Origin of the sequence: Brevibacillus sp. (genome assembly GCF_003521185.1) — a bacterium.
Classification (GTDB): Bacteria; Bacillota; Bacilli; order Brevibacillales; family Brevibacillaceae; genus Brevibacillus; species Brevibacillus parabrevis.
This window is the reverse complement of the sequence record NZ_DOTK01000062.1, coordinates 1-57,671: the sequence shown is the minus strand read 5'-3', so window position 1 is coordinate 57,671 and position 57,671 is coordinate 1. Positions and strand designations below refer to the sequence as shown.

Annotated in this window: 52 protein-coding genes and 1 riboswitch (1 of these 53 running past the window's edge); of the genes, 15 read left to right on the top strand and 37 right to left on the bottom strand. The window is 52.9% G+C overall.

Features of this window, described 5'->3' with window-relative positions; genetic code table 11:
- Positions 1–215: the 5' portion of a hypothetical protein gene (locus tag DEP07_RS19025; RefSeq protein WP_173596244.1), read on the bottom strand. The gene continues 859 nt to the left of window position 1, outside the view; 215 of the gene's 1,074 nt are visible here — the first part of the coding sequence; it begins with the start codon at positions 213–215; the stop codon falls past the left edge of the window.
- A 197-nt stretch (positions 216–412) separates the two neighbouring features.
- Here DEP07_RS19025 and DEP07_RS19020 point away from each other — a divergent pair, with 197 nt between their 5' ends.
- Positions 413–964, top strand: a complete 552-nt coding sequence (locus tag DEP07_RS19020) for a DUF3267 domain-containing protein (protein ID WP_280648200.1) — start codon at positions 413–415, stop codon at positions 962–964.
- 86 nt (positions 965–1,050) lie between these two features.
- On the opposite strand, the gene DEP07_RS19015 is transcribed toward DEP07_RS19020, so the two are convergent.
- From DEP07_RS19015 to DEP07_RS18975, 9 genes are all read right to left on the bottom strand, one after another.
- Positions 1,051–2,037 carry an ROK family protein gene (locus DEP07_RS19015; RefSeq protein ID WP_122963202.1) on the bottom strand — a complete coding sequence of 329 codons (987 nt, stop codon included), beginning with the start codon at positions 2,035–2,037 and terminating at the stop codon, positions 1,051–1,053.
- Positions 2,038–2,067: 30 nt separating this feature from the next.
- Positions 2,068–2,889, bottom strand: coding sequence for a sugar phosphate isomerase/epimerase family protein (locus DEP07_RS19010; protein ID WP_173596241.1), 822 nt, complete (start codon positions 2,887–2,889; stop codon positions 2,068–2,070).
- Positions 2,890–2,904: 15 nt separating this feature from the next.
- Positions 2,905–3,873 carry a Gfo/Idh/MocA family protein gene (locus DEP07_RS19005; protein ID WP_287102901.1) on the bottom strand — a complete coding sequence of 323 codons (969 nt, stop codon included), beginning with the start codon at positions 3,871–3,873 and terminating at the stop codon, positions 2,905–2,907.
- A gap of 18 nt (positions 3,874–3,891) precedes the next feature.
- Positions 3,892–4,866, bottom strand: coding sequence for a Gfo/Idh/MocA family protein (locus DEP07_RS19000; protein ID WP_173596239.1), 975 nt, complete (start codon positions 4,864–4,866; stop codon positions 3,892–3,894).
- Positions 4,867–4,879: 13 nt separating this feature from the next.
- The gene (locus DEP07_RS18995; protein WP_122963198.1) at positions 4,880–5,869 is read right to left on the bottom strand and encodes a Gfo/Idh/MocA family protein; all 990 of its coding nucleotides are present in this window, start codon (positions 5,867–5,869) and stop codon (positions 4,880–4,882) included.
- Between the two features lie 31 nt (positions 5,870–5,900).
- Positions 5,901–6,743, bottom strand: a complete 843-nt coding sequence (locus DEP07_RS18990; RefSeq protein WP_122963197.1) for a carbohydrate ABC transporter permease — start codon at positions 6,741–6,743, stop codon at positions 5,901–5,903.
- A gap of 30 nt (positions 6,744–6,773) precedes the next feature.
- Positions 6,774–7,721 (bottom strand): carbohydrate ABC transporter permease, encoded by a 948-nt coding sequence (locus DEP07_RS18985; protein ID WP_122963196.1) that lies wholly within the window; start codon positions 7,719–7,721, stop codon positions 6,774–6,776.
- An 81-nt stretch (positions 7,722–7,802) separates the two neighbouring features.
- Positions 7,803–9,086: an ABC transporter substrate-binding protein gene (locus tag DEP07_RS18980; protein WP_122963195.1), complete on the bottom strand. Its 1,284-nt coding sequence runs from the start codon at positions 9,084–9,086 to the stop codon at positions 7,803–7,805.
- Positions 9,087–9,234: 148 nt separating this feature from the next.
- The gene (locus DEP07_RS18975; protein WP_122963194.1) at positions 9,235–10,440 is read right to left on the bottom strand and encodes an ROK family transcriptional regulator; all 1,206 of its coding nucleotides are present in this window, start codon (positions 10,438–10,440) and stop codon (positions 9,235–9,237) included.
- 453 nt (positions 10,441–10,893) lie between these two features.
- Between DEP07_RS18975 and DEP07_RS18970 the strand changes: the two genes are divergently transcribed.
- The 4 genes from DEP07_RS18970 to DEP07_RS18955 all read left to right on the top strand — a co-directional run bounded on the left by DEP07_RS18970 (position 10,894) and on the right by DEP07_RS18955 (position 15,154).
- On the top strand, positions 10,894–11,112 hold the full coding sequence (locus tag DEP07_RS18970; protein WP_122963269.1) for a PLDc N-terminal domain-containing protein: 219 nt from the start codon (positions 10,894–10,896) through the stop codon (positions 11,110–11,112).
- Between the two features lie 15 nt (positions 11,113–11,127).
- Positions 11,128–11,547, top strand: coding sequence for a hypothetical protein (locus tag DEP07_RS18965; RefSeq protein ID WP_217365799.1), 420 nt, complete (start codon positions 11,128–11,130; stop codon positions 11,545–11,547).
- A 900-nt stretch (positions 11,548–12,447) separates the two neighbouring features.
- Entirely contained in the window at positions 12,448–13,164 is a 717-nt protein-coding gene (locus DEP07_RS18960; RefSeq protein ID WP_287102899.1) for a hypothetical protein, read from the top strand.
- Positions 13,165–13,633: 469 nt separating this feature from the next.
- A complete protein-coding gene (locus DEP07_RS18955) occupies positions 13,634–15,154 on the top strand; it encodes an NAD(P)/FAD-dependent oxidoreductase (protein ID WP_280648199.1) in 1,521 nt (506 codons plus the stop codon).
- An 18-nt stretch (positions 15,155–15,172) separates the two neighbouring features.
- On the opposite strand, the gene DEP07_RS18950 is transcribed toward DEP07_RS18955, so the two are convergent.
- From DEP07_RS18950 to DEP07_RS18920, 7 genes are all read right to left on the bottom strand, one after another.
- A complete protein-coding gene (locus tag DEP07_RS18950; RefSeq protein WP_280648198.1) occupies positions 15,173–15,319 on the bottom strand; it encodes a hypothetical protein in 147 nt (48 codons plus the stop codon).
- 168 nt (positions 15,320–15,487) lie between these two features.
- On the bottom strand, positions 15,488–15,709 hold the full coding sequence (locus DEP07_RS18945; protein WP_003387736.1) for a helix-turn-helix domain-containing protein: 222 nt from the start codon (positions 15,707–15,709) through the stop codon (positions 15,488–15,490).
- A 462-nt stretch (positions 15,710–16,171) separates the two neighbouring features.
- Positions 16,172–17,095, bottom strand: coding sequence for an ABC transporter permease (locus tag DEP07_RS18940; protein ID WP_122963189.1), 924 nt, complete (start codon positions 17,093–17,095; stop codon positions 16,172–16,174).
- A 34-nt stretch (positions 17,096–17,129) separates the two neighbouring features.
- Positions 17,130–17,993 (bottom strand): ABC transporter permease subunit, encoded by an 864-nt coding sequence (locus DEP07_RS18935; protein ID WP_167470238.1) that lies wholly within the window; start codon positions 17,991–17,993, stop codon positions 17,130–17,132.
- 146 nt (positions 17,994–18,139) lie between these two features.
- Positions 18,140–18,598 (bottom strand): chemotaxis protein CheX, encoded by a 459-nt coding sequence (locus tag DEP07_RS18930; RefSeq protein ID WP_122963188.1) that lies wholly within the window; start codon positions 18,596–18,598, stop codon positions 18,140–18,142.
- A 79-nt stretch (positions 18,599–18,677) separates the two neighbouring features.
- The gene (locus tag DEP07_RS18925; protein ID WP_063227188.1) at positions 18,678–19,073 is read right to left on the bottom strand and encodes a hypothetical protein; all 396 of its coding nucleotides are present in this window, start codon (positions 19,071–19,073) and stop codon (positions 18,678–18,680) included.
- Positions 19,074–19,138: 65 nt separating this feature from the next.
- A complete protein-coding gene (locus DEP07_RS18920; RefSeq protein ID WP_287102895.1) occupies positions 19,139–22,903 on the bottom strand; it encodes a S8 family serine peptidase in 3,765 nt (1,254 codons plus the stop codon).
- A gap of 192 nt (positions 22,904–23,095) precedes the next feature.
- On the opposite strand from DEP07_RS18920, the gene DEP07_RS18915 reads away from it, so the two are divergent.
- Complete coding sequence (locus DEP07_RS18915) at positions 23,096–23,557, top strand: MarR family winged helix-turn-helix transcriptional regulator (RefSeq protein WP_063227190.1); 462 nt, start codon at positions 23,096–23,098, stop codon at positions 23,555–23,557.
- A 30-nt stretch (positions 23,558–23,587) separates the two neighbouring features.
- Here DEP07_RS18915 and sdhB read toward each other — a convergent pair whose 3' ends face one another.
- From sdhB to DEP07_RS18900, 3 genes are read right to left on the bottom strand one after another with little or no spacing between them, the layout of a single operon-like run.
- On the bottom strand, positions 23,588–24,337 hold the full coding sequence (gene sdhB, locus DEP07_RS18910; RefSeq protein WP_063227191.1) for a succinate dehydrogenase iron-sulfur subunit: 750 nt from the start codon (positions 24,335–24,337) through the stop codon (positions 23,588–23,590).
- Between the two features lie 18 nt (positions 24,338–24,355).
- Entirely contained in the window at positions 24,356–26,113 is a 1,758-nt protein-coding gene (gene sdhA, locus DEP07_RS18905) for a succinate dehydrogenase flavoprotein subunit (RefSeq protein WP_122963186.1), read from the bottom strand.
- An 18-nt stretch (positions 26,114–26,131) separates the two neighbouring features.
- Positions 26,132–26,743: a succinate dehydrogenase cytochrome b558 subunit gene (locus DEP07_RS18900; RefSeq protein ID WP_063227193.1), complete on the bottom strand. Its 612-nt coding sequence runs from the start codon at positions 26,741–26,743 to the stop codon at positions 26,132–26,134.
- A gap of 325 nt (positions 26,744–27,068) precedes the next feature.
- On the opposite strand from DEP07_RS18900, the gene DEP07_RS18895 reads away from it, so the two are divergent.
- On the top strand, positions 27,069–27,521 hold the full coding sequence (locus tag DEP07_RS18895) for a DUF2507 domain-containing protein (protein ID WP_122963185.1): 453 nt from the start codon (positions 27,069–27,071) through the stop codon (positions 27,519–27,521).
- Between the two features lie 104 nt (positions 27,522–27,625).
- Here DEP07_RS18895 and DEP07_RS18890 read toward each other — a convergent pair whose 3' ends face one another.
- From DEP07_RS18890 to DEP07_RS18830, 13 genes are all read right to left on the bottom strand, one after another.
- Positions 27,626–28,867, bottom strand: a complete 1,242-nt coding sequence (locus DEP07_RS18890; RefSeq protein ID WP_173598336.1) for an aspartate kinase — start codon at positions 28,865–28,867, stop codon at positions 27,626–27,628.
- Positions 28,868–29,098: 231 nt separating this feature from the next.
- Positions 29,099–29,285, bottom strand: a riboswitch (Lysine riboswitch).
- A gap of 86 nt (positions 29,286–29,371) precedes the next feature.
- Positions 29,372–31,153: an excinuclease ABC subunit UvrC gene (gene uvrC, locus DEP07_RS18885; RefSeq protein ID WP_280648195.1), complete on the bottom strand. Its 1,782-nt coding sequence runs from the start codon at positions 31,151–31,153 to the stop codon at positions 29,372–29,374.
- Positions 31,154–31,182: 29 nt separating this feature from the next.
- Positions 31,183–31,434: a DUF2164 domain-containing protein gene (locus tag DEP07_RS18880; RefSeq protein ID WP_122963182.1), complete on the bottom strand. Its 252-nt coding sequence runs from the start codon at positions 31,432–31,434 to the stop codon at positions 31,183–31,185.
- Positions 31,435–31,693: 259 nt separating this feature from the next.
- Positions 31,694–32,011: a thioredoxin gene (gene trxA, locus DEP07_RS18875; RefSeq protein ID WP_063227198.1), complete on the bottom strand. Its 318-nt coding sequence runs from the start codon at positions 32,009–32,011 to the stop codon at positions 31,694–31,696.
- Between the two features lie 161 nt (positions 32,012–32,172).
- Positions 32,173–32,460 carry a hypothetical protein gene (locus DEP07_RS18870; protein ID WP_122963181.1) on the bottom strand — a complete coding sequence of 96 codons (288 nt, stop codon included), beginning with the start codon at positions 32,458–32,460 and terminating at the stop codon, positions 32,173–32,175.
- A 121-nt stretch (positions 32,461–32,581) separates the two neighbouring features.
- Entirely contained in the window at positions 32,582–33,541 is a 960-nt protein-coding gene (locus DEP07_RS18865; protein ID WP_063227200.1) for an electron transfer flavoprotein subunit alpha/FixB family protein, read from the bottom strand.
- A gap of 20 nt (positions 33,542–33,561) precedes the next feature.
- Complete coding sequence (locus DEP07_RS18860) at positions 33,562–34,329, bottom strand: electron transfer flavoprotein subunit beta/FixA family protein (protein ID WP_063227201.1); 768 nt, start codon at positions 34,327–34,329, stop codon at positions 33,562–33,564.
- 56 nt (positions 34,330–34,385) lie between these two features.
- On the bottom strand, positions 34,386–35,159 hold the full coding sequence (locus tag DEP07_RS18855) for an enoyl-CoA hydratase (protein WP_287102889.1): 774 nt from the start codon (positions 35,157–35,159) through the stop codon (positions 34,386–34,388).
- A 119-nt stretch (positions 35,160–35,278) separates the two neighbouring features.
- Complete coding sequence (locus DEP07_RS18850; RefSeq protein ID WP_287102887.1) at positions 35,279–35,869, bottom strand: TetR/AcrR family transcriptional regulator; 591 nt, start codon at positions 35,867–35,869, stop codon at positions 35,279–35,281.
- Between the two features lie 204 nt (positions 35,870–36,073).
- Complete coding sequence (locus DEP07_RS18845; RefSeq protein ID WP_217021959.1) at positions 36,074–37,774, bottom strand: AMP-binding protein; 1,701 nt, start codon at positions 37,772–37,774, stop codon at positions 36,074–36,076.
- A 191-nt stretch (positions 37,775–37,965) separates the two neighbouring features.
- The gene (locus DEP07_RS18840; protein WP_122963177.1) at positions 37,966–38,961 is read right to left on the bottom strand and encodes an LCP family protein; all 996 of its coding nucleotides are present in this window, start codon (positions 38,959–38,961) and stop codon (positions 37,966–37,968) included.
- Positions 38,962–39,102: 141 nt separating this feature from the next.
- On the bottom strand, positions 39,103–40,278 hold the full coding sequence (locus tag DEP07_RS18835) for a thiolase family protein (RefSeq protein WP_287102886.1): 1,176 nt from the start codon (positions 40,276–40,278) through the stop codon (positions 39,103–39,105).
- Between the two features lie 40 nt (positions 40,279–40,318).
- Positions 40,319–41,266, bottom strand: coding sequence for a 50S ribosomal protein L11 methyltransferase (locus DEP07_RS18830; protein ID WP_217021958.1), 948 nt, complete (start codon positions 41,264–41,266; stop codon positions 40,319–40,321).
- 461 nt (positions 41,267–41,727) lie between these two features.
- On the opposite strand from DEP07_RS18830, the gene csaB reads away from it, so the two are divergent.
- Together csaB and DEP07_RS18820 are read left to right on the top strand one after the other, a co-directional pair.
- Positions 41,728–42,825, top strand: coding sequence for a polysaccharide pyruvyl transferase CsaB (csaB, locus tag DEP07_RS18825; protein ID WP_122963175.1), 1,098 nt, complete (start codon positions 41,728–41,730; stop codon positions 42,823–42,825).
- A gap of 26 nt (positions 42,826–42,851) precedes the next feature.
- On the top strand, positions 42,852–43,709 hold the full coding sequence (locus tag DEP07_RS18820; protein ID WP_122963174.1) for a class I SAM-dependent methyltransferase: 858 nt from the start codon (positions 42,852–42,854) through the stop codon (positions 43,707–43,709).
- 33 nt (positions 43,710–43,742) lie between these two features.
- On the opposite strand, the gene DEP07_RS18815 is transcribed toward DEP07_RS18820, so the two are convergent.
- A complete protein-coding gene (locus DEP07_RS18815; protein WP_122963173.1) occupies positions 43,743–45,380 on the bottom strand; it encodes a polysaccharide biosynthesis protein in 1,638 nt (545 codons plus the stop codon).
- A gap of 188 nt (positions 45,381–45,568) precedes the next feature.
- Here DEP07_RS18815 and DEP07_RS18810 point away from each other — a divergent pair, with 188 nt between their 5' ends.
- The gene (locus DEP07_RS18810) at positions 45,569–46,945 is read left to right on the top strand and encodes a phenylacetate--CoA ligase family protein (protein ID WP_173596230.1); all 1,377 of its coding nucleotides are present in this window, start codon (positions 45,569–45,571) and stop codon (positions 46,943–46,945) included.
- Here DEP07_RS18810 and murJ read toward each other — a convergent pair.
- The gene (murJ, locus tag DEP07_RS18805; RefSeq protein WP_287102883.1) at positions 46,920–48,446 is read right to left on the bottom strand and encodes a murein biosynthesis integral membrane protein MurJ; all 1,527 of its coding nucleotides are present in this window, start codon (positions 48,444–48,446) and stop codon (positions 46,920–46,922) included. The genes DEP07_RS18810 and murJ overlap by 26 nt on opposite strands.
- Positions 48,447–48,694: 248 nt before the next feature.
- Here murJ and DEP07_RS18800 point away from each other — a divergent pair, with 248 nt between their 5' ends.
- The 3 genes from DEP07_RS18800 to DEP07_RS18790 are packed head-to-tail and all read left to right on the top strand — an operon-like array spanning position 48,695 to position 52,401.
- A complete protein-coding gene (locus tag DEP07_RS18800; RefSeq protein WP_122963170.1) occupies positions 48,695–49,957 on the top strand; it encodes an O-antigen ligase family protein in 1,263 nt (420 codons plus the stop codon).
- Positions 49,958–49,961: 4 nt separating this feature from the next.
- Complete coding sequence (locus DEP07_RS18795) at positions 49,962–51,590, top strand: hypothetical protein (protein ID WP_173596228.1); 1,629 nt, start codon at positions 49,962–49,964, stop codon at positions 51,588–51,590.
- Positions 51,583–52,401 carry a hypothetical protein gene (locus DEP07_RS18790; protein WP_122963168.1) on the top strand — a complete coding sequence of 273 codons (819 nt, stop codon included), beginning with the start codon at positions 51,583–51,585 and terminating at the stop codon, positions 52,399–52,401. The genes DEP07_RS18795 and DEP07_RS18790 overlap by 8 nt, the downstream gene beginning before the upstream one ends.
- 133 nt (positions 52,402–52,534) lie before the next feature.
- Here DEP07_RS18790 and DEP07_RS18785 read toward each other — a convergent pair whose 3' ends face one another.
- On the bottom strand, positions 52,535–53,692 hold the full coding sequence (locus DEP07_RS18785) for an MFS transporter (RefSeq protein WP_173596226.1): 1,158 nt from the start codon (positions 53,690–53,692) through the stop codon (positions 52,535–52,537).
- Between the two features lie 76 nt (positions 53,693–53,768).
- On the bottom strand, positions 53,769–55,133 hold the full coding sequence (locus DEP07_RS18780) for a glycosyltransferase family 4 protein (protein WP_287102882.1): 1,365 nt from the start codon (positions 55,131–55,133) through the stop codon (positions 53,769–53,771).
- A gap of 154 nt (positions 55,134–55,287) precedes the next feature.
- Between DEP07_RS18780 and DEP07_RS18775 the strand changes: the two genes are divergently transcribed.
- Entirely contained in the window at positions 55,288–56,424 is a 1,137-nt protein-coding gene (locus tag DEP07_RS18775) for a glycosyltransferase (RefSeq protein WP_287102881.1), read from the top strand.
- Positions 56,425–56,586: 162 nt separating this feature from the next.
- Positions 56,587–57,414, top strand: coding sequence for a M55 family metallopeptidase (locus DEP07_RS18770; RefSeq protein ID WP_287102880.1), 828 nt, complete (start codon positions 56,587–56,589; stop codon positions 57,412–57,414).
- Positions 57,415–57,671 lie beyond the last annotated feature (257 nt).

Here is a 57,671-nt window from a genome sequence, read left to right as displayed (position 1 = left end):
ACCGTATCCTCGACTAGCAGCTTGGACAACGTGATTTCGACGTTGAGTTGCTCCTGTTCCGGCGTCACCTTGGCGTACACCATCCGGCTCTGGTCTGCGTACAAATAGCCTTCTGCCAGCGCGATCGGCATAAGCGCGCGATAGCCCCAAAAGCCCAAAGCGCAGACGACCAGCAACGCTATTATCCCTACGATCCGTTTGTTTTTCCCCTGCATACCGCGACCCCTCATCCGCTTTTTCTGTTTCTTTTGACCCGCTTTTACCAGTACGTACCACTATTTCATCATACATGAATCATGACCCTCAGCCATATGAGTCGAAAGGCCAAATCCATGAAAGCTTTCCGAGCTTGAATTTGAACTATTGCAGCTTGCCGCGCTATACTACAAGTATATCACCAGAGGAGGCCAGGTTGAAATTGGAAACGAACTATGTCCAAAAGCAAGTCGTCTTGCAACCATGGAAAGCCAACCTGTTTGCTTGTGTTTGCCTTCTCCTGTTTGTTCCGGCCGCTTTGCTTTTCTATCAAAAGGCGGTGACGTTCTCGGTATCTCTCAGCGATATCGGGCTGTTTTTTGTAGTCGTTTTCGGCGGAATCATCGTCCATGAAGCTGTGCACGGAGTCGGCTTCATGCTCAGCCGCCAGGTTGCTACATCCGATATCCGCTTCGGGGTAATGTGGCGCAAGCTTGTTGTTTACGCCTGCTGCCTGAAGCCGATCTCTGTGGGCAGCTATCGGCTTGCTGTCGCCCTGCCGGCTTTGCTGCTCGGTGTGTTGCCCTTTTTCCTGGCCTACTTTTTCCAATCGCTGTTTTGGTACGTGTGGAGCATCGTCATGCTGATCGGCAGCTTTGGCGACTTCTACATCTTGTGGACGCTCCGTTCTTTTTCCAAACAGACACGCATTGCCGACTCGCCAGACAGCATCGGTTACGTAGCTTACCTGCCCGAATCAAAAGCGTGATTTCATCTGCCATGCCAAAAAGCCGACGTCCATGCGGAACCGTCGGCTTTTTTATGCGGCTTGTCAACTCGTTTTGTTTGCTACACCTATACCGCTACCTGTTTGCGTGCGGCAGGGAAATACAGCCCGGCTGCGCCAAGCACGCCCGCCTCTGCTCCCATCGTGGTGAACTGGAACGTCGCCTGGCTCGCCATCCGGGAAATGCAGCGCTGGCGAATCACCCGCTCTGCTTCCTCCAGCAAAATTCGGCCGTTTTTCATGACGCCTCCGCCGAACACGATCACCTGCGGATTGAACAGATGAATCAGGTTGGTCAGGCCGACACCGAGGTAGTAGCCTGCCTGCTTCATCAAGCTGATGCTAAGCGGATCGCCGCTCTCTGCCTGCTCGCCGATCTCCTTGGCCGTTATGCGCCCGAGCTCGCCCTCGCAGACGGTTCGCAGGGAGCTTTCCGCGCCAGCTTGCAGCTGTTCCTGCGCCATTTTTGCCAGCGCCAGTCCCGACACGTAGTTTTCCAGGCATCCTCTGTTCCCGCAAGCGCACAGCGGCCCTTCCGGATCGAGCGAGATGTGGCCGAACTCGCCTGCACTGTCGCCAATGCCTGTAATCAGCCGCCCTCCGCTGATGATCCCGGCGCCCACTCCCGTGCTTACCGTGACGTAGATGAGATCATCGGTGCCGCTGGCGCTGCCGAAGGCCCACTCGGCAACGGCTGCCGAATTGGCGTCGTTGATCAGCTGCACCGGAACGCCGAACCGTTGACCGAGCTTGTCGCCGATCGCCACATCGCTCCAGTTCAAATTGCTTGCAAAAATGACCATTTGCCGATTTGTATCAATGATTCCGGCTGTAGCAATTCCAATTCCGCGTATTTGCGAGATGCCGACACCGCTGTCCGCGAGCACGGACGAGACGAGATCGCCAATTCGCGAAATGACAATCTCAGCCGCGTCCTCTTTTTGTGTCGGAGCGTTCGCTTGGCTTAGGATGCTGCCATTCTGGTCGACAATCGCGGCGATGACTTTCGTGCCTCCCAGGTCAATCCCGATGGCATATGGTTTCTCTTGGGTCATCGTGTGACTCACATCCTCGCTGTCTGTTCTCTATTTGAAAATAGCGTCGAGCGCCTCGGAGGTCGAAGCGACCAACTGCTCTGGCTTGTAGGCATACGGCGAGATTTCCGGGATGATGTAGCCGCTGTACCCGATCTCGCGCAGCGCCTCTGCCACGCGCGCCCACGGAATGTCGCCAGCCAAAAGCGGCACAAATCCGGTAATGTTGCCCGTCGTCGTCTTGAAATCTTTGACGTGAATCGCCCGGATCCTTTTGCCGAGGATGCGAATCCACTGCTCGGGAAAACCGAATTGCAGCACATTGCCGACATCGAAGTAAGCGCCCACCCACGGGCTGTTCACTTCATCAATCAACCTGGCCATTTCCAGCGGGCTGAGCAAAAATTTGTTCCAGACGTTTTCAATCCCGATATGCACTTGCTTGGCTTCCGCCGTTTTCGCCAGTCGTGTGAGCGCTTCGCGTGCCCGCTCATACGCCGTGTCGTACGATACTTCCGGTGTCACCAGCCCTGGCACGACCAGAACCGTACGTGCTCCAAAAACGCTTGCTGCCTCAATCATTTTCTCGACGACCTGGATGCCTTTTTCCCGCACTTCCGCGTCGTTATGAGTAAGCGGGTACTTCCAGAGGAGCGCCGTCGAGACACTCGGCAGCTCCAATCCATACTCGCGAGCCAGTTGCGCCAGCTTCGCCAGCTCGCCCTCCGTCATTTCCAGATGCAAGGGAGCGTCTCCCTCGTCGAGATTCAACTCGACGCCTTTGTACCCGTACTCTTTTGCTTGCTGAAAAATATGTTCTGCGCGGCTTTCTCTCGGAAAGCACCAGGCGTTGATTCCTTTTTGAAAAGACATGCTGCTCACTCCTTCTTAATCGTGCGAAATGGTGACAGGTGCACCGGACTGCGCAGACTCGTTTGCGGCCAATGTCACTGCCAGCGTCTTTTTCGCAGAGGCGTATGGCGACAAGATCAGGCTCGTATCTCCGGTTTCAATCGCCGTCACAAAAGCGCGATCCTGTTCCCGGTACATATCTACTGTCGCCTCAAATGTGCGCGTACCAGCCTCGTCCGTGATCGTCAGTTGTCTGCCGTCGATCAGCACACGGAAATGTTTCCCCAAAATTTCTACACCTGTCCGGTGATCCGCCTGGATAAAGCACGTATCCAGATGGCCGAGCGCCCCTGTGGTAAAAGCCATGCTGACCGCAGACACATCCGGGATGTCGATGCCTTCAATGTCTTGCGAGACGAGCAAAGACATCTGCGCGTATACTTTTTCCACGTCACCCGCCAAAAAGCTCATCATGTCGAGTGTATGCGTCGCCTGCTCGACCAGTTGGCCGCCCGATTTGCCCATTTGCCGCCACCACGGAGTTTCCACGAATTTGGTCAAATAATGGCCGCGCACCAAGGCGATCTGCTTGTCAGCCAAATACTCGCGGGCTTGCTGCACGATATCCAGATAGCGCAGGCAATAGCCTGTCGAGGTAATAATCCCTGCTTTTTCCATCGCCGCCTGTTTCTTCGCGACTATGTGCATATCGAGGCCAATCGGCTTTTCCACGAACAGGTGAATCCCTTTTGCTGCCGCCTGCTCCTCGATTTCTTCGTGGGCAAAAGGCGGGACGCAGACAAACAGCGCATCCAGCTTTTCGTGCGTGAGCAGCTCCTGCCAGGAGGTGTAGCCGGAAGCACCGATCCGCTCGGCCGTGGACATTGCTGCTTCCCGATTCACATCGCAGACAGCGGTAACTTTCACTCGTTCGTCAGCGAGCAAGCCTTGCAGGTGATGCTGGCCGATCCCGCCGACGCCGATCATTCCGATCTTCATACTCATGTTGATCCACCGTCCCCGTTAGCGAATGACCACCGGTTGCTTCGATTCGGCCGACTGGTAGGCAGCAAGCGCTACTTCGACCGCGCGCATGCCGTCTTCTCCTGTTACGGATGGCGCTTTTTTCTCGCGGACGCTGGCAACAAAGTCGCTCACCAGCTGGCTGTCCATGTCGTCGCCCCAGTTGACCCATTTCAATCCTTTGTCATTGCTGTACACATCGAGCTTTTGCGAAAAGGCATCGAGCGAGATAGTGCCTTCCGTGCCGATGATTTCCATCGTAACGTCGCCCCAGACCGGGAACGTCTTGTTGCGCGACCAGCTGCAATCCAGCGTGGCGAATACGCCATTTTCAAATTCCATCGTCAAAATGCCGCAGTCGTCAATCGGGGTAGGCGAAAACTTGCTGTCTACTTCTGCGTACACCTCGCGCACTTCCACACCCATGAACCAGCGCATCAAGTCAACGACATGCACCGTATGATCGATAACAGCGCCGCCGCCGGACTTGGCAGGATCGACGAACCAGCCGCCCGGATTTTGCCCGCGATTCGTGCCGCGGATCGCCATGATGCGGCCAACCTTGCCTTGCTCTACCAGCTGTTTTGCCCGCACAACCGCAGGGTGGAAGCGAACAGGGAACGCCGTTTGCAAAATGACGCCTTGCTCGCGGCAAATCTCAATCATTTCCTGGGCCGCCGCCAGCGTGGTCGCAAGCGGCTTTTCGCACAAAATGTGCTTGCCTGCTTTCGCGGCTGCTACTGTATGCTCATGATGCTTGGCATTTTCCGAAGTAATGATGACAGCGTCGACGTCAGCTGCCAAAAGCTCGCGATAATCGTGGTAAAACGGTACGCCCCATTGTTCTGCCGCTTCCTTGCCACGTGCTTCATCCTCGTCGGCTACACCGACCAATTGTACGCCCGCAAGCTTCCCGATCGCATTCGCGTAGCTGTATGCGTGCATATGTGCGACACTGATGATTCCCAGTTTCATATGTGGTCCCCTCCTACACTAGCGTTACGGGTTTGCCCGTTTCGATTGACTCAAGCGCAGCTCGCGCGATTTCCACTGCTTTCACGGCATCCTCGACCGTCACGCGCGGCTGGAGATCGTTTTCGATGCAATCGATGAAATGCTTCAGCTCGCGGAAGTACGGATTTTCACGCAGCGGACTCTCCGGCACAGCCACTCCGCCCATTCCTGCCTGTTTCGCGCGATTTACGGCGATCAGCGGCTTTTCTTTTGCACTGTCATACTGAATGATTCCTTCGCTTCCCGCCAGCTCCATTTTCATCGAGAAGCCTTCATGCGCCCAAGACCCTTCCACATGAGCAATCATCCCGCTTTTGAACCGAAGCGTCACCAGCGCGTAGTCGATGCGGGCGAAGCCGCGTCCAAGCAAGCTTTTCGCATAGACGCGCTCCACGTCGCCGAAGCACCAGCGCAAAAAGTCGAAGTCGTGGATGATCATGTCCAGCACAAGACCGCCGCTGTTTTTGTAATCCGCATACCAATCGTTCCACGCCGTCGGGAAAATACCGCCACGGAACGTCCGCGCCACGCCGACATTGCCGATCGTGCCATCGTTCACCAGTTGACGGGACTTCTCGTACTCAGGGAAAAAGCGCAGCACATGGCCGACGAACAGCTTGACGTTTTTCTCGTGGCAATAGTCAACGATCGATTGCGCCTCTTCCTTGCTGCGTGCCAGCGGCTTTTCGCAAATGACGTGCTTGCCTGCGTCCGCAGCTTTTTGCACATACGTTTTATGCAGGTAAGTCGGCAGACACACGTCAATGATATCTACCCGCTCCAGCTTCTCCATGGCTTCATCGTAGCTCGCAAACCATTGCGTATTCGTTTCGGCTGCCAGCTCGCGGCCGCGCTCTCCGCGCAAGTCGACAATGCCGACCAGCTCGACGTTTTTCATGGCAGCGTAAGATTTTGCGTGAACAGTTCCCATCGTACCTGCTCCGATTACCAGAACATGATGCATAGTGGTTTTTCACTCCTTCAGGGGAAAATGGCTATTTGGACCCAGTTAGGGTAATACCCTCGACAAAATGCTTCTGCAAGAAAATAAAGACGATAATCATCGGCCAGATGGCGAGAACAGAACCAGCCATCAAAATCGGATAGTTCGTCATGTTCGTATGTTCTCCTGTCAAATAGGCCAATCCTGCCGACAGCGTCATTTTATCCGGCGTGCTGTTGACGATCAGCGGCCACATCAGATCATTCCACGACCAGAGGGCGACGAAGATGGCCAAAGCGATCAAACCGGGCTTCGCCAGAGGAAGCATGATCCGCCAGTAGATTTGGAAGTGATTGCAGCCGTCGAGCTTTGCCGCCTCTTCCAGCTCTTTCGGCAATGACATGAAAAACTGGCGCAGCAAAAATGTGCCGAAAGCACTGAACAGTCCTGGCACGATCAACGCGGTGAGCGTGTTCAGCCAGCCAAGCTCCTTCATGATGAGAAACTGCGGGAGCAAAAACACTTGCCCCGGCACCATCAGGACGGACAAAAAGACGATGAACAAGGCGTTGCGCCCCGGAAACTCGATGCGGGCAAACGCGTATGCCGCAAGCGAGCAAAGGAATACTTGCCCGACGACTTTCACGACTGTAGTCAAAATCGTGTTCCAGTAAAAGTCGTAGAAAGGCAGCATTTCGAAAATGTGCGTGTAGTTTTCCCATTGCAGGGACGTCGGCCAAATGACTGGCGGCACCTGCGTCGATTCACCCAGCGTTTTGAGCGAAGTCAGGATCATCCAGACAAACGGCGCGACCATTACTAGAGCGCCTAGTATCAGCAGCAGATGAATCAAAAGATTTTTGCCAACCCGATTACGTCCTGTTTGGACACTCATCGATCATTCCTCCTGTCCAGTCATGCTCGCTTAATCGTAATGGACCCATTTTTTCTGCATTTTCATTTGAATCGCGGTAACAATCAGGATCAGCACCAAAAGCACGACTGCTACTGCTGCTGCATAACCGCCATTGCCTGATTCGAAGCCGTTCGTGAAGAACAAGTACGCCACCGTCTGCGTCGATTCAGCCGCCGGATTGCCCAGCTTGCCGATCATCAAGTAGATCAGGTCGAATACTTGGAACGCGCCAATCAGCGAAGTAATGCTCACGAAGAAAATCGATGGCGTCAACAGCGGCAATGTAATCGTAAAAAACATCCGCACAGGTCCGGCTCCGTCGATTTCCGCCGCTTCGTAATAGCTGCGCGGAATCCCCTGCAAGCCCGCCAGGAAAATAACCATGTTGTAGCCGATCGAACTCCAGACGGCAACGATGATGACAGCGTACAGAGCGATGTCAGGGTCGGAAATCCAGCGCGGTCCCTGTATCCCCACTGTCCCTAACAAGTAGTTGATCAAGCCGTAATCGGCATTGTACAGCCATCTCCACACCATCGCCACGGCAGCCGCCATCGTTACGACTGGCAAAAAGTACAAGGTACGGTAAAACGAGATGCCTTTGATTTTCTGGTTGAGCAAGACGGCGATTAATATGGAGATAGCGATACTGGCTGGAACTGCAAGAACCGTATAAATAAGCGTGTTTTTCAGTGCGATCCACAGGTTCGGGTCTTGGAACAGCAGGACATAGTTGTCCACGCCCGTCCATTTGTACTTGCCGAAGCCTCCCCATTTGGTGAAGCTGAGATAAATAGTCTGCACGACTGGCCATATGTAGAACAAACCCAGACCGAGCAACGTCGGCGCAATCATGAGATACGCCCACAACCAGTCGCTTCGTTTCATGCGATTCAATGGCTTTGCTGGTTTTGGCCGGGCAGCGGCATGCACTTCTGGCTGAAGTTGGCTGCTCATCGCAATATTCCCCCCTGACAATAAGCTCGTAACAGGGGATGGCTCCGTCCTCGACACGAAGCCATCCGTAAAAAGAAACCCCTACTCTTGCGCCAGCAACTCGTTCATTTTTTGCGCAAGTTCTTTCGCTGCATCTTCTACGCTCATTTGACCTGCCCATGCTTTGGTCATGTAATCGGTCTCCAGCTTCGCCCATTTCGCGGTGTCCTTGGAGATCGGATACGCTTTTGCGTTAGCTGCCTGATCAATAAAAATTTTCAGATTAAAGTTAGGCATCGATTTCACCCAAGTATCTTGTGTACCGTTGAACGCCGGGATTGCCGCTCCCTTGCTTGCCTGGATCTCCGCCGCTTCCTTGGAGCCCAGGTACTTGACGAACTCCCACGCTTCTTTCGGGTGCTTCGTGTTCGCCGCGATCACATTGCCCAAACCGTGGATAACGCTCGTGTTTTCCTTGCCTTTAGGAAGGTAGGCCACGTCCACTTTGTCTTTGGTGTACTCGTTGCCATTGAATGCGCTTGCCATCCAAGACCCGGAGTAAACCATCGCCACTTTCCCGGATTCGAAAAGTTGCGTCGATTCAGTCTCCGACATTTGCGCCGCAGACGGCGACACTTTGTCATTGATCATGTCTACCCACAGCTTCAAGCCTTCGATCGTTTCCGGTTTGTCAAAGCCCGACGACTTTCTGTCTTCGGAAATGACGGAGCCGCCAGCTTGGAAAATCGTGTTGTAGTAATTGTCTTGTCCGTATGGCGCTGCCGCGATTCCCCAGATGCCTTTTTTCTCGTCCGTCAGCTTTTTCGCTGCTTCCTTCAGCTTGTTCCAATCCCATGTTTCGTCCGGATATGGCACTTTGGCGTCATCAAACAGCTTCTTGTTGTACCAGAGCCCGATAGTGTCAAAATCTTTTGGCAATGCAAACGTTTTTCCGTCGTATGTGTAGAGATCAACCAGCGCTTTTGGATAATTTCCAAGGTCGACGCCGTCTGCCTTGATCTGTTCATCGAGCGGCAGCAGCACATCGTTTGCCGCATACTTGATGATCCGCGGGCCGTTGATCCAGAAAACGTCCGGCAAAGTTCCGCCAGTCGCAGCCGCTTCCATCTTCGTCCAATACTGTTTGTTCGGTGTCAGCTCGATCTTGATGTCAACATTCGGGTTCGCTTCATGGAATTTCTTTGCAATTTCCTCCATGGCCGGCATCTGGTTTTTATCCCAGAGGGCGTAAGTAAGCGTTACCTTTTCTCCGGTTGCGGCGCCTGATTTTTGTCCATCTGACGGTGTGGCACTTTGCCCGCCACCGGAACATCCTGCTACCGCTACCAACAATGCGGCCATTGCCAACGAAACCAACTTCTTCATCTGAAGTCCCTCCTCGACATACGTTCTCCTCTTTTTTTACCCCCAACTCAGTTGAAACGACTGCGTCTTGACCTCCACGGCTCCCCCCTTTCACCGTACGATGCAATCTTTCTTTTTCCAATGCTAAAACAAAGTATTCAAAAAGGAACTACAGGCTGAAATGAAAGACGTCCTGTAGCAGTACGGCAGCGGCTGCCTTGACTTCAAAGTCCGCTCCCAGCATTGTCGGACGGAATTCCAGCCCGTCTACCATAATGCCCATTGCCTGTTCGCGCACCTGCTTTTCGATGCGCTCAAACAACACTTGATTGTCGCGCATCATTTCCCCGCCCAAAATGATCAGGCTCGGGTTGAACAGATTGACCAGGTTGACGATGCCGATGGACAAATACGCAGCGATTTCTTCTACGATGTCCTCGCACACCTGATCCTTTTGCTGCAAGGCACGGCGGAACACTTCAAACGTGATTTGCGTCATGTCTCCACCCGCCAGCTCCAAGACCAGCGTCTCTTTGCCGCGGGCAATCGCAGATAGCAATCCTGTGTAGATCGCCGGCCAGGCGACGTAGTTTTCCAGACAGCCGACGTTGCCGCAATCACAGCGCATGCCGCTGCGGTCTACGGTCGTGTGCCCGAACTCGCCAGCTCCCCCGCGGCTTCCCCGGAAAATGGAACCGTTTACAACAAGACCTGAACCTACCCCTTCGCCCACTGTTACGAACAGCAGGTTGTCGGCTTCGATCCCTACCCCGAAATTTTTCTCTGCCAGGGCAATCGCGTTGGCGTCGTTGTCGAGCCACGTACTCATGCCGAAACGCTGCTCAGCCAGCTCCTTCAACGGAACATCCGTCAATCGCAGCTTGGAATTGAAGCGAATCACCCCGCTCGCTGCGTCGACAATCCCCGGAGCGATAATGGAGATGCCCAAGCAACGCTCTGTGTCCGCTGCCTGTGTCAAAAAGTCTGCAATCGAGTCCAGTACATACTGCACCATCCGATCGCTGACAAGACCAGGACCGACCGGATATACTTGCTTGCGCTTGGTCGCCGCCTCCAGATTCATTTCCGCGATGGTGATCGCCGTGTTCGTGATGGAGACGCCAATCAAAAATTTTCCATCGGGGCAAAAGCGCACCATGATCGGCTTTCTGCCGCCTTTTGATTCTCCTGTTCCATCCTCCGCTACCACGCCGTCACGAATCAGCTCGTTGACTGCCGACGTGACCGTAGTCGGGCTGATGCCTTGCTTTTTGGCAATGTCACTGCGCGAGATGGGCCCATGCTGGCGGATTGTATCGAGTATAATAAAGCGATTTAGTTCTTGAATCAGTTTGAGGTCTCCGGTCCTGCGCATTTTATAAGCTCATCCTTTGTTTTTCCAATGACTTTATAAAGTGATCATAGCAGACCCTTCCAGCTTGTGTCAATTTGGATTTTTCAGTTTTTTGCACTTTTTCTGGACACCTTCCTTTCTTTGCCATCTGGCTCTTTCTTTTTGTAAAATGAAGCTGATACTGATATGGCTTGGCTCCACTTCACTTTACGCGAAAATGGGGGTACCGTTCATGAGAGATAACCTGCTGCCTCGGGAAATGAAGAGTTGCCTGGGTCCGTTTTATATCTGCTGCTTTTTATCCAAGCTGGCCTCTCGCAGGTTCCCGTTGATCGAAGACAAGAAAAGCGAGTATCAAAAACGGTACAGAGAGAGCAATTGCCTGTAGTGCGGGCTGCATGCACGAACATCGAGCAATATCCCAATTTTTGGTATACTCATAAAAGCGCTATAATGAAAAAGCAGGTGATTGCATTGGTTAGCATCGGTGACTCTTCTTTTTTCATGCTTCTGCCCCTGTTGGTGATCGTGCTCCTGAACGTGCTGAACATCGTGATCAGTATTTGGGGCTATCGCGATTCGCGGCGCAGAGGCAACAGCAAGGAATTTTCCATCATCGTCCTGGTAGCGTTGTTATTTTTCCCGATTATCGGGCTGATTGTGTACCTGATTATTCGCAAAGACGAACCATAGAGGGGGAAGCTGCTCATGACGGCGACTGTGTGGACGCCTTACGAGGATTGGCGGGGGCATCCTGCTGACTTCCGGGTCAAGTATCGCTTTTATCCGGAAGCAGAGAGCGGGAGAAAGCTGCCGCCTGTTCAAGGCTATCGAAGCGATTTTTCTTATGCCGGCGACAATGAAAAAATCGAGCTGTTCGCTATCCACCCTGAGTTTGAGACGCCGGACGGGGATGTCATCCGCGATCTGACTGCTCCAGTCCCGGCAGAAGGAACGGCCCGCATGTGGATTTTGTTCCCGCAGATGCGCCAAACCGTCCATATCCATCGCATCAAGCCAGGAATTGTCGGGTATTTCATGGAGGGTGCGCGAAAAGTAGCTGTAGCGGAAGTGATTGAGATTGTCGGGTTGCATGAAAATCCTGGGGAAGATCAGGAAAAGAAATGAGGTTTCTTCTCTCTCGATGCCGGGAGATGAGTGCCTTTTTCTAAAGGCTCGTTCTGTCTCCGCTGCCCTGGCCAGCCCGGTCTGTCCAAGTTTTTGTTAACTTTCGCTAGACGACACTGAAAGTTCGCTTCGTTATGCTAAATTCGCCCGTTGTAAAACGATCTCTTATCCGTTGATGGAACGCCGTGTGCGTTGAAAGTCGCCCGCACGGCGTAGGCTCGAACGAAATCCCTCCAAAATAACCGGAGGGAACAAGGCCAGAATAGCGATACCAGCCCAGCGATTGGCACGATCGCGGAGAATAGTACCCTCCCGCGATACATCATCCACTTCAACAGAGCGCTCGACGATGACACCATCGCTGAAATAGACCCGAAAAAAGTCATAGCTTTCTTTGGCATGAAGAGCACAGTGTGGAATCCTTCCGCTTTTGTTACCTCATTGGCATGGGATACGACAGATCCTGACCATCCGATCCTGATTATGAACACTAAATTAAGCAATAACCCAGGTCCAGGGAAATACGTAAATTTTGTCAATGGAGCGGCAAAGGATCGGCATGGCAATGTCATTACGCGCACTACACCTTAATAGCGAATCCATCAACAATCTTCGGATTTCTCCGGGGATCTTTTTTTATATTTGGTGGCGACCACCGACTGCTTTCAAGGTTAGCGTTTTTTACCAGCAAACTTGTTTCTATCATGTTTTGAGCGCTATTTATTTTTACACTCGTTCAAAATATTGTAAATCAATTCCATGATTCGACAGTATCTCCTAAGGTAAAGGCAAAGAACGTGCTTTAAAATGGTAAATGTTGGAATTAACACCACAACCGTTAACTTCCACTTGATGATATTGTCCAAACGCCATTTACTATGATCAAGAAAGGTGATGTTCATGTTTAAGAAATCTTTGCTCCTCCTGACATTAAGCTCCGTTGTCGCCGTACCGGCTCTCGCTGCGCAAGCCCATGGAGCAACGCCATCTCCCCAGGCAAAAACGACCGCTTTCAGCAAAGAAGACGGGAAAACGAAGCAGTCTCCTTCCAAAGTGTCCGCTAAAGCAATCGCAAACAAAGCATACGGCGAAGAGCATTGGGTGACCATTAGCTCGCCCATTCCAAGCGGTTGGGTCATCGTCAGAAATCAAGGAAACATGAATCTGATCCGGGATCTGAACAATGCACCCGCTAATGCCCAACTATGGGTATTGGGAGGCTCCCCGATCCCGACTGGATGGATCGTGACGAGATACCAGGAAAATACCAAATACATCCAAAATGTCAATAACGCGGCTTATGGCGCTCAACACTGGGTGTTGATTAGCTCGCCTATTCCAACCGGATGGATCGTCACCAGAAACAACGGAAATACGAATTACATCGAGAACGTCAATAATGCTCCTTTTGGCACCGAACGCTGGGTCCTGCTTAGCTCGCCTATTCCAGCCGGATGGGTCATCACCAGAACTAACGGAAATACGCGCTACATTAAAAATATTGCGAGCGCTCCGATTGGCTATGAGCAATGGGTACTGCTAGGTTCGCCTCTCCCAAGCGGATGGATCATTGTTCGCTCGCAAGGATCAAACAATCTGATCAAGCGTGTTAGCTAAAACAGAACACGGAACAGCCGCATGCATGGGCAATAGACACATGACATGCAGCCAATGGACAAGCTGGCGTCGGACGTGCATTCGACATCAGCTTGTTTCTTTTTGGCTCACTTCGCTGCCCTCTGAGCATCTTCTTTCCATATCACTTTTTCATCATCCCGCTGCCAGAGCAAGTTCGTTATAGGAAAAGGAAAAGTCATTTTGCCCAGTTGTTGAAATACTTTTTCCAACTCTTCCGCCTCAAATACTCTCTCTTTCTTTTGCTCAACCGATTTTCATATTTCTTCTGTTCGGATCAGGCAATATAAACAGATGCTGTTCATAGAACGTTTTTTTGTCCATAAAGTATTTATTAGAAGCATCAAACTAACACGTCTGGTATGGCTTCGGATACATTTGCTGAAAACACTGCAACTCCAACTAATGAATCGCAGCGAACTGCGAATCAATTTTAAGGAGGAAATAAGCTATGAACAAACAACTGCAAGCTGACAAAAGAAAGCAAGAAAAAGCACTTGTAATTGGAGCCGGCATTGCAGGCTTGCTAGCCGCCCGCGTTCTTTCCGATCATTTTGCGGAAGTCATGGTTGTAGAAAAAGATGAGCTGCCAGAAAAGCCATCTACTCGTCCTGGTACCCCACAGGATTTTCATCCTCATCGTGTGCTGCCGCGTGGGGATTTGATTATGAACCGCTTCTTCCCGGGATATATCGATGATTTATTGAATCTCGGTGCATGTAACGTGCAAAATAGCAAAATGACCCGATTTACTGCATATGGAAAACTTGAATTGGTTAGCAGCCAAAAAAATGCATCTAGCAGTCGGGCCTTGTTGGAATGGGCGATCCGCCAGCGTGTGCAAAAGATTCCCAATATACGCTTTGTAACGAAACAAGTAGTGACAGGACTGCTTGCTTCGGAAGATCACAGGCAAGTTGTCGGTGTTCGCCTTCACGCACGAAAGGAACGGAACAAGGAGCGAACCGTTGCCGCTCATCTGGTAGTGGATACATGCGGCCGTCAATCGAAGCTCAATAAATGGCTGGAAGCGCTGGGATATGCTGTTCCAGAGCCTGAGCGCTTAAAAGTCCGTTTTGGGTACAGTACCCGACATTACCGAGTCCCTGCCCATCTTACAGAAAAATTGTCGGCTAGTTCAGAAGGAGATCCTGCTAACAACAAGGGTGCGGTGGGGCTGCTGTATATTGAGGATAACATAGCGCAGGCATTGTTGTTTCGTGCGGGAGGGAAACAATATCCCCCAACAGCCCCAGAAGAATATGAAAAAGAGCTGTACTCCTTGTCTACTCCCATGTTGAAGGAGTTAATCAAAGAGTTGGAGCCAGTCGGCGCTCCCCGTGGCTTTCGGGCAGAAGAATCGACGCGGCAGCATTATGAGCAAATGGAAAATTGGCCCTCGGGACTGCTGGTGTTGGGAGATGCATTTTGCAACTTTGACCCTATTTATGGGCAAGGCATGACGGTAGCTGCGATTGAAGCCGAAATGTTGGACATCAGTTTACAGAAAGGCGATCTGCTTCAACCTGACTTCGAGCGCAAGGTGCTGCAACGGATGCAACAAGCCATTGAACCTGCCTGGTGGTTGAGTGCGATTGCCGATTTACGTTGGAACGGGGTGGAGCATGTAGGCGCTATCCCCTTAAAAGGGGTGGCATTTGCTCAGAAATACTTTGATCTATACCTCAAAACGGCCGTGAAGCAGGCCATGGAGAATCATGACCTTTCCATGTTCCAGCAATATATGATGATGAACGCATTAGTCCTTCCCCCTCAGGAAATCATTAATCAGCGCACGCTAACTATGCTGCTAACCGGAGATGAATCTCGCGAAGAAACACAACTTTTAGCGGAACTGGGAGAACACGATGCGACACATCTGCAAGAGAGGATCAATGAGTTGATTCCTTCCTTTACTTTAGCATTTGATCAAAAGGTACCAAGTCTGTTCGCTTCCGACTCCCATCATTGATAACAGTAACAGATACTGCTAGGCTACTCGGCTTCGTGCCGGATTTTTCAGATGTTTGAATCCACTGCCCGCTCTCTTGGCAACCAGCATGTTGGCATTGCTCCCGCCATATTTATGGGAAGTCACAGGCACAGAGTTGAACATCGGCCCGCGCCATTCCCGCACAACAGGCAACTCTTCAAAGCCACGCTGGTTCGCACCACGGAGAGTGGGCGGAATCAATCCGTGTTTCGTGCTCAGCAGGCCAGTGCTCCTGCTTGTAAAATGCGCCCCAAAAATAAAAAACCCTCCCTTCCGACCATGGGAAGAAAAGGGAGGCTGGGTGGACTGGGTTCAAATCTCTAGTTCACCAAGTCGAACGAGTTCGACTACTGCCTGAGATCGACCTTTGACACCTAATTTTTGCATGACATTACTGATGTGATTGCGCACAGTCTTTTCGCTGATGAAGAGTTGTCCGGCAATCTCTTTGGTTGTCTTATCTTGGACCAAGAGTTCAAACACTTCTCTTTCGCGATTCGTTAACAACGGCTTGGTTTGGTCGCTACCCTTCAATCGTGCCACCCCTCCTTGTGGGCTCTACAGGAACAAGGTTGAGGGATTACAGAGTCACCTTATCCTATGATGGGGGGTGGGTGATGGTGCCGGAATTTCAAGGATTTTAGGCTTTTGCCTTACATCCTATTCACAAAATGGGCAATGGGTTCCGAACACCACACAAGAAACATCTCCAGCCATCCCCGCCACTTCCGAAAAAATCATGTTGGTCGGCAGTCTGCCGGTTGTCTCTTTGACCAAACAGGCTTGCGTACTTGCCCGCTTGGGGAGGCTGGCGCCGGAACCCAAAGGCCAACACCGCCCCCGACACTTCAGTCTATTCACATAGCATGTGTGCTGCTCCCTTCTTTCCCCCTCCTTTTTCCGCGTTCTTCGCAAGCTTGTTCCAGCAGGGCGCACAGCCACACCAAAAACCCCGATCCATCACGACCGGGGCCATCAACTCCATCATCTTTACGGTTAAATAAACGGCGTGCGATGATACGTCTGTTCGAACTTCTCGCGCAATCCCTTCGCCAACAGCGTGAACGAACCGATTGCGATCACGAAAGCAACCAGCGGCGTCAGGAAAATCCAGGTGTAATTGCTGTAAACAAACCCCCGGTACGCTCCGAGCAGCCCTGCCCACTCATGCGTGATCGAGTGGAAAAGGACGGGGTCCATCGTCATTTTCGTCCCGCCGACAAACAGGTCAAACATCCCCAAAAGTCCCATCAAGGTCATGATGGCGACCATTTCTGTCACCAAAATAATAATGATCTGCTCTTTCAAGTGCGGGAGAATATGCCGGAAAATGATTTGCTCGCGTCCCGCTCCCAACGAGGTAGCCGCCAGGACGTATTGCGATTCCTTGATCTGTTCTGTCTTTTGACGAATGGAAGAAGCCACAGAAGGCGCTCCCAGCACTCCGACAAGCACGATGAAAAACAGGACAAGCGTCGATGTCGGCGTCAATGGATTGATATTGATGCCTTTGAGCAAAAAGTAGACGGGGATGAAGATCGGCATGTAGCTCCAGGCGTTTTCGATGGCGAGCCACCAGCGCTGCGGCTTGTCCTGAATGCCGATATACAGTCCGAGAAACGTCCCGATCAACAGGCGCACAGCAGCCACCGCCAGCGTGACAAAAACAGTATAAGGAGCGCCGTGCAACAACAGTGTGAGCAGATCGTATCCCCATTTGTCCGTTCCCAGCCAGTGAGCCTCAGACGGCGGCAATGGCGGTGCGATGATGATGGTTTTGCCGTTTACGACCTCGTTGCGCAGCTTTTCCTGATAGTCCAGCTCATAGGGAGCCATATACGGCCCGAGCACACCGAGGATCAGGAGCAGCACCACGAGGATGCTCCCCGTCCACAAAGACCAGTTGAATCCTTTTTGCATAGAAAAACCTCACTCGTTACGACGAAACATCGCGTTATTTGTACACGGCTACCCGTTCGAACAGGTACAGCACCGCGCGGATGAGCACATAGACCAGAATCGAGAGCAAAATGATGCCCAGCAGCCCCATGACCGCGGCATTGAACTGATAGCCCCCGTCCTTGCTGAAAATAAAGCGGGTAAGACCGACGACGTTGAGCAAATATTCCACGATGAACAAGTTTGCGACAGTAATCGCAATCGTCTTTTTCAAATCGGCCACGAGAAACGGCTTGATGTTTTTGTATACGTGGTGGGTCAGTACATGCCAAATGCCCATCCCTTTTGCAAGCGCTGTCTTAATGTAATCTTCGCCGCCGATTTGCACGTATTTCAGACTGATTACTTTCATCAGGAAAATCGTCGGCCCGATCGCGAGCAGCGTCATCGGGAACCAGTCATTGGCGGAGTCGCTGGTAGGCGACAAGGTGATGATGCGAATATTCGTCAGCTTGTAAAATCCGACTGCTGCCAAAATCGACATAAAAATCAGAATAAAATCGGGAATCGTGGCAACAAGATTCAGAACCTTTTGCAACTGGCGAACCATGCGAAAGCGCTGCAAAAACAAGCCGAATACCAGACTGGCCACCACAGCAATGCTGACGCTGGAAAACAAGAGCTTAAACGTATTCATGGCAAACGGGACGATATCCTCCGCGATGCTTCTCTCATTTTCCCCCAAGTAGTAGGTGCCGAGAGAACCACTCGCGATCTGCTGGATCAAAAAGACAGAGTGGACAACGATTTCTTCCGGTGCGAATACGATCTCTTCCTTGACCGTATATAGCATAAATGGCCCGCCACAGACGACGATGACCAGGAAGAACATCCCAAGCAGTTGTTTTACATATGACAAACACTCCTACCCCCTTACTAATTCCAACAATACACCATCTAAAAAAAATCATCTATACAATCAAAAAATATTTTATGTTTTTTTATATTTCAGATAATAGATTCGTTTCTCCTTCTAAAACAAAAAAAGACGGCCGCTGCCGCCTTTTACCGAATCACGATAATTTGAATTTCCAATCGGCCCATGTCATGCAGATCGAGAGGGGCCGTAAGCGCTGTTCCCGTCACGTCTTTCAAATCTTGATGATGCACGAACAACGGAGGCGTAATGTCGACAATCACACCGTTATTGGATAGCAAGGTGCTGGCGTTGCCTGAGATCATGTTCCCCAGCTCGGATATGGCGCTCTTCCCCAACTCGTCCATCTCCTGCACCGGAAAACCACCCATCATGGCAGAGACAATGCGCAAAGCCAAATCCTCTTGCAGACCAAAAAACACGTCTCCTTGCAATTGCCCTGTCATCCCGATCCGAATCCAGGTGTGACCCTCCGCATTGCTCCACTCCTTCTCAGCCAATTCCCCACGCGAAATGCCTACGTTACATACCTGTTGAATCACAGAGGAGGCTGATTCAAGAAATGGATCTAGGTATTTGACTATCATTTGCGATCTCTTCCTTTCCCGGGCAATTATCTCTGCTATAGGACTATCATAATGTCGATATTTGGCAGATGCAAGACTATCACAAAAACTTCATAGGCAAAAGGTCACTTATCCGCCGAACTCCCGGAAATAATTCCCATACTTTTGCATCATGCCTTTTGGTATAGATAGCCGAGCACGTACGCAGATCCAACACTTCTACGCCTACCTCATGCCGGCTTAGCTGCCACATCGGCAAACTGAGCCGCTCAAATGCAAAAACAGTATCGCCAAATGCGAGACACTCTGCTATACAGCGCTCATCCGGATAGCTATCGTCTGCTTCGAGCAAATGGACAGGCTCCAGTCCGAACTGCTGAAGCAGGTGCAGCCGATCCATGCATTGCGCCTTGCCGTTTTTCCCGGCAATTCGTCTGGGCGAGAGCAGTGGATACTCTTTTCTAACATATTCCCACTTGATTCCGTGATAAAACATCGAATTTGTTTCCCCCTAAAGCAGCAAGCCCGGCTGCAGCGATAATTCGCTGCGCCGGGCCATCCTTACTGCTTCCTTTTGCCGATCACGTTCATTTCGGCGCGCACTTCACGTCCCAGCGAGTCGGTTGCGATCACAGTCAGCTTTTGCTTCCCTTCCTCCACCCGATTCAGCACCAGGCGGAACCCTCCACGGTCATTCACATCCGCAGCAATCGGCTGCTCTTTGTACATGACTTGCACATGGACGGGGCCTGCACCTGTCACCTTGCCTTCGATCGGCAGCGTCTCGCCTTCCTGGCTCTCCACTTGTTGTTTCATCAATTGAATCGTAGGCGCGGCTACCGTTCTCGCCCGATAGTTCAGCCGTTGCTCTCCCAAGGTGAGCACGACCGTTCCAGCGCTTGCATCCACGTACGCGTATAGCAGCAGCGAGCTTTGATTGCCTGCCCCGTCTTTTCCTTCGATCAGGACGCGGTTCTCTCCTTGCTTCATCGGCAAAACGTGCGTCAAATTTTTGTGCACAGGTATTTCCAACTGGTCTTCCTCGAAGTTGGAAACGATCTGTCCGTTGACGCTCGCCTGCCCCTTGTACGTTTGATCGCGGTACATGAAGCGAATCGGCACGAGCATCGTTTTCGTTGCCGGGTCAAACTGAATGTCCTCGGAGCCGTCGTTTTGCAGCTGCAGCATCGGCGGGCTTGTATCGACGATGACGCGCTGCGTGAACTGCCTTGTATTGCCGTACATGTCAGCAGCGCTGTAGACGACGTAGTTCAATCCTTCTTGCAGTCTCAGGATCGTTTCGAACGAACCGTCTGCCTCCAGCTTCACAGGTGTTTTGTTGATGGATAAACGAACTCGGTCGAGCAGCTCCTCGCCTGCTACCTTCCCGCGCAAGGCGACATCCGGCTGCTTCGATATTTTCAAATAGCTGAACAGGTCATCCGGAAATTCTACGAACGGCGGCACCGTATCGCTCTTGCCGTTTACATTCGCCACACCGATGTTTCCGGCGTAGTCAAAGGCCACTACGCTGATTTTTTTCTCCGGCTGGTTGACCAGCGTACTCGTAATTTTCGCGGAGTACGGCCCGCCTACTTTCTTGCCGTTCACGTACAGCAAATAGCCTTGCACATCTTTGTCCCGGCTGCTCCACTGCACTTTGTTGCCGGAGACAGACGCGGTCACGACAGGCGGTTTCGTGTCTACGCGAATCGGCAGTGTCATCGTCTGCCAATTCGTTTGCCTGCCGTCGATCTTTGCCTTGATCAAAAACTGGTACGCTCCGTCTGGCGCTTGCACATAGCTGCCTTTTTGCGGGGAAAAGATTTTGCCATCCCAGCTCCACGCTTCCCGTTCCGTGTAGTAATAAGGCGTTCCCAGCTTGGACTGGTCGTACTTGCTGATTTTTTCATCGCGCACAAGTGTCCGTACCGGCTTGCCTGACTGGTCGATGACCTCCACGATCACTTGACGGGCGTTGCGCAAAAACGTAATCGAAGGAGCGGCGATATCGTAATGTCCATCTCCGTTTGGCGAAAACGCAATCTGGTTCGGATCAATCTGTGCCGTGCCGTCATCTTTGGCACCCGTCACGCCCAAATAATCGCGGTAACGCCATTTGTCATTGCGTTTATCGTGGAACCAGGTTGTTTTGACGCCCGTGCGCTTTTCCTGGCTGCCAGCTTCCCACGCGGGCTGATCCATGATCCGCGGTTCATCCCAGTCCCCGAAAAAGCCGAAATACGGCACGCGCAAGACAGGCAGCGCTTTCTCCTCCGGCAAAAAGGCGATGAATCCTTCCGCAAACTGGTTGCGCGCTGCTGTCTGAGGAATCGCCAGCGTCACTTTGACCTCGGCTCGCTTCCCTGGCTCCACGGTTACCTTTTGTGCGGAAAAACGCAGCTGTGCCCCTTCCAGAGCGGTTTCCGTAAGCATATTCAGGCCATCCTTGCGCAAATCGGTCATGACGCCGAACTCATCTTGAATCTGATACGTCAGCGGCTTTTTCCCAAACTTGTTATCGACAAACAGCGAAAATGTCGTCGTCTGACTGATCTCTCCGAGCGAGACGCCTGCTTTTCCTTTCGCGTCTACGACTACCGCCGGAGTCTGGATCGCCTTGGCGATTTGCATCAAGCCCGCTCCTTGCACGCGCGGGCTGTACGGAACCTTTTTCACCTTGGCCTTGTCGGATGCAGCCACGCTCCCTCGCGGATCGAGCACAGGCTCGGCCGTGTTCATCGCCGCTGCTTTCAACGTTTCCACCAAAGCCCGTCCTTGCAGGTTGCGCCCTTGCTTTTGATACGCTTGCTTGAGCAGCGCCATCCCGCCCGCCACGTGCGGCGTCGCCATCGAGGTTCCGCTTTTCACGGCGTACTCCGAATCGCGCACAAGCGACAAAATGCCTCCGCCCGGTGCCGCAATCTCCGGCTTGAATTGCAGATCGGGAGTCGGTCCCCAGGAAGAGAAGCCGGAAATCGTTCCGCCATCCGGGTACGGCATCGGATTTTGCGCGTATTCGCCATTGAAGGTGACCGTTACTTTTTTGCCTTTTTTCACTGCTTGCGCCAGCTGCTCCCCCATCTGCTTGAGCACAGCGACGGCAGGAATTTGCTTCAAATGCTCCGCGCTAATAATCAGCGGTCCTGACTCGTTGTTGTAAATGATCGCGCCGACAGCACCCGCCGCTTTCGCCAGGCGCAGCTTTTCGTCAAAAGAAATGTCGCCGCGCTCCAGCAGCACGATTTTTTCCTTGACCGAGACGTTGTAGTCTTCTTTTTTGCCTTTGCCCATGTAGACGAGCGGATACGGCTTCAGGAGAGACACGACCGGATTGAGCGCTGCCCCGCTCTCCACGTGCCCCGGCAAGTATACGACTCGTTCCAGCCCTGATACACCTTGGACGGAAAAGCTGTTGCCCGCAAGTGTCGTCGCGTTGACAGAAGCAACGGAAAACGCGTCCGGACTGAGCCCGGGAGAACCGATCATCGCCACGTCCGGGTTTTGCGCCCGAACTTTGTCACTGCCAAAATAAGAGTCATTCCCCGCAGCAGCCACGACGATCACGCCATTGTCGACGGCTTTTTTCACGGCCATCTGCTCGACGTTTGACTCATCCACGTATCCGGCAGAGGAGCCGAGACTGAGGTTGATGACGTCCGCTTTTTTCGTGATCGAGTCGTTGATCGCAAACAGGATGGACTCACTGAGGCCAGGCACTTCCCCTTGATAGTTGGAAAAGACTTTCTGGCTCATGATTTGCGCTTCCGGTGCAACTCCTTTGATTTTCCCGTTGGCGGCGATGATCCCGGCCACGTGGATGCCGTGTTGGGATTCGGCGACATCTTCCGTCGTCTGGTTGCGGTCCGCCCAGTTGAAGCCTGGAATCACCTTTTGGGCCGAACCGGACTTTTGCACCGCCAACCGCTTGTCGTGCGGCGCTGGCAAGTCAGGATGGCGCGGGTTCACTCCTGTATCAATGACGGAGACGAGCATCCCTTCCCCTTTGACGCCTGCTTCCTGCCAGGCACGGCCAGCCTCGATCATCTCCAGGGTGGACACTTGCGCTTGCACAGCTTGTTCGCCCAGTGGAACCGACTCCGAGCGCTGCCACTCATTGGCGCTGCTTGCCCGCTGTCCGCTCCCTGCCGTCTCTGCTGAATGACTTGTATGTAATGGCTGCTTCATTTCCGCCAAATCCTGCATGACCACACGCGGCAGAACAGCGGAGTCGCCAGAAGCGAACACGTCTGCCTGCGTCTGATTCACGGTTGTTACGGGAAGCAAAACCAACGCTAACCCTAAGCTGATCACCTGTTTTTTCATCGTTTGCCCCCTTGTTGGAAGTACACCCATTATGTATCAGTTTTCACTGGGAACCGCTCGGGTATTCTCGTCTTTTGCCGTAAGGTTGACAAATCAGGTGATTCGGCCTATATTTAATTACGTTAAATATTTCCTGTACGAAACTTCCTCGTTACTATATTGCTACTATGCTGTAAGGAGCTGAAATTCAGCATGTCTTCCCCCTCTCCTGAGTCAATAGATCGCCTGCAAGAGGCATTCCGCACGATTATGCGCACACTTGGGTCACAGTTGGCCGAGCCTGTGGCAGGTTTGACCGGACCGCAGTTTTATATTCTCCATCAATTGGAGCAACGCCAAAGATGCACCGTCGGAGAATTGGCCGATTCCATGAATGTCAAACCAAGCGCAATCACTGCCATGATTGATCGCCTGGACAAGCACGGGTACGTAAGCCGCGACCGCGATGAGGAAGATCGGCGCGTCGTGTACATCAGTCTTTTGGATCACGGAAAAAGCATTTTGACCAAAGCCAAGCAAAATCGGCTGGAGGCGTTGAAGCAACTGTTTGCTCATTTCACGGATGAGGAATGGGAGCAGTTCGTGTACATGTTTGAAAAACTGGCAGTTGCGGCTGTCCAGGAAGCAAGACAAAAAGGCGTGCATTCCGGGTAACCGGCGCACGCCTTTTCTTTTGGCAACAGCTTAGGAGAAGAAGAACTTCTTCACAGCATGTTTGACTGTTTCTTTGTTCATGTGAGCGATCGAAGTGGTGAGCGGGATGCCTTTTGGACAAGCTTGCACGCAGTTTTGCGAGTTACCGCAATCGCCGATACCGCCATCCTCCATCAGTGCTTCCAGACGCTCATGCTTGTTCATCATACCAGTTGGATGCTGGTTGAACAGACGAACTTGCGAGATTGCGAACGGTCCGATAAACTCGGCTTTCGAGTTCACGTTCGGGCAAGCCTCCAGGCAAACACCGCACGTCATGCATTTGGACAGCTCGTACGCCCATTGGCGCTCAACTTCCGGCATGCGTGGACCTGGTCCCAGATCGTGCGTACCATCGATTGGAACCCACGCTTTTACGCGTTTCAGCGCATCGAACATGCGGCTGCGGTCAATCGACAAGTCACGTTGTACAGGGAATGTGCTCATTGGTTCCAGACGAATCGGCTGCTCCAATTTGTCTACCAGCGCCGAGCAAGCTTGGCGTGGTCTACCGTTGATCACCATCGAGCACGCACCACATACTTCTTCCAAGCAGTTCGATTCCCAGTTTACCGGAGCGGTTTTCTGGCCTTGTGCATTGACCGGATTGCGTTGAATCTCCATCAGTGCACTAATGACGTTCATACCAGGGCGGTACGGGATTCTGAACTCTTCCTTGTATGGAGTGCTGTCAGGGCTATCTTGGCGGGTAATAATCAGGTGAATCAATTTTTCTGCCATGATCAGTTTCCTCCTCTTTTAGTGCTTCTTGTCAGACGTATAGTCACGTTTCCGTGGTGCAATCAACGAAACATCGATGTCTTCATAGTAAATCTCTGGCGCAGTTGTTTCCGGGTTGTACTTCGCCATGGTTGTCTTCATGAAGTTCTCGTCATCACGCTCTGGGAAGTCTGGTTTGTAGTGAGCACCGCGGCTTTCGTTACGCATGAGCGCACCGATTGTGATCGCGCGGGAGAGAACCAGCATGTTCCACAGGTGACGGGTAAAGGAAGCACCGGAGTTGCTCCATTTGTTTGTATCGTTGATGTTGATTTTTTTGTAACGCTCCATCAACTCTTGAATCTTGGCATCTGTTTTTTCCAGACGGTCGTTGTAGCGAACTACCGTTACGTTGTCTGTCATCCACTCGCCAAGCTCTTTGTGGATCAGGTAAGCATTTTCTGTTCCGTCCATTTTCAGGATGCCGTCGTATTTCGCCTGCTCTTTGCTTGTGTAGCTGTCAAAGAGAGTAGAAGACAGGTCGTCCGAAGATTGGTTCAAGCCTTTGATGTACTCGATAGCTTTCGGACCGGCAACCATACCGCCGTAGATCGCGGACAACAGGGAGTTTGCACCCAAACGGTTTGCGCCGTGCTGGGAGTAATCGCACTCACCCGCTGCAAACAGACCAGGAATGTTGGTCATCTGGTTGTAATCTACCCACATACCGCCCATGGAGTAGTGAACCGCAGGGAAAATCTTCATTGGTACTTTGCGTGGGTCATCCCCAACGAATTTTTCGTAAATCTCGATAATACCGCCCAGTTTTACATCCAGCTCTTTTGGATCTTTGTGGGACAGGTCGAGGTATACCATGTTCTCGCCGTTGACACCCAGTTTCATGTCTACGCAGACAGAGAAGATTTCGCGAGTCGCGATATCGCGCGGTACCAGGTTTCCGTATGCAGGATATTTATCCTCCAGGAAGTACCAAGGTTTACCGTCTCTGTATGTCCATACACGTCCGCCTTCACCGCGCGCAGATTCAGACATCAGACGCAGTTTGTCGTCGCCAGGAATCGCTGTCGGGTGAATCTGGATCATCTCACCATTGGAGTAGATAACGCCTTGCTGGTAAGCCGCAGACGCTGCTGTACCCGTGTTGATGATCGAGTTGGTCGATTTACCAAAGATGATACCAGGTCCGCCTGTTGCCAGAATGACAGCATCTGCACGGAAGGATTGAATTTCACCGGAACGCATATTTTGCGCGGTAATCCCGCGACAGGTTCCTGTATCGTCCAAAACGGCTCCGAGGAAATCCCAATATTCGTACTTGGTTACAAGACCTTCTGCTTCATAACGGCGTACTTGCTCGTCCAAAGCGTACAGCAATTGTTGACCGGTAGTCGCGCCTGCAAACGCAGTACGGTGGTGCTTGGTTCCTCCGAAACGACGGAAGTCCAGAAGACCTTCTGCTGTACGGTTGAACATAACGCCCATACGGTCAAGCATGTAAATAATTCCAGGTGCTGCATCACACATTGCTTTTACAGGCGGTTGGTTTGCCAAGAAGTCTCCGCCGTATACTGTATCGTCAAAGTGCTCCCAAGTGGAGTCGCCTTCCCCTTTGGTATTTACCGCGCCGTTGATACCGCCCTGTGCACATACAGAGTGGGAACGTTTTACCGGAACCAGGGAGAACAGCTGGACGGGAACGCCTTTTTCTGCTGCTTTGATGGTAGCCATCAAGCCGGCCAAACCACCACCGACAATGATCAGTTTACCTTTTGCCATGATTGAGTCCCCCTATCCCTACAGAATGAAAGCCGACATCGCACGCAATCCGATGAAGGTTACAACTACGAATACGACCATAGTGAAGTATGTTGCAATTCGTTGGGAACGTGGTCCAACTGTAATTCCCCAGTGAACCAGGAACGACCAGATTCCGTTGGAGAAGTGGAAAACCGTACTGATAATCCCAATTGTGTAGAATACGATCATTGCTGGGCTGCTAAGAATGTCAGCCATCATGTCAAAATTTACGGTTACACCCATCGCTTTCGGGATACGTGTCGACCACACATGCCAAACAATGAAAATGAGGGTAATGACTCCTGTCAGGCGTTGCCACAGAAACATTTGGTTTCTGAAGTAACTGAAGTTCCCCACGTTTTGTTTTGCCTGGAATGCGATGTAGAGACCGTAAATAGCGTGGAACAGGATCGGGATGTAGATGAAAACGAATTCAACGATCAAGAGAAGTGGAACTTTTTCAATCAGACCAACAGTCTGGTTGAACGCTTCTGCTCCGTGGGTCGCTTGATAGTTGGCTGTCAAGTGAAACAGCAGGAAGAGCCCGATCGGAAACAAACCAAGAAGTGAGTGCAGCTTGTGACTGAGAAAGCTATGGCCTTTCGCCATACAATGGTCCCCCTTTCAGTGTATGTAGCGCTCTTTTATGGACCTTTCTCCCATATCCTAACCCATTGCCTACCCTATTAGACATGCCAAAAAGCCGTTAGAACCTCTCACGCCTAACTTTGTCGGAATGTGTCAAAATACGAAAAAAAGTTGGGCAAAACTTTGACCAAATCCAATTGTACTCTTGTCGACAGAGAGCGTCAAGACAATCAATAGACTAAATACATTGATAGAATAACTTTGTTCAATTTCACTATTTTTTCTATGAATCGGTCATAGAGTCCGGGCTTCTCTCATACTCTCTTACAAACAGGAGGGAAGCGCCATGAACCAAACCGATCAGCTGGCAGCACTGTTGCCGCCGCAAACGATTCCCGTAGCGGAAAGAATGAACATGCCCTACCTCGGCTACCATCTGCTACGCGAGACATTGACGAACAGCCTGCTCGGAGACAGCGAGAGTCCAATTTTGTACTGGCTGGGAAAAGACCTCGGGCGAAAAATCCCCATCCAGTCTTCCACAGGTCCGATTATGCCTTTTATTCGCCTCGGATTGGGACAGCTTGATCTTTTGGAAGAGTCTGCCGAAACCATCGTCTACAAACTCACCCATACGATCCACAACTACCAAACACCGGAACGCCTCAGCCGCTCCCTGTCGCTCGAAGCAGGCATCATTGCTGGCAGCATTGAGCAATGGAAAGGAAAAGACACCTTTGCCCGGCTGGAGGTCGAGAGTAGTTCTACGATCATGATACGCGCCCATACTCCAAAGTGATCCTTCATGCCAACCATTGGCAGCGCAATAATTGTCAGGACTGGCGTGTCTTGTCAGGTCAAAAAGATGCCCCCTCTGCCTACAGGCGAGGGAGCATTCGCTGCCTAGATTCCGTGCACCACTGCTGTCTCTTCCACATCGAGCCCGTATGCCGAGTGCAGGCTGCGGACAGCAAGCTCAGTCTGCCCGGCAGGAATGACGCAAGAAACTTTGATGTCTGAAGTTGAAACCATTTTAATAGAAATTTCTTTTTCTGCCAAAACGCGGAACATCTCGGCAGCCACTCCCGGATTGTTGACCATGCCGGAGCCTACGATGGACACTTTGGTCAGGTTTTGCTCGTAATCGACTTTTTCGAAGCCAAGCTCTGCTTTGTGGTTTTCCAACGTGTCCAATGCCTTTTTCAAGTCATCCGCAGCAACCGTGAAGGAAATATTCGTCACTGCTGCGTCATAGGAGCTTTGAATAATGATGTCGACGTTCACCTGATTGTCCGCCAGCGTATTGAACAGGCGGGAAAGAGTCCCAACCTTCGCAGGCATACCGACAACCGTGACTTTTGCTACATCCTCGTCATGCGCGACTCCACTTACTACTCTTCCTGTTTCCATGTTGGCAACCTCCTCAACGTACGTACCTTCTTCGGCAGTAAAGCTGGAGCGGACGACCAGCCGTACTTTGTATTTCTTCGCGGCCTCCACCGAGCGCGGGTGAAGAACTCCCGCTCCGAGATTCGCGAGTTCAAGCATCTCGTCGTACGAGATCGTGTCCAGCTTGCTTGCCGCTGGCACCATCCGCGGATCGGCTGTGTACACACCGGACACATCCGTGAAAATCTCGCATTTGTCTGCATTCAAGCTGGCGGCCAGCGTAACTGCCGATGTATCCGAACCACCCCGGCCGAGCGTCGTAATTTCTCCTTCGTCGCTGAGACCTTGAAAACCTGCTACGATCACAACACGTCCGCGGCTTATTTCTGCCTGGATGCGCTCAGAATCAATTTGTTTGATTCGCGCCCGGCCATGAATCGCTTCCGTCGTGATTCCAGCCTGCCAGCCTGTCAAAGAAATCGCATCGTAGCCTTTCGTGTGCAAGGCCATTGCAAGCAAGGCGATAGATACTTGCTCCCCCGTGGTCAGCAACATATCCAGCTCTCGCTCGGACGGGTAGGCGCTGATCTGTTTGGCCATATCTACCAATACGTCTGTAGATTTGCCCATCGCAGATACGACGACCACCACATCGTGCCCTTCTTCTTTGTAACTGGCAATTCGATCTGCAACTCGTAAAATTCGCTCAATGGTCCCTACAGAGGTGCCTCCGTATTTCTGCACGATCAACCCCATGCGGCTTCTCTCCCTTTTCTCATATCCAATGATTGTAGAATGTATCTTTTGCTGCCGTTTTATGAATCTCTCTATTTTTACTGGAAAAAGTCTGTATAAAAAAGGCACCGACAAGGAATAAGTACCTGCCGCTGCCTACTGTTTCGACATACCGGTTCCTCCCTCCCAATTACACGCGGTCCATGGCAGCACATGACAAGGCAAATCCCTGTCACCGCTCACATCGACACACCGTGAGATAGCTCTCCATCTGGCGCCGGTCAAGAGCCAGATGACAGTCCTGCACTTGTTCAATGCAGACCCAGCATGGAGACAAACGGGTTTTTCTCCACACTTCGGCGAATCCCCCTTTCCCGTTCCCTTCACAGATACCCGATCTCAGGGTGGTACTCATGGTTTTCGCGCCTCTACCTCACTCCATAAATGGAAGTGAGGCTAACTATTCTGTTTGAAACGCATTATATCATGGGAATCCGAGCGGTTCAATCGCTTTTTGCAAAACCGTTACGATTCCAGCTTGCGCAAATGAGTGATGATCTCTCGGGCCAGCTTGTCGCCGATCCCCAGTTCCCGGAAATCCTCCACAGTCGCTTCGCGCATTTTTTTCAGCGAGCCAAAATGGGTAAACAACAGCTTGCGCCGCTTCTCGCCGATGCCCGGAATTTCATCCAGTTGGGAGGAGAGCATCGTTTTCGTCCGTGACTGTCTGTGGAACGTGATCGCAAAACGGTGAACCTCGTCCTGAATGCGTTGCAGCAAATAAAACTCATAGCTGTCCCGCTTCAGATTCACGGGTTCTGGCGGATCGCCGTACATCAACTGCGCCGTTTTGTGCTTTTCATCCTTCGCCAAGCCGCAAACCGGAATGTACAGCCCCAATTCGTTCTCCAGGACGTCCATGGCAGCGCTGATTTGGCCTTTGCCTCCGTCGATGACGATCAAGTCCGGCAATGGCTGGTTTTCCTTCAGCAACCGCGAATAGCGTCTGCGGACAACTTCGCGCATGGACCCGTAATCGTCGGGGCCTTCGACCGTCTTGATCTTGAACTTGCGGTACTCCTTTTTGTCCGGACGACCGTCTGTAAACACGATCATCGCAGACACCGGCTCTGTTCCTTGAATGTTGGAGTTGTCGAACGCCTCGATCCGGTGGGGAACGCCAATCCCCAGCACGTGCCCCAAATTGTGCACAGCCTGAATCGTCCTCGCATCATCTTTGGACATCAGCGCGAACTTCTCCTGGAGGGCAATGCGCGCGTTTTCACAGGCCATCTCGACCAGCTCGCGCTTTTTGCTCCGCTTCGGTGTCAATACTTTGACCCCGAGCCATTCGCTAAGCAGCTCCGGCTCGCTTTCCTCCGGCAGCAAAATTTCTTTTGGCAGCGCGTTTTGCTTGTCGTAGTAAAACTGGGTGACGTACGACATGAAGTCTTCGCTTTCGCCGCCATAGTATGGAAAAGAGGTCGTCTGCCGCTCGATCATTTTGCCCTGGCGCATGTAAAAAATTTGAATGCACATCCAGCCCTTTTCTACCGCAAAGCCGATAATGTCGCGGTCTACCGTGTCGGTAAACGTGATCTTCTGCTTTTCCATCACCGCTTCAATGCTCTTGATCTGATCCCGCAGTTCCTTGGCCCGCTCGAACTCCATCGCTTCTGCCGCCTGTAGCATTTTCTCGGTCAGGCTCTGCTTCATCTGATCATGACCGCCGTCGAGGAATCGGCTAATCTCGTCAACCAGTCGCTGGTTTTCCTCTGCCGAAACCTCGTACACACAAGGAGCAAGACATTGGCCCAAATGGTAGTACAAGCAAACCTGTTTGGGCATGTTGCGGCATTTGCGCAAAGGATAGAGCCGGTCCAGCAGCTTCTTCACCTCGGAAGCATCGCCAGCGTTTGGATACGGGCCAAAATATTTGGCTTTGTCCTTCAGCACCTTGCGAGTAATCTCCAGACGAGGCTGTTCTTCATTCGTGATTTTGATGTACGGATACGTCTTGTCATCGCGCAGCATGACGTTGTAGCGGGGGTCATGCTTTTTGATCAGGTTGCACTCTAACAGCAGCGCCTCAATCGCCGAGGCTACCACAATGTACTCAAAATCGACGATCTCGCTGACCAAAAGCTGCGTCTTCCCGTTATGGCTACCCGTAAAGTAGGAGCGTACGCGGTTTTTCAGCACTTTAGCCTTTCCGACGTAAATAATTTCCCCGCTTGCATTTTTCATCAGGTAGCAGCCGGGTTTTTCTGGCAGCACAGCCAGCTTATCTTTCAACGAACGGTTCATGGCTGCTCCCTCCCTCGTTCTTTCATCTGCTATCGCTTTTTCATGACGGGCTGCTCCAGGACGTACAGCTCGTCTTCCAGTGCGCTCATCCGTTCCAGCAAAAGCTTGCGGCTATCCTGTACTCCCTGATTGTAAAAAAACGGCCCCAGTTCTTTGGAAAAGAACTCGATCATCTCTTCCGTTTCCAGATTGCCCAGGTTTTCCGAGCGTTGTTCAGCGAAAAACCGCTGTATTTTCGACACGAGATAGTCGCTTTGCTCTTTCGTCAATTTGCTTGGCATCAAATGACTTCCTTCCCTTATCATTCCTGCAATAAGAATGTACGTTCTATGCTCATAGTATCATGATTCGGCGGATTAGAAAACGTAGCTCCGGCATAATCGCAGCCCAAGCAAAAAAACTGCCGCTTCTCATTGCAGCGACAGTTTAAGCGTTTGTGAAAACGCTTTCTATTATAAGGAAGCAAAAAGACAGCATCCGTGCAGACATGAGAAAAGCGGCATTGGAGCGCCGCTTCTCATGCTGTCTGGTCGTTTATGCTTACAGGTGTTTGCCTACGGTTGCCATGAGGGCTTCTTTTGGTTGGAAGCCGATCACTTTGTCTACAGGCTGACCATCTTTGAAGACGATCAAGGTCGGGATGGACATAACGCCAAAACGGCCTGCGGAATCCGGGTTGTCGTCAACGTTTACTTTGACGATTTTGAGCTTGGAGCCCACTTCTCCGTCGATTTGCTCCAGGACAGGAGCGATCATTTTGCAAGGGCCGCACCAAGGAGCCCAGAAGTCAACCAGGACAGTACCGCCTTGCTCTACTTCCTGGGAAAAGTTTTGGTCAGTTGCATTTACGATTGCCATGGAAAGTTACCTCCTCGAAAAGTCAATTACTAAAACAAGGGTTCAGACGCTCCTACAGTATATCATCCAAAAACAAAAATGACTACGGCGCCCCGCACTTTGTGCGCACTTCACGCTATAGTCTATCCAGAGTGCCGCTCCCTTATTGTTGACCATTCGATTTATTGACCGACTTGCTTGATGCGGTTGATCTCCCGTTCATGGTCGCTCACCTTTTTGTGCATCAAACCGATGTCAGCTTCGATCAGCTTGTCTTGCCGCTCCAAACGCTCCAGGCGCTGGGTAGCATCATCGCGGAACTCGTACATTTCGTCGCGAAATGCGTACATCTCCGTTTTGAACTCATACATCTCAGCCTTGAACTCCCGCAGCTCCTGCTGCACGTCTTTGATGAGCCGATTGTTCTCCGCCACCATGTGAACCAGTTGTTGCAACAGCTCTTCACTCATGACGCTCACCTCTCCTATTCATTTATTATAACAACCAGGTACAGAATAAGGTAAGGGTTTGGAACAAAAAAAGCGCCCCGGGAGTGGGACGCTTCCATGTGTGACAATTGTTTCTTTCGCCTTACACCAACACTTTTTTGAACTCGGCAGTCAGCAGCGGGAGCACTTCGAACAGGTCGCCCACGATGCCGTAATCGGCCACCTGGAAAATAGGTGCTTCCGGGTCTTTGTTGATCGCAACGATCACTTTGGAGCTGGACATCCCGGCCAAGTGCTGGATCGCCCCGGAAATTCCGCACGCGATATACAGGTCAGGTGTGACGACTTTTCCGGTTTGCCCGATCTGCATGGAGTAGTCGCAGTAGTCGGCGTCGCAAGCGCCGCGGGATGCCCCTACAGCCGCTCCCAGCACCTCAGCCAAATCGTACAGCGGCTGGAAGCCTTCCGCGCTCTTCACGCCGCGCCCGCCGGAGATGACGACTTTCGCTTCGGACAAGTCCACTTTTCCGCTCGTTTTTCGTACGACTTCTTTCACGATCGTGCGCAAGTCTTTGATTTCCAGATCAACCGGAACGACAACAGCCGTTTTGGACGCGTCCGGCGTGCCGATTGCGATATTGTTTGGACGGATTGTGATGAAAATTTTGCCGTCCACAAATTTGCGTTGTTGGAACGCTTTTCCCGCGTAAATCGGACGAACGAACACAGGTCCTGCTTCCAGGCTTGTTACGTCGGATACGAGGCCGTAGCCGAGCTTCGCCGCTACGCGAGGAGCAACATCGCGGCCGATTGCCGTGTGGCCCAGCACGATCGCATCAGGAGAGGCAAGCTCGATCAGTTGGACAAGTGCCTGCGCATAAGCGTCAGGTGTGTACTGAACCAGTGCCTGGTGATCCGCTGTATAAACTGTGCTCGCTCCATGCTGCGCCAATACTTGCGCATGGGAAGCAGCATCTGCCCCGAATACGCCTGCAACGATTTCGCCACCTTCGGCCAATACTTGCGCTGCGGCCAACGCTTCCAGCGACACGTTGCGAAGTTGTCCGTCACGTACTTCTGTAAGTACAAGAACTTTTTTCATGGATATCCTCTCCCTCTCGCTTAGATCACTTTCGCTTCATTGCGCAACAGTTGCACCAATTCCGACGTTTGGGCCGCCAAATCGCCAGAGAGAATACGGCCAGCCTGCTTTTTCGGAGGCAGCGTCTGGTCGACAATTTGCGTCTTGGCCTGCACCGCTTCGGCTGTCAGTCCCAAATCGTCTGCACCGAGTCGATCCAACGGCTTTTTCTTCGCTTTCATGATCCCCGGGAGAGAAGGATAGCGCGGCTCGTTCAGCCCTTGCTGAGCCGTAATCAACACAGGCAAGCTAGTTTCCACCACTTCGAGATCGCCTTCCACATCGCGCTCAACACGAACGGTGGTGCCGTCCACTTCCAGCTTCACAGCAGTGGAGACGTGGTTGATTCCCAGCTCTTCCGCGAGGCGAGGTCCGCCTTGGCCTGCGCCGGAGTCAACCGCCATTTGCCCGCCGATGATGATGTCATAGCCGATTTTGTTCGCAACCGCAGCAAGCACCTTGGCGGTTGTATATTCGTCGCCAAACAAAGACTCGTCATCCACCAGGACAGCTTTGTCCGCGCCCATCGCCAAAGCGGTGCGCAGAGAGCTTTCCACTCGGTCAGGACCTACGCTGATCACCGTTACTTCGCCGCCATGTTCCTCTTTGAGCTTGATTGCTTCCTCTACCGCATACTCGTCGTAAGGATTGATGATGACTTCCACGCCATCCTCGGAAATTTGCCCGTTTTGGATCACGATTTTTTCTTCTGTGTCAAACGTCTGCTTCAACACAACCACGATTTTCATCAGGATGCCTCCTCCTTAATCGTTCCTCGTACTGGTGATGCCGCTGCTGCATGTGATTACTTGTCTGCAAACTGCGGTTTGCGCTTTTCCAAAAAGGCTGCAACGCCTTCTTTCATATCTTCTGAAGCAAAAGCTTCCCCGAATTTTTTCGCTTCCTGTTCCAAGCCTTCCGCCAAACCGACTTGCACCGTATTGTGAACCGATTGCAGGGCGAGCTTGAGCGTAACAGCGCTTTTTTGCACGATCGCCTGAGTCAGCTTTTTCACTTCATCCAGCAAAATCTCGGCCGGATAAACCGCTTCCACAAGCCCGATGCGCAAAGCTTCCTCGCCGCCAATCATCTCGGAGGTGAGAATCAGCTGGGTCGCTTTTCCTCTGCCGACCAGTCGCGGCAAACGCTGCGTTCCTCCGTAGCCCGGGATCAGCCCCAGGTTCAGCTCCGGCAGGCCGAGCTTTGCTTCCACGGCGGCAAAGCGTATATGGCAAGCCATCGCAAGTTCCAGTCCGCCACCCAGGCAAGCGCCGTTGATGGCGGCGATAATGGGCTTAGGGAATGTCTCCAGTCGATCGAACAACGCTTGACCACTTCTGGCCATCGCTTCCGCCTCGGCAGGGGCCAATTGGGTAAACTCTTTGATATCCGCTCCCGCAATGAAAAAGCGCCCTTCGCCAGTCAAAACAATCGCTTTGACGTCTGCGTTGTTTTCCAACTGGTCCAAAAGTTCACTCAATTCATCGAGCACCGCTTTGCCCAATGCGTTAGCTGGCGGGTTGCTGATCGTGACGGTAGCGACCCGATCAGCGATTTCCACATTCCAATGCGAATCCATTCCTCTCCCCCCAAACATCTATCCATATGAACAAACAGGCTATTTATGCTTTCTGAACGAACGCTCAGTCTTGCTGTTTCCATTGTAACAAACGTTCTCACACAAAAAAAGCTTTTCTTTCATTCTTTTCCCTTCATACCAAACAGGAAGAGGTTATGAATGGAATCAACATGAGAGACAAGGTCGTACTTGCACTGCTTCATGACCCAGGAAGTCGTCACTTCATCCAGCGTGCCGAAAATCATTTTGCGTGTCATTCTGACCTCCAGATCGGGGCGGAATACTCCTTGCTCCATCCCTTCCTGGATGACTTCCTCAATCAGATTGAAATATTGCTTCATCACTTTGCCGATGCCTTCGTTGATGAACGGATTGGCTTGGCGCAGTTCAATTTGCGTCACCTTTGCCAGCTCCTGGTCTTTCGCCAGTTGGCTCAGATGCGCATGCACGAGGACGTACAATTTTTGTTCAATCGTCGTCGCTTCCGAGATTCGCTTGCGGTTTTCGTCCACAAACTGTCCCATCTTTTCGTTGAACAAGGAAATCAGGATATCATCCTTGTTTTCAAAATAGAGGTATATGGTGCCGTCTGCTACCCTCGCCTCTTTTGCAATCTTCGATACCTGGGCGCTGTAATAGCCTTGTTTGGCGATTACCCGTACAGCAGCATCAATAATGGCTTGATACTTTTCCCCCGTTTTCTTTGCCATAATAACCTCCATCTTTACTCGCAGTGATGATAAAAAAATCCTGAAATGAATGATTATTCATTCATAAAAATAGTTTAATACACGAACCTGACGGTGTCAATCGCAAGTGCCGCGCGTCGAAGAGCAACGAATGCTTGTCCCTTTTCGCCCCACAAAAACGGCCGCTTCCCTCTCAGGATGCGCACCGCTTGACCCTGTCTTTCGTCAGCTTGTTTTGATCTCTTCTTGTGTTTCCCGACGCGCTTTGTCTTCTTCTTGCAGCTGCCTGCGCAACACTTTTCCGACCATCGTTTTCGGCAGCTCTGTGCGAACTTCGTACTTGCGCGGAATTTTGTAGGCGGCAAGCTTCTGGCGGCAATGCGCTTCCAATTCTTCCTCGCTCGCCTGCTTTCCGTCCTTGAAGACGATAAACGCTTTGACTGTCTCGCCGCGATACGGGTCGGGCACGCCGATCACCGCCGCTTCCTGAATCGCCGGATGCTCGAACAGCACTTCTTCCACTTCACGCGGATAAATGTTGAAGCCGCCCGCGATGATCATGTCTTTTTTGCGGTCGACGATGTAAAAATAGCCGTTCTCGTCCATGTACCCGACGTCGCCTGTCAAGAGCCAGCCATCTTTCAGGACGGCGGCAGTGTCTTCCGGCCGGTTCCAGTATCCGAGCATGACCTGCGGCCCTTTTACCGCCAGCTCCCCGATCTCGCCCTGTGGCAGCTCTTCTCCCGTAGCCGTGTCGATGATGCGGCAGTCGGTATCCGGCCAAGGCATGCCGATGCTGCCTGTGATGCTCTTTTCCCAGATCGGATTGGAATGCGTCACCGGCGAAGCTTCGGTCAGGCCGTAGCCTTCCACCAGCTTGCCTCCTGTCAGCTCCTCAAACTTGAGTTTGACCTCGATCGGCAACGGTGCCGAGCCGCTGACGCACGCGTCGATCGAAGACAGGTCGTGGTTTTTCAAGTCAGGGTGATTGATCAGCGCAATGTACATCGTCGGTGCCCCGGGGAACAAAGTCGGCTTGCGCTTGTCGATCATCTCGAAAATTTGTTTGACCTCGAATTTGGGCACGAGAATGATTTCGGCGGCAATACAGATTCCTTTGTTCATCACGGTCGTCATGCCGTAGACGTGAAACAGCGGGAGCACGCCCAAAATTCGCTCGCCGCCTTTTTTCAGCTTGTAAAGGACAGCCTGGCACTGGATCGCGTTGGCGATCAGATTGGCATGGGTCAGCATGACGCCTTTCGCCACTCCGGTAGTGCCTCCCGTGTACTGGAGCAAGGCAATGTCCTTGTCCGGATCGACGGGCACCTGGACAGGTTTGACAGCGCTTTCTTTTATGACGGAAAGAAACGGTTCCACATCGGCACCGTATGTAACCTGCGGATTGTGCCCTTGTTTCTTTTGAACCAGTGGATACAGCCATTTTTTCAGCAAGGGAAGGAAATCGCCAATACTTGTAACGAAAATGCGCTTGAGTGGAGTCGATGAGCGAACCTGCGCGACGCGTTTGTACAGCAAATCCAACGTGATGATGGTCTGTGCGCCGGAATCTTCCAGTTGATGAATCAGCTCCCGCTCGGTGTAGAGCGGATTCGTCATCACCACGGTTGCTCCTGCGAACAGCACGCCATAGTAACTGATTACAGCCTGGGGGGTGTTGGGCAGCATGATCGCCACGCGTTCGCCTTTTTGCACGCCGCGCTCTACCAACGCGTTGGCGAAACGGTAGGACAGCTCCAAAAGCTCCCGGTACGATATGGTTTTTCCCATGAAGTAGATCGCATTGTTGTCTGGGTACGACGCAGCCGACTGCACGAGAAATTGCGTCAACGGAATACGGGGGTAGTCCAGTGACGGTGCAGTTTCGGACGGGTAATTGGCAATCCAAGGCTTGGCATTTGACATGGTCATTCCCTCCATCCCTTAAATGGCCTTGCCCCTCCCCTATGATCGACATTCATAATCTCTTCCTTATCGCTATTGTATTCGAAAAATAATCAATTTTCCAATTAAAAACGTCTCCTCGCAAAAAAGACGCGCCCCTGCTCATGCGGAGTGCGTCTTCCTGCGTTTGTTTTCGCTGCGTATGTCACGGGTCATGGCTGCAAGGCGGCCTGCATTTGCTTGCGGACGCGCTCCCGCTCCGCAGTCGGAACGAGATGGTACCAGCCGACGATTCCGTTGTGCCAGATTCGTTCGTCCTGCCCGACCAGCGTATCTGTCTTGATTTTGTTCGGTGTCCCATCGCTGTAGCTAAGCAACAGGGAAGCGATCTCCTGGTCGGTAAAATCGGTTTTCACGTGCTGTCCCAAAATTTCCATCAAAGTAAACGCCTTGGAGTACATCTGTGCCGATGCTCCCTTTTGCGCCAGAGCAGCCAAAATCTCCTGCTGGCGGTTAATCCTCTGGTAGTCGCTGTCCTCTTTTCCCAGGTCGCTCTTGCGATAGCGGGCGTAGTCCAGCGCCTGTTCGCCGGAAAGCACCTGCAAGCCCGGCATCAGGTCGATGTAAGTGTCGTCCGTAGGGTCGCTGTATTTCATCCGCTTTTGGACTTGAACGGAGACGCCGCCAAGCTCGTCGACAATTTTGCGGAAGCCTTCAAAGTCTACGGATACATAGCGATCGATCTTGATGTCCAAAAAGTTTTCCAGCGACTCCTTGACCAGCTTGGGGCCGCCGAAAGCCATGGCGTGATTGACTTTGTCATGGCCTTTTCCCGGCAGTTCCATGTAGCTGTCCCTCGGGATGGAAATGAGGTAGACGGATTGCTTCGCCGGATGGACAGCAGCGAGCATCATCGTGTCAGAACGGGCGCTCTCGCCGTCGCGACTGTCCACGCCGAGCAGCATGACCACGAACGGCTTCAACGGCTCGGTTCCGGTCAGCAGATCGCGGGGCGGAGGCAGCGAGGCAGTTGCTTGCTTCGCACCGCCCGTCGTCTGTCCGCCGAGTGGCGCGTACCATTTTTCGGTCATCTGTTTGTATTGATAGGCGCTGTAACCGATGGCGAACAATGCCCCGGCCAACAGAAAGGAAAAGAAATGCAAAGCGATCTGTTTTTTGTATTGCTTCAAAAATGAAAAAAATGCCATGAAAAAGCCTCCCCCTTTGCAAGCACAGCCGCCACCTTCTTGCGTGCAGACACAAGTGGGGCTTGCTTTCCATTTTTAACCGGGGAGGCTTGATTTAAACATGCTCACAGTTTGCTGCGCGCGAAAAACCGCTTGCCAGTTCTACGCTCTTTCGAGGATCATCGCCATGCCCATGCCGCCACCGACGCACAGTGTAGCGAGTCCGCGCTTGAGCTGGCGGCGCTTCATTTCGTGCAGCAAAGTCACAACAATCCGACAACCGGTTGAACCGACCGGATGACCGAGCGAAATTCCGCTGCCGTTTACATTCGTGATCTCGCGCGGCAGCTCCAGAAGCTTTTCGACAGCGAGGTATTGAGCCGCGAATGCTTCGTTCACCTCGATCAGCTCCATATCGGCCATGGTCAGATTGGCTTTTGCCAAAGCCTTTTTCACAGCAGGAACAGGGCCGTACCCCATCAGATCAGGCTCCACGCCCGCTGTCGCCCACGAGACGATTCTGCCCAGCGGTTCGATTCCCAACTGCTTCGCCTTCGTTTCGCTCATGAGCACGACGGCAGAAGCTCCGTCGTTCAGCCCGGAAGCGTTGCCCGCGGTCACCGTGCCAGCTTCGCGGAAGCCCGGCTTCAGTTTGCCCAGGCTTTCCATCGTGACGCCTCTTCTCGGAAATTCGTCTTCGGTGACGATGATCTCGCCCGTGCGCTTGGCAATCGGCACACCGATGATCTCCTCGGCAAACAGCCCGTTGTCGATCGCGTGAATCGCATTGTGCTGGCTGCGCATGGCGATTTCGTCCTGCTCCTCGCGACTGATCTTGTACAGGTCAGCCAGACGTTCGGCCGTCTCTCCCATCAAAATTTGGTGGTGCGGGTCTGTCAACAGCTCCCACATGGCATCCGTCATCTCGCCGTGCATAAGTCTGCGGCCCCATCTCGCATTTTTCAAGACATACGGAGCGTTGCTCATGCTCTCGGTACCGCCTGCAATCACCACTTCATTTTCGCCCAGCAAAATTTGCGAGGCGCCGCTGGCGATCGCCTGCATGCCTGACGCGCATTGCCGCTGTACGGTAAAGCCTGTCACTTCCTTGCCTAGTCCGGCGTCAATCGCCGCCACTCTGGCGATGTTCGGTTCATCTGTGCGCTGTATGCAATTGCCCAAAATGACTTCGTCGATCTGCGATGCTTCGAGTCCTGCTCTGGCCATAACGGCACGGATGGACAGTTCAGCCAGCTTGCGAGCGCTTACATCTTTCAGTACACCCCCAAACGTGCCAATTGGCGTACGTCCGGCGGCAGCAATCACGACATGCTCCATTTTGTTTTCCCCTCCACTGATCGGTATTGTTTGTATGTTCTCACACAGTAGTTACAGAATGGTTCACAGCCGTATTTTTCAACAAAATCGTCACCCACTCCTCCGAATGCCGTTCTGCTTCGGCTTGAAAACCGGCCGCTTCAAAAGCGGACAGGACGGCTTCGCGATTCCAGTCAACGATTCCGGAGAGAATGACTTGACCATCCGCAGCGATCCGTTCGCGAATCAGCGGGAGGATCGAGACATTTTCATCTCCACCGATATTGACGAGAATCAGATCGGCTTGCGCGGGGAGCCTGGCTGCGACTTCTTGTTCGCTTGCGTCTCCGATGACCACCTGAACGGCTTCTTCCGGCAGATGATTGTTCGCTGTATTGACTTTTACCTGATACTCGCTTTGCGGGTTGATATCAATCGCCCAGATCGGATACTTCGCTCCGTTCAAGGCACTGAACAGCGACAAAATGCCCGAGCCTGCTCCGATATCAAAAACGGTTTTGCCCGTCACATCCATCTCTTGCAAAAGCAAAAGAATATCTTGCGTCGTTCCGTGGTAGCCTGTGCCAAACGCCGCACCCGGATCGATCCAGAGGACATGCTTGGCGTCCTTCAGCAATTGCGGGTCTGTCCACGTAGGAGCCACCCACCATTCACCGATTTGCACCTCGCGAAACTCCTCTTTCCACGATTCGTTTTCTTCCGCGACCTGCTCGATTTCCTTGAGGCTCACCTGACCGTCCCAGCGCGAGATGTACGCTCTGAGCCGGGAAACATGTTCTTTTTCGGAATCTTGCATGGGCTCAAACAAATAGGCAACGACAGGACCTTCGGTATTTTCCGCGTAATCATAACCGTTTTCTGTCGTCAAAATCTCGATTTGCGGCTCGACCCAGCCGAGCGTGTACGGGCTGCCCAACACTTCCGCCACAAACAAATCCTCTGTCGCTTGCTCTACCAACAAGGTGTATTTTAACCACATGCTCTCCATGATGAATCTTTCTCCTTCCAGGTTGTTGCGCTGCATGGCCATTTGGCTTGTTCGTTCCCGGGTTTGCCGTCAGCCTTTTCATCTGCTGTTGGCAAGTTAGCCAGGGAACATGGTATGATAATAGAATGGACTATTTTGCTTCAGGGAGGCTTACCATGTTTGACGAATTTTTTTACCGACGTCGAAAAAACAAAGGAATGCTCGGCGTGATGATTGCCTTGATCGTACTCGGAATCGGCATGTTCGCCATGGGTTTCCTCTACATGTTCTCATAGGGCGAGCGTTCCTGATTCGTGAAGTGTTTTCATTATACCCTATGAAAACCTGCTAGCCCAAGGTCTATCGCGAAAAGCTTTGGCACCAAGTTTTGTTCCGGGGTCGCTTTACTTCCCCTTGTTTACTCGATTATACTTGAGGATGTATTTTTCCTGTACGTTTGATATAGAAAGAAGGTTCACTCCATGTCGCGAATTCTCATCTCCGGGTACTACGGCTTCAACAATGCCGGAGACGATGTGGTCCTCTACGGCATCATCAGCTCTCTTAAGCGGGAACAACCAAATATCTCTCTCGCCGTTCTGTCGAACCAGCCTGATCGGACTGCGGAACTGTTCGGGATTGAAGCTTATGACCGCTGGAGCTTTGGAACCATCGTCCGTGAGCTTTCGCGAAGCGACATGCTAGTGATGGGCGGAGGGACGCTGATGCAGGACGTTACCAGTCCGCGCAGTGTTCTCTACTATTTGGGCATCGTCACCATCGCCAAGCTACTCCGCAAGCCCGTGGTCTTTTACGCTCAAGGGTTCGGACCCATTCTCAAACCGCTCAGTCGCCAGGTTATCAAGCGGGTAGTGAATCATGTCGATGTCATTACCGTGCGAGATTACGAATCGGGAGAAGACTTCAAAGCTTGCGGCGTCAAAAAAGCGCCGATTCACGTCACAGCTGATCCCGCCCTGACGATATCTCCCGAAGATATTTCGGATGCGCGTGGAAAAGAACTGCTCCACGGTCTGTTCGCTGATCCGGACAAGCCTTTGGTGGCGATCTCTGTGCGCGACTGGAAGCAGGAGCAAGCGTTCAAGCAAACCATCGCCAAAGCGGCGGACTGGTTTGTCTTGCGCGGCTGGAATGTCCTGTTTCTGCCGATGCACGTTCCCAGCGACTTGGCTCCGTCCAAGGAGATCATGGAACAGATGACCCAGCCAGGAGCACGTCTTCTCGATGCGCCCGTTACTTTTCACGATATCATGTCTGTTTTAAAACAGTGCGACTACGTCGTCGGCATGCGGCTCCACTCGCTTATTCTCGCTTGCATGCTGCGCATTCCTTTTATCGGCATTTCGTACGATCCGAAAATCGACCGCTTTGTCGAGCGCGCCGGGATGCCGAACGCCGGACACATTACCGAGCTCGACGAAGCACAGTTGCTTGCGCTGCTCGCGGAAAAAATCGACGGACTTGCTGCCGAGATTGATCTGGTAACGGAGCATTCCCGCGTGCTGGCAATTGAAGCGGCCAAAAGCAGCGAGCTGGTGCTCCAGGCGCTGCGCACATAAGGCTGACAGGAAAGGAGGACGAAGCCATGTCCTTTTCTTCACAAGTATTGCTTGGATTAAACCGACTATTCCCGCTCCCCGTCCATCCCTTCAATTTGGCGAATGACGGGGAAATGAGCTATACCGAGTGGCAATTTCAAAAAGGGGATCAAACGATTCAGTTTTTCCTCCCCTTCCACTCCCAGGAGCAAATGTTCACAGGCAAGACCGTGCTGGATATCGGCTGTGGCGGCGGGGGCAAGACCTGTTACTACGCCACTTTTGGCCCGAAAAAGATGATCGGCATCGACATCGTCCCGCACTATGCAGAGGAAGGCAATGCCTTTGCCAAAGAAAAAGGGCTGGCGGACGTCGTATCTTTCATGACAGGCGACGCCGCGCGAATGGACTTTGCGGACAACACCTTTGACACGATTATCATGAACGATGCGATGGAGCACGTTGGCGAGCCGGAAAAGACGCTGGAAGAATGCTTCCGCGTGCTCAAGCCGGGCGGCCATCTGTACATCAACTTTCCGCCTTACTACCATCCGTACGGCGCTCATTTGTCAGACGCCATCGGGATTCCTTGGGTGCACGCCCTCTTCTCCGAGCAAGCGCTGATCGACGCGTACAAAAAGCTGGTGCGTGACTTGCCAGACGGTTCTGACCGCATCTCGTTCCGCTTCGACAAGCGCCCGGACGGAAGCGATACGATTTCCTACATCAACCGGATGACGATCAAGCGTTTTCGCAACATCCAAAAAGGCGTGACACAGCCCGCTGTCTACGAACGCGAGATTCCGTTGCGCAACCAGCTCAAAGGCTTGGCGAACGTGCCCGGTTTCCGCGAGTTTTTCGTAAAAATGGTCGTCTGTGTGTATCAAAAAACCCCTTCCTCCTGAGCGGAGAAAGGGGTTTTTTCGTGTCAGCCTGTCCTATTGCGCTTTGGAGGACGGCTGCTTTTTGCGTATGAGATTGATAAAAGCGCGCAGCTTGCCACCACCCGGCAGCCAGTCCAGCTCCTTGTCCTCGATGAGCGGGATGAGCAGCAGCAGTCCCAGATAGACGACCAGCCCAACGCCAACTCCCCCTACCGTTTCGATTGCCCCGAGCAGGCGCACTTTTTCCTTGCCGGCGAGCAGCAGCCCGACAGCTTCGGTCGTACCCCAGGCAAGCAGCAGCATCAGGTTGGCGACCAGAAGCGGATAGATCGTATCGAAGCGCCAATGGATCGGAACCTGTACAAGCTTCGCGATGACGCGCATGTTGAGAATGCAGACGAAGGCGGTCGCGCACAGCCAGGACAAAGACAGTCCATCCATGCCGAACAAGGACGTGAAGACGAGCGTAGCCGCGACTTTGACGATCACGCCGTACAGCAGGTGGCGAGCCGGAATTTTCTCCTTGCCGATCCCTTGCAAGATGCCGTTTGTCGCCAGGAGCAGCGAGAGCGGGATCGCGCTGATGCCGAGAATCGCCATCGCCCGCGTCCCTTCCATATCCCCGTACAAGGCCAGGTTGGCCCCTTCCGCCACAGCAGTAAGCCCCAGACCTGCCGGCAAGCCGATCAGCCAGGCAAAGCGCAGCGACAGCTTGGTCAAGGTCGTAACCCGCTCCGTGTCTTTTTGCCGCTTCGCTTCCGCAATCGCCGGAACGATGGACAGCGCGATCGATGAGCCGAACAGGCTGGCCATTTGCAAAAGCGGGCCGCCACGGCTGTAAATGCCAAACCACGTATCTGCCGTCAATCCGTCGACATTCCAGATGTAGCGAAAAATATTGATCGCCAAAAACGAATCCGTCAGGCTGAAAATCGGAATGACGAGGGCGCTCACGCAAATCGGCCAGGCAATGCGCCACATCGAGCCGAAAAACGCGCGGTCGTACCACCAGTCCAGACGCCCCCACTCCGCGTTCGTGAACACGGAATTTTTCCGGTTATGCAGCCACATGAGCAGCGCCAGAAAACCGAGGCTGAGGAACGTGCTGATCATCGTCCCGAAATTGACTCCGGTGATCACCGTATCCGTGTCCTCGCCCAAGCGGACAAGGTACAGGGACGCTACGAGAATGAAGATCACCCGGAGCGTCTGCTCCACAATCTGCGACAGACCGACGTACAGCATCTTTTGATGTCCGTAAAAGAAGCCGCGAATCACGGCAATCAGCGGTACGAACAGCAGAGATAGCGAGATGGCGCGAATCGGCTCGATCAGATGCGGATTTCCCATCAGCTTCGCGATCAGCGGCGAGCTGGCGTACAGCAGCGCGAACAAGACGATCCCGATTCCGCCCATCATCACCATGCTGCGGGCCAAAATTTGCCCGACAGAGCCTTGCTTGCCCTCCGCAAGCGCTTCGGCAATGACTCGCGACAACGCGACGGGCACGCCCGCCGTCGCCAGGATCAGAAAGGTCAGGTAGAGCGGATATACTTCCTGGTAAAGCCCAAGACCGTTATCCCCCACAATTTCCTGGAGAGGAATCCGGTAAAACATCCCGATTACTTTTGACAAAATTCCCGCGATGGCCAAGATCAGCGCCCCTGCGAGAAAATGACTTTTTTTCAACATTGGGTAACTCCTTTTTTGCGTCACTTTGACTTGGGAACTTGCAATCGCCATAAACCCACTCTCTATCCTACTATCAATTCCTCCATCCAGCAAACAGGTATATCGATGGAATTTGGCTGGAATACTGGTGAAAAACAGATTCCATTGACTTCTTCGAATCGTCTGATGGGAAGAGCAGGAGGAAAAGGATGGCTGTAACAGGATTTTGGATTCGCCAAGTACAGTGGCCTTTGATGGAGGTAGTAAAAGAAAACCGCACGCGTCCATACATGCAGGAGCTAAAGCTCGTCCAGCACCTGTCCAAGGACATGCTGGAATGGCGGCAGCGCGAGAAGCTTGTCAAGCTGCTGGACCACGCTGTCCACAACGTCGCGGCTTACGAGCCATACCGCAGCACGTGGCGCGAGTACCGGGAAGCGCCTGAACGGTTTGTGCAAAAGCTGCCGATCCTCGACAAGACGCATTTTCGCCGCAATGCCGAGCAATATTTGAGCAAAAACATTCGCCCTGACAAGCTGATCGCCAATCGCACAGGCGGCTCCACGGGAGAACCGACCCGCTTCTACCTCGATCGCCCCACGGTCGAGCGCTACGAAGCGGCCCGTTGGCTCGGCCTGTCCTGGCACGGCATCCGTATCGGCGATCCATGTGTCATGCTCTGGGGATCTCCGCTGGAGCTGACTCAACAGCAGGCGCGGACGTATCGCTTCAAGGAGCGCTGGCTGAAAAATCGGCTGTTGCTCTCCGCCTACGAGCTGGATGAACGCAGGCTCGATACCCAGCTCAAGCTGATCCGCCGCTTTCGTCCCGCTTATTTGTACGGTTACGCTTCCGCCTTGTACACACTCTCGCAAATGATGCTGGCCAGAGGTGTGACGTTAGGGATTCCGCTGAAAGCTGTCGTGTCTACCGCAGAAAGTCTGCACGAGCACCAGCGCCGCGCGCTGGAGGCTGCCTTTGCCGCTCCTGTCGTCAACGAATACGGCGCACGGGATGGCGGCATTATCGCGTACCAATGCCAGGCTGGCAACATGCACGCTTTTTCTGAAAACAGCTATTTGGAAGTCGTCGACCCGCTCACACGGATTCCTGTGTTCCCCGGAGTTCCCGGCGCCTTGCTCGTCACAGACCTGCACAACACGTCCATGCCGCGATTGCGCTACCAGTTGGGCGATGTCGTCGCGCTCTCCGGAAAATCATGCCCGTGCCCTGTGTCGTTTCCGCTGTTGGAAACAATCGACGGCCGGGAAGACGACATGTTCATCTCGCAAAACGGCCAGTACGTTCACGGCCACTACTTCAACCATATCGTCCGCAATCTGGACAGCTTCCGCACGTTTCAAATCGTGCAGCACGAGCCGCAGCGGCTAAGCCTCCGACTCGTGAAAGAGCCGGAGCGCTTCCTGCCAGCCGACGAAGCAAGACTGCTCGCAGGGATTCGCTCGGCGCTCGGCGAGGTGAGCGTACAAGTCTCGTACGTGGAACACATCCCGCCGAGCAGCTCAGGCAAAGTTCGCTACGCCATCCGGGAATGCCCGCTTACGAGCGCCCTGCCGCCGGAGTAGAACGCTTCCGCACTTTTTGCAGCAGCTCCGATACGAGCGGTTCGCGCAGGACAGCCATCACGAGCACATAAATCAAAGCTCCGCCGCCAATTCCGATCGGCAAATACAGCCAGACGGACAAAAGCGACAGCCACGGATCGACGAGCACAATCGCGGCACCCATGATCGCGCAGGCCAAAAGTGTCTTCCCTGCGGTGGCAAGGAAGCTCGCCCGCACCGGACTGCCCACGGCTCGCCAAAGCAACAGAAACAGAAACAGCGCCTGGCAGATGGCCGACACGGCATTTGCCAGCGCAATCCCGCCGTGTCCGAGCAACGGAATCAACAGCCAGTTGGCCAGCACGTATACGCCGATTCCGATAGCCCCGATGATGACGGGTGTCTTCGTGTTTTCCAGCGCGTAAAAGGCGCGAGTCAGCAAATCGCGGGCTGCCAGGAAATACAGCCCCAGCCCGTAAAACGGCAAGGCCCAGGCAGTCAGTGCGACAGAATGCTCGTCAAAAGCTCCCCGCTCAAAAGCGAGGCGGACGACCGGCTCTGCGTACAAGGCAAGGCCCACCGTGACAGGCACGAGCAAAATGAACAGATAGGCAAGTCCTTTTTGCAAGATTTGCTTCATCTCGGTCATCTCGCCGCGTTTGACGTGACTCGCCAACAGCGGGAACAGCGGCAAAGTAAACGCGCCTACAAAAATCGCCATCGGCATCTGCACGATCTGATTCGCATTGGCAAGCGCGGAGACTACGCCTGTCCCTACCCCTTCCGCAAAGCCTCTTTCCATAAATGTCGTCGCCTGTGCCACTACGGCGCCAATCAAAATCGGAATGACGCGCTCGCCCATCCCTTTTAACGAGGCATCCTCTCTCCAGGCAAGCGACACCCGATGCGTGTAGCCAAAGTTGCGCAAGGTAGGCAGCATCGTCAGCATCGCCGCCAAATAACCGATGCTTGTCGCAATCGCCAGGCCAACTGACCCGTAGATCGGAACGAGAATGTACATCCCGATGATGACCAAGGCTCCGTTCGCTACCGTGCCCAAAGTCGGCGTGAAAAAATGCTGGTGCGCATTGCACAAGCTCGACCACAATCCAGTCAAGCCGATAAAAATGGCGGAAGGCCACATCCACTGAAGCATCTCGGCTGTCAGCTCCAGCTTTTCCCCGGACAGGCCGAACATCGCTGCCAACTGATGGGAGAAAGCGACACCCAACAGCGCCAGCAGTGTGAATATTCCCAGAATGATCGCGAGCATTTTGTGGTACAGCTCACTGGTCGGCTCTTTCTTTTCAAGCAAACCGCGCATCGTCGGAATCAGCACGGCATTGACTGCGCCGGGTACAACCAGAAACAGCGTCAAAGGGATCGTCGCTGCGATGTTAAACGCATCTGCCTCCATCCCTGTGCCATACAAGTTGGAGACGTATACGCTGCGAAAAAATCCCAGCAGCCTTCCCACGAGCGTCAGCACGACGATCATGGAGGCAATTCTCAACAAACTCATGACCCAATTCTCCTATCCCTCGTTCAAAACAATGGTGTCCGTCGCATAGACAGCAATCGGGCACAGCCTGTTTTTCGTTCGTGAAAATTTCATAGAGCTTTTGCGAATCGCTCCAGCTCAAACACACCTGTTATCATATCTTATTTCTAGCTTTCCTACCAACCTCTTTCCCGCCAGCTTGCTTGCAGGTTGCCAGATTCATTATAATGGGTAGGTTAATCCCTGCCTGTAGGAGGACTACAAACAAAATGAGAGAAACCGTTGTGAAGTGGGGAAGCCAATCAACCACGTGGTTGTATCTGCTGTTGGCCTATCCGGTAATCGACTATGTCTTGCGAAAGATTCTACCGATTCCAGTCGTTTCGTCTTTTTGGGATGAAGCGTTGCTCATCATCTTGATGGTGTTTACGTTCGGCGCTTTTTTGCAAACGAACCGGACGATGCCTGGAATCAAACATTTGCTCAGCGCCTTCTTCGTCCTCGGCCTTGCCTTGATGGTAACGGACATGGCGAACTGGGAAGCCAGCGTGGAAGGATTCCGCTCTGTCTACCAGTACATCATCGCCTTTTTGATGGGCTTTTATTTGTTGAAGTCCGTTGAAGACCTGGACAAATTTATGAAGGTTCTCGCCCTGATCGGCTTTTTGGCCGCGCTCGTCGGCGTCATGCAGGTCGCCCTCGGCGTCAAAACGCCCGAATCATGGGTACAGGAAGGCGAAGCCATTACGACTCGCGCCTTTTCGTTCGTAACCAGTCCAAACGTGTTGGGCAGCTACATGGCTTTGATCGTACCAGTAGCGGCCGGACTGTTCGTCCAGTCGAAGGGGCTGTGGAAAAAAGGGCTGTGGGCCGTCGTCACTCTGGCGACACTTGCCGCGCTGCTTTTGACCGGATCGCGTGGAGCCTGGTTTGCGCTTGCGTTTGCGATGTTCATCTGCTTCTACATATGGAACAAACGAATTGCAGGCTATCTGGTGCTTGCAGGTGTCATCGGGCTTGTCGCTCTGTTTTTCGTGCCGGAGTCCGTTCCGATGGTTGGAACGATCAAAAACCGGATTTTCACGCTGTTCACACCTGAATACTTCGAGTCGAGCAGCCAGGGAGGCCGTGTAGGCCGCTGGGGCGAAGCGTATGACAAAATGCGCATCGAGCCGCTGTTCGGGGTCGGTCTCGGCCATCACGGCGGGGCAGTAGCCTCCCGACATTTTGGCACGATTTACTCCGACAGCTATTTCTTCAAAAGCTTGGCTGAGTACGGTCTGATCGGCATCATCCTCTGGATCGGTCTGGTCGTCTCCATGCTGAAGTACGGAGCGGGACTGATTCGCAAGCTGATCGGATCGCCGCACTTTTTCACAGTGCTTGGCCTGTTTGGCGGGTTGATTGCGGTCGCGACGCACAACCTCGTGGAAAACATTTTCGAGGTGCCGTTCATGGCCCTCTATTTCTGGCTGTTTGGCGGCTTCCTCTGCGCTTTGTACGTCGACCAAACACAAAACAAAAGGTGGTGAACCCATGCGCCGCAATCCTATTCTCTCTACAATAAGCTGGGCGCTGTACGCCATTGCCCTGTTTTTGATTTACCATCTGCTCGTCAAGCCTGCGTTCCTTGACCTGAGCTGGATCGCTTTGCTGATTTTCTTGCCGCTGCTCGCGTTTTGCTACTACGTGATTCACCCGTCGGAGCGGCGACAGGTGCTTGTGTTCACCGTCGGCTTTTTGCTGCTGGACCGCGCCTTGACCCGCGTCGACGTGAAAACGACGGCTGCTCTGCTCATTGGCGGCGCTGTCGCCATCATCGTGATTGCCCTGCTCGTCAAATGGTACGGCCGTTTGAGCTGGCGCGCTGTCGCTCCGCTCGTCCTGATCGCGGTGCTGGCCAACGTCACGTTCAACCGCTATACGTTGCCGGCACTCAGCCACTTTACCGTTCAGTACGAATCAAGCCGGATGTACAACGGCGACTGGGTAGACTACTTCCCGATGACCTTGTACGACGTCGATGGCGACGGAAAAATGGAGATTGTCACCTACGGCAATGCCGAAGAACTACCGCTGCCGGAAAAGGTCGAGAAGCCGGAAACAGAAGAAGAGAAAAAAGCAATGGCGGAAAAGCTGCGCCATTTGCAGGCGGAACCTGTGTCGCTCTATGTGATGTCCTGGAAAGACGGCCAAATAGTCCGGATGAAAAACGACCAGATTCCAGCCGAAACGATGGAGCGGATCAAGGAAAACTTGCCAACAGACTACCCTGGCTTCCCGTATTACACGATGAAAGACGACAAGCTCGTTCCAAACGTGCAGAGACAGCCATACTCGGAAGCCATGATGCAAGCCGGTACGACGGCACACCGCGCTTTTGTGCTCGATCTGAACAACATCGCCAACATGCTTGAGACAAACAAAGGCAGCATGGACGTGCGCCATGAGCTGGGAAGCAAATTCAAAGACTTGCATATTACAAACGGCATGCTGACAGGCACATACGAAGGCAAGCCATTTGGCGGCTCTACCAAAGCAACCAAGTTGCTGACCACCATGAACTTGCCGGATGGCCGTGAAGGGCTGATCGTCATTGGCGAGCATTTGAGCGTGCTGGCTGTTGAGCCGGACGGCACACTCACCGAAGCTTATCAATTGACCCGCAAGCAGGCCGAGCTTGCCACCGGAGAGTTCATTCCGGCTGACATCGACCACGACAAGGTGGACGAGCTGCTCGTAGCTGGCAGACCTTCGTACATTTTGAAACCGAAAGCGGATGGCACCTGGGACATTCTCTGGGCCAGCGACGAAAAGGACAAGAGCTTCCGCTTCTCCAACTTCGCTGCGGTCGGCACCGACCAGACGCCCGAGATCGTCGCCAAAGCGCGCAGCTGGATCAGCACGACCGATGCACGCTATCTCTCCGGCTACGACTATACGCCAGAGGGCTTGAAGGAAAACTGGCGCATTTACTTGCCGCTGATCAACGTCCAGATCGGAGATATCGACGGCGACAAGCAAAACGAGATCGTCGCTTCGCTGGAAAATTCGCATCGCATTCTCGTGTTCAAGCAGCACAACATTCCGGTATTCGCGTTGACCATCGCCCTGTTTGCCGGTCTGCTCGTATACGGGGTTGTAAGGAGGGTTCGCCATGCGTAAACGCACAAAAGCATGGGCATTGCTCGCTGCCATCTGCACGGCTTCCATGCTCGGCGGTTGCACGTACGAGTCGGGAACGAAAGCTTTTACCACTACCAACTTCGATACGAAGCCAGAGCAGACGACGACCGCGCAGACCGAATCGGCCGCAGAATGGCTGAAAACCGCTTTGGAAAAAGGAAAAACGGAAAAAGACGCGCAAGCTTTCTGGTACAAAGGATACGTGATCAACCGGATTCTCTCCCGCTCCACGACAAGCATGTTCGACGGAGCCGTCCTCACCGACAAAGGCTACAATGTCGGCACGCGCATCGCGGCACAGCCGTACACGTACTACCGGATCGGCGACAAACGCTACATCCGTTCCAACGACTACTGGGTGACTGCTCCGGACGAGCCGCTGGAATTTGACGTACTGAAAGGCTTCGAGGACTGGCTGCCTTTCATGGATCGGGCTGTGCAGCTTCCTGACGAAAAAGCGATTGGCGTCGTCTCCGTGCCGTTCCAAGTCAAAATGACTGGCGCCGAGTGGCTGGCGAAAAGTCAAAGCCCGCTGTTTGAGCCGCTGAAAAAGCTGGTCGGCGATCGCCCTGACCTCGAATACATTTTGAAAGAATCGACCATCAAAGCGACATTCTGGTTCGGCAAGGAAGACCGGCTGATTCATCAGTACGAGACGTGGATCATCCTGCCGTTGCCGGAAGCCGGGACGATGGACCAGCAAGTGAAGTTCAACCTGTACAAGTACGGCGATACAGGCGGCATCAACATCAAGGAACCGGAAGAAGTGGAGAAATACTTGCTCTACTAGAAAGCCCGGCTCCCGTCAAACGGCTAAAGGCCCATGACCACTTGCGGCCACGTCCGCTTTTAGCCAAAACAACGAAGCGTTTGGCACAGAAAAAGAGCCTGCTGCGAAGAAATTTCGCGGCAGGCTCTTTCGTTTACATTCCCGCACCACCCACTGAGCTTTTCGCGCTTGCCAGCACCAGGCTGTAGACGAAGGCAACTGCTGAGCATATGCCCATCGCCCAATAAAGCGCAGCGCCCCCGCTTTGCTGAAACAGCCAGCCGCCCAGCAGCGAACCGATGATGCCCGATATGCCGAAAAACAAAACGGCCAATACGGTTTGTCCGGTCGCTCTCCATTCTTCCGGGATGATTTTGTACAAGTATTGAATCGTCGCGGTGTAAAAAATGACGAACGTGACGCCTTGCGTCAGTTGCAAGTAGACCACCCATTCCGGTGAAGGTGCCAGTGCGCACAGCACGTAGCGAATAGCGTACAGCGCCGATGCGAGCATAATCAGCCTGATTTCGCTCCAGCGGGCCAAAATCCGCGCACTGATCGCGAAAAACGCCACTTCGCTCACCGCTGCCAAAAACCACGCCTGCCCGACATCTCCGGTCGTGCCTCCCAAGCTTTGCACGTACACGCCGAGAAAGCTGTCATTCGTCCGGTGCGGAGTCGCTGCGATCAGCACGAGGAGAAAGAATCGCTGCGTCTTCGGATAGAGGAAAAATCGCTTTAGCTCCGGCCAGGACAACGGTTTGCTGCTCGCCGGAGCATCCTTCATCGCCAACGCGCACAAATAGGCAAGCACGCCGTAGCCGACAAACAGCCAGACAAGCTGTTCCATCCCCAATCGGTCGAGCGTCCAGCCGATGAACAAAGACGCTGTAGCGTAGCCGACTGCGCCAAATGTGCGAATGGAGCCAAAGCTTGTGCGATGCTGCTCAGCCATCCGATAGTTGAGACTCTCTGTCAAAGGATCGGTCGGCAACAGGAAAAAATACATGGCGCCTACGAGCAAAAACAACGCGAAAAACGGAGTCGTCGTAAACAACGCAATTCCTGAAACGATGGATAAGCCCAGCGTGACGAGAATGACCCGCTTGATCGTTTTCGTCCGGTCGCTGACCATCCCCCAAAACGGCTGCGACAAAATGCCGATAAAGGAACCTGCTCCAATCAACACGCCGATTTGTGCCGGCGTAACACCGCGAAAGCTCAAATAAACTGGTAAAAAGGAAATAAAAATCGACAGCAAGGAAAAGTAAAAGAAATTGTACGCCCGCAAACTAAGCAAAGATGTATTCACGTTCCACCTCGTTTTTGTCCCAGAATGAAAAATAGCCCCGCAGCCTGTTCCTGGCTCCCGGGGCATGGGGTCAACGTTATCTGGTCAGCAGCTCATTCATCAGGTCGGCCAACTGTCTTGCCTGCTCGCGGCGCTCGTACGGCTTGACTCGCTCGGCAAAGTCCGCTCCGCGCTCTGCCTCGCCTTTTGCCTGACTGCTGTTTTCCTTCCATTCCCGATACAGCTTCCAATAAGCTTCTTTGATCGCATCCTTCTGTTCCGGATCGGCTACTTGGCCGAGACGGAAATTCTCGATAATCTCCGTCGCCTCTCCCGCCTTGTTCAAGGCGAGTATCGGATTGCCGATGCCCATGTACTCGTAGAGCTTGCCCGGGATGTACGCCCCGGCATCACTCGACACATCCCCGATCAGCAAAAGGGCGTCGGCGCTTTTCATCAATCCGAGCGCTTCCTTGTGCGGCAAATTTCCCAAGACGCGCACGATGTCGCCCAGTTCGAGCGCCTTCACGCAGTCCCGGTTCTCCGAATAGCCGGGATAGTCAAACACGCCTGCAAAGCTGAGCATCAGCTCTTGCCTGTCCACCTTGCCTTCGTCGATCAGCTCGCGGATTGCTTGCAAGAGTAGCCGCGGATTGCGCTTTTGATACAAAATGCCCGCGTAGACAGCGTGGAATTTGCCGGGAGCCGCGTGACTTGGAGCAAGCCCTTGGAAATCGCCCTGATCGAAGCCGTTGTAGATCAGCTCCATCCGTTTGATTCGCTCCTGGTGCTTCTTGCGGAAGTTTTCGGCAAAAGTCGCCGTTACTGTCGTAATCGCATCCGTTTTTGCCATTACTCGCGCTTCCATCCGCTCTTCCAGACGTTCGCGCCACGGAATACCCGAAGTGTGCATGTTTTGCGTCCACGGATCGCGGAAGTCTGCCACCCATTTGCAGCCAAATTCGTCGGCAAGCTTTTCGGCAATCAGATGGTTGGTAACAGGCCCGGAGGTGGAGAAAATCATGTCGATTTTTTCCTGACGCATGATTTCCCGCCCGAGCTTGAGCGCATTGGGCAGCCAAAGAATTTGATCGTCCGGGATCAACAAGTACGGCTTGACCTTTTTCAGGACGTTCACGATCTGCTTTTTGACCTGCGCTTTCAACGATGGACGCGCGCCGGTGTTTGCCACGGCAGTCGAGCCGCTCCCGCTTGCCGCAGCAGCTTGTCCTCTGCCCGGCAACAGCTTCCACTCTTTCGCCCGATGAATGCTGACGTCAGCCGGAAGCTGGGTCAAAAGCGTTGGATCAAGCGTTGCATGGTAAGTCGGATCGACGGTAAGCACGTGCACGTTCCAGCCGAACTCCCCCAAATATTTGGCCATTTTCAGCGGCCGCGGCACCCCTCCGCCCCCGATGGGAGGAAAAATGTAGCATATGATCAAAACGTTATGCGCCTTCATGTATGTAACCGTCCTTCTCGTTTTTACGTTTTCCATCCTAAACGATACCACAAGTGCTGTCTTATTGCGAATCTATCAGCCATCTGCTATAGTGAGAATGGCTTTGGTTAAACCTTCGACAGAGGTTTTCTTACTAAGATTCGGGTGAAATTACATGAGCAAACTACGAGTCCTCCACGTGATTGGCGGGGGGGAATTTGGCGGTGCGGAACAACATATTCTCAATCTGGTCTCCACGTTTCCTGCGGAAGAAGTCGACGTTGCTGTCGTCTGCTTCTACGATTCGCTCTTTGCCAAAAAGCTGAGGGAAGCTGGCATCAACGTGATTGCGTTAAACCAGTTCGGGCGATTTGACATTCGTCTGCTACAAGCTTTGCGGCAGACTTTTCTTTCGTTTGGTCCAGCGATCATCCATACGCACGGAGTGAAGGCCAACTTTTTTTCCCGGCTTGCCGCGCTTGGCATGAATGTACCGCTATTGACTACGGTGCACAGTGCGCTGCGCTTCGACTATGCGGGCACGCTGGCGTACGCGATTGTCAGCCTGATGGAACGGAGCACGCGCCACTGGAATCGGCATTACATCGCTGTCAGCGGCGCCATTGCCGACGATTTGCGCGCGCAGGGCGTGAAAAATTCCCAGCTCAGCGTCATCTACAACGGCATGGACTTGTCTCCTTATCAGCAAGATATGCTGCGTGAAGCGGACCGCAAACGTTTTCGCGCGGAATGGAACGTGCCTGAGGACGCCTTTTTGTTCGGAACCGTAGCGCGATTTGTTCCGGTCAAAGGACTGCCGATCCTGCTCGACGCCTTCCATACTTTTGCACAGAACAACGGCAATGACGCTTATTTGGTCATGATCGGCGATGGCCCGGAACGTCCACTGCTGGAAGCAAAGGCGCAAGAGTTGGGCCTCGTGGATCGCGTCCGGTTCGCCGGGTTTCGTCAGGACATCCCTTCCTGCTTGCATGCGATTGATGGTTTTGTTCATTCTTCCTTGTATGAAGGGCTGGGCTACACGCTCATCGAAGCGATGGCATCCAAGGTGCCTGTCGTCGCCAGCAATGTCGGCGGCGTGAAAGAGTTCGTCTTCCAGGAGCGCACAGGCTTGCTCGTCGAGCCAAACGATCCTGCCGCTCTGTCCAAAGCGATGGAGCGAATCTGGACCGAGCCTGCACTGCGGGAGACATTGGTGCAAAACGCCCTGGAAAAAGTCGAGGCAACCTTCACCATCCAGCAGATGACCGCTGACATTTTGACGCTTTATCGCAAGCTGTTGAACAACTGAAAGCACGGATGCCCTGCACAGGCGCTTCCCGTGCTTTTTTGGCTGCAACCTGAAAGTAAAAACTGTTTGAAGAATCTGTATTCATGGTTGCCTCCAGAGGGACAATCTGGTTACATAGAACTGGGACGATTTTGAATCGCACGCGAAAGGATGAAACCAAACATGAAACTTTTTCTCTCCGTAGATATGGAAGGCATTTCCGGCATCGTAGACACCAGCTACATCAATCCTGATTCGGGTGTGAACTACCAGCGCGGCCGTCAGTTCATGACGGACGATGCGAATGCCGTCATCGAAGCGGCCCTCGCCAGCGGCGTGACGGAAATCGTCGTCGCGGACAGCCACAACACGATGAACAACATTTTGTGGGAAAAGCTGCACCCGAAAGCTCGTCTGCTCGCTGGCTCCCCTCGCGACTGCTCCATGATGCAAGGTTTGGACGCAAGCTTTGATGCCGCCATGTTCATCGGCTACCACACCCGTCAAGGGGTTCCTGGCGTGCTCAGCCACACCATGTCTGGTGTCGTCCGCAATTTGTACATCAACGGACGAATCGTAGGCGAATTTGGCTTTAACGCTGCTGTAGCAGGCTTGTACAACGTTCCGGTCGTCATGGTGTCCGGCGACAATCTCATTGCCAAAGAAGCGTCTGAGCTGATCCCTGGCATTCATACCGCCATCGTCAAGGAAGCGGTATCGCGCACAGCTGCTATCTGTCTGTCGCGTGGAGAAGCGTCTGCTACCTTGCAGGAGCAAACGAAGCTCGCTTTGGGCAACATCTCCTCGATTGCTCCGTTCATCAACACCACCCCGCTGGAGATGGCGATGGAATTTTCCCATGCCGGCCAAGCGGAAATGGCAGCGATTGTTCCTGGCACCCGCTACGAGACGGCGACAAATACTGTCTATTACAGCACGGAAGACCCGCAAGATTTGTACAAAACGATGCGGGCCATGCTGAACCTCGCTTCCGAAGCAGAATTTTTCTAGGAAGCGGCACTCGTCCATCAGACGCACAAAAAGGCAGGGCAATCACGCCGTGCCTTTTTTGCCTGAGCACTGTGCTCATTTTGCGCTTAAACTTCGGCTGCGCTTTCGCTTTTGTCCCCTGGCTGTTTCGCATCCCGCTGTTGGACGCCTTGGAGCCGGGGCCAGTGGACAAAGCGTGTGGGACAGATGACACTGCCTCGCAAAAAAAGGCGAATGCCAGCACAAACGTTACGCGCAATCGAGTAGGAGGGGGCGAC

Excerpts from the sequence above, each read along its gene's own strand:
- DEP07_RS19015 (WP_122963202.1), bottom strand. The coding sequence starts at position 2,037 with ATGACCCAAGAGAAACCATATGCCATCGGGATTGACCTGGGAGGCACG.
- DEP07_RS19010 (WP_173596241.1), bottom strand. The coding sequence starts at position 2,889 with ATGTCTTTTCAAAAAGGAATCAACGCCTGGTGCTTTCCGAGAGAAAGC.
- DEP07_RS19005 (WP_287102901.1), bottom strand. The coding sequence starts at position 3,873 with ATGAGTATGAAGATCGGAATGATCGGCGTCGGCGGGATCGGCCAGCAT.
- DEP07_RS19000 (WP_173596239.1), bottom strand. The coding sequence starts at position 4,866 with ATGAAACTGGGAATCATCAGTGTCGCACATATGCACGCATACAGCTAC.
- DEP07_RS18995 (WP_122963198.1), bottom strand. The coding sequence starts at position 5,869 with ATGCATCATGTTCTGGTAATCGGAGCAGGTACGATGGGAACTGTTCAC.
- DEP07_RS18990 (WP_122963197.1), bottom strand. The coding sequence starts at position 6,743 with ATGAGTGTCCAAACAGGACGTAATCGGGTTGGCAAAAATCTTTTGATT.
- DEP07_RS18985 (WP_122963196.1), bottom strand. The coding sequence starts at position 7,721 with ATGAGCAGCCAACTTCAGCCAGAAGTGCATGCCGCTGCCCGGCCAAAA.
- DEP07_RS18980 (WP_122963195.1), bottom strand. The coding sequence starts at position 9,086 with ATGAAGAAGTTGGTTTCGTTGGCAATGGCCGCATTGTTGGTAGCGGTA.
- DEP07_RS18975 (WP_122963194.1), bottom strand. The coding sequence starts at position 10,440 with ATGCGCAGGACCGGAGACCTCAAACTGATTCAAGAACTAAATCGCTTT.
- DEP07_RS18965 (WP_217365799.1), top strand. The coding sequence starts at position 11,128 with ATGACGGCGACTGTGTGGACGCCTTACGAGGATTGGCGGGGGCATCCT.
- DEP07_RS18960 (WP_287102899.1), top strand. The coding sequence starts at position 12,448 with ATGTTTAAGAAATCTTTGCTCCTCCTGACATTAAGCTCCGTTGTCGCC.
- DEP07_RS18955 (WP_280648199.1), top strand. The coding sequence starts at position 13,634 with ATGAACAAACAACTGCAAGCTGACAAAAGAAAGCAAGAAAAAGCACTT.
- DEP07_RS18940 (WP_122963189.1), bottom strand. The coding sequence starts at position 17,095 with ATGCAAAAAGGATTCAACTGGTCTTTGTGGACGGGGAGCATCCTCGTG.
- DEP07_RS18930 (WP_122963188.1), bottom strand. The coding sequence starts at position 18,598 with ATGATAGTCAAATACCTAGATCCATTTCTTGAATCAGCCTCCTCTGTG.
- DEP07_RS18925 (WP_063227188.1), bottom strand. The coding sequence starts at position 19,073 with ATGTTTTATCACGGAATCAAGTGGGAATATGTTAGAAAAGAGTATCCA.
- DEP07_RS18920 (WP_287102895.1), bottom strand. The coding sequence starts at position 22,903 with ATGAAAAAACAGGTGATCAGCTTAGGGTTAGCGTTGGTTTTGCTTCCC.
- DEP07_RS18915 (WP_063227190.1), top strand. The coding sequence starts at position 23,096 with ATGTCTTCCCCCTCTCCTGAGTCAATAGATCGCCTGCAAGAGGCATTC.
- sdhB (WP_063227191.1), bottom strand. The coding sequence starts at position 24,337 with ATGGCAGAAAAATTGATTCACCTGATTATTACCCGCCAAGATAGCCCT.
- sdhA (WP_122963186.1), bottom strand. The coding sequence starts at position 26,113 with ATGGCAAAAGGTAAACTGATCATTGTCGGTGGTGGTTTGGCCGGCTTG.
- DEP07_RS18900 (WP_063227193.1), bottom strand. The coding sequence starts at position 26,743 with ATGGCGAAAGGCCATAGCTTTCTCAGTCACAAGCTGCACTCACTTCTT.
- DEP07_RS18895 (WP_122963185.1), top strand. The coding sequence starts at position 27,069 with ATGAACCAAACCGATCAGCTGGCAGCACTGTTGCCGCCGCAAACGATT.
- DEP07_RS18890 (WP_173598336.1), bottom strand. The coding sequence starts at position 28,867 with ATGGGGTTGATCGTGCAGAAATACGGAGGCACCTCTGTAGGGACCATT.
- uvrC (WP_280648195.1), bottom strand. The coding sequence starts at position 31,153 with ATGAACCGTTCGTTGAAAGATAAGCTGGCTGTGCTGCCAGAAAAACCC.
- DEP07_RS18880 (WP_122963182.1), bottom strand. The coding sequence starts at position 31,434 with ATGCCAAGCAAATTGACGAAAGAGCAAAGCGACTATCTCGTGTCGAAA.
- trxA (WP_063227198.1), bottom strand. The coding sequence starts at position 32,011 with ATGGCAATCGTAAATGCAACTGACCAAAACTTTTCCCAGGAAGTAGAG.
- DEP07_RS18870 (WP_122963181.1), bottom strand. The coding sequence starts at position 32,460 with ATGAGTGAAGAGCTGTTGCAACAACTGGTTCACATGGTGGCGGAGAAC.
- DEP07_RS18865 (WP_063227200.1), bottom strand. The coding sequence starts at position 33,541 with ATGAAAAAAGTTCTTGTACTTACAGAAGTACGTGACGGACAACTTCGC.
- DEP07_RS18860 (WP_063227201.1), bottom strand. The coding sequence starts at position 34,329 with ATGAAAATCGTGGTTGTGTTGAAGCAGACGTTTGACACAGAAGAAAAA.
- DEP07_RS18855 (WP_287102889.1), bottom strand. The coding sequence starts at position 35,159 with ATGGATTCGCATTGGAATGTGGAAATCGCTGATCGGGTCGCTACCGTC.
- DEP07_RS18850 (WP_287102887.1), bottom strand. The coding sequence starts at position 35,869 with ATGGCAAAGAAAACGGGGGAAAAGTATCAAGCCATTATTGATGCTGCT.
- DEP07_RS18845 (WP_217021959.1), bottom strand. The coding sequence starts at position 37,774 with ATGTCAAATGCCAAGCCTTGGATTGCCAATTACCCGTCCGAAACTGCA.
- DEP07_RS18840 (WP_122963177.1), bottom strand. The coding sequence starts at position 38,961 with ATGGCATTTTTTTCATTTTTGAAGCAATACAAAAAACAGATCGCTTTG.
- DEP07_RS18835 (WP_287102886.1), bottom strand. The coding sequence starts at position 40,278 with ATGGAGCATGTCGTGATTGCTGCCGCCGGACGTACGCCAATTGGCACG.
- DEP07_RS18830 (WP_217021958.1), bottom strand. The coding sequence starts at position 41,266 with ATGGAGAGCATGTGGTTAAAATACACCTTGTTGGTAGAGCAAGCGACA.
- csaB (WP_122963175.1), top strand. The coding sequence starts at position 41,728 with ATGTCGCGAATTCTCATCTCCGGGTACTACGGCTTCAACAATGCCGGA.
- DEP07_RS18820 (WP_122963174.1), top strand. The coding sequence starts at position 42,852 with ATGTCCTTTTCTTCACAAGTATTGCTTGGATTAAACCGACTATTCCCG.
- DEP07_RS18815 (WP_122963173.1), bottom strand. The coding sequence starts at position 45,380 with ATGTTGAAAAAAAGTCATTTTCTCGCAGGGGCGCTGATCTTGGCCATC.
- DEP07_RS18810 (WP_173596230.1), top strand. The coding sequence starts at position 45,569 with ATGGCTGTAACAGGATTTTGGATTCGCCAAGTACAGTGGCCTTTGATG.
- murJ (WP_287102883.1), bottom strand. The coding sequence starts at position 48,446 with ATGAGTTTGTTGAGAATTGCCTCCATGATCGTCGTGCTGACGCTCGTG.
- DEP07_RS18800 (WP_122963170.1), top strand. The coding sequence starts at position 48,695 with ATGAGAGAAACCGTTGTGAAGTGGGGAAGCCAATCAACCACGTGGTTG.
- DEP07_RS18795 (WP_173596228.1), top strand. The coding sequence starts at position 49,962 with ATGCGCCGCAATCCTATTCTCTCTACAATAAGCTGGGCGCTGTACGCC.
- DEP07_RS18790 (WP_122963168.1), top strand. The coding sequence starts at position 51,583 with ATGCGTAAACGCACAAAAGCATGGGCATTGCTCGCTGCCATCTGCACG.
- DEP07_RS18780 (WP_287102882.1), bottom strand. The coding sequence starts at position 55,133 with ATGAAGGCGCATAACGTTTTGATCATATGCTACATTTTTCCTCCCATC.
- DEP07_RS18775 (WP_287102881.1), top strand. The coding sequence starts at position 55,288 with ATGAGCAAACTACGAGTCCTCCACGTGATTGGCGGGGGGGAATTTGGC.
- DEP07_RS18770 (WP_287102880.1), top strand. The coding sequence starts at position 56,587 with ATGAAACTTTTTCTCTCCGTAGATATGGAAGGCATTTCCGGCATCGTA.